This window comes from Pseudomonas sp. FW305-20 (assembly GCF_058788075.1).
Genome location: NZ_JBYTAJ010000004.1, coordinates 172,183 through 228,085, shown reverse-complemented (window position 1 = coordinate 228,085; position 55,903 = coordinate 172,183). Strand labels below are relative to the sequence as shown.

Genomic DNA, 55,903 nt, shown 5'->3' with positions numbered 1-55,903 from the left:
GCTTGGTGGCGGAATCGCAACCCCTCGTGACAGCAAGATCGATTGCGCAGGCATTGCCCTTGGTAAGGCCGATGAGCTTGCTGGATCAGGCACGTGATGAATCAACCTTCGCAAGTATCAAGATTTTGAAATCCTGAACAATGCGGGTGATCTTTTCGGGATGGCTCGGCGTGGCGACATCAACGAAATGGGATGAACTATCAGGGGGGTTGCTCGCCACTTCGATCAAGAAGACGAACAATCCTCCTGTTCTTTCAATCGAATCCTCAATCGCTCACCTCATTTGTCATCATGCGTTTCAGGCGCACCCAGTCTTGGAATGCAGCAGCTCGCTTCGCGTCAGCCTTGGCCTTTGCCTCGGTGAATCGTGCCCATGCTTCGGGGCTTCGGTCGTCTTGAATCAGTTTGTACGCTTCCATATCGAGCCGATCGGCTTCGTGGAATTGTTCGGCATTGGTGGCGATTTTATCGTCCCAATAACGCTCATCGGTGAAGCTCGAAATTCGCTCGCTCATTTTCGCGATCCTCTCCTGTCACTCATGAACGAATGATTATGTGCGGTTAAAAAAATTCCTTCGGCAAGACGGTAGGAACTTACGCCTGTACGGGTTGAGACAGATCGCAGGGCAGTCGACACAAAAAAGCACAACGCCTCCACAGTGGGAGGCGTTGCAGTTTCAGCGATACCGCTGGTGTTACCTGAGGTCGAAGCGATCCAGGTCCATCACTTTGGCCCACGCGGCGACGAAGTCTTTCACGAACTTCTCCTGCGCATCAGCGGTTGCATAGACTTCAGCCAACGCTCGCAACTGCGCATTCGAGCCGAAGACAAGATCGACGCGGGTGCCGGTCCATTTCAATTCGCCGGTTTTGCGATCGCGCCCTTCAAACTCCTCATTAGCCTCCGACACCGGTTTCCATTCCACGCCCATGTCCAGCAGGTTTTTGAAGAAGTCGTTGGTCAACGCTTCCGGCTGCTGGGTGAAGACACCGTGCCTGGTTTGTCCGACGTTGGTGTTCAACACACGCATGCCGCCAATGAGCGCGGTCATTTCTGGCGCGGTGAGTGTCAGCAGTTGTGCCTTGTCGATCAACAGATGCTCGGCCGGGACGCTGTATTTGCCTTTGAGGTAGTTGCGGAAGCCATCGGCGATGGGTTCGAGGAAGCCGAAAGACTCCACGTCCGTCTGCTCTTGGGAGGCATCCATCCGCCCAGGTGAGAAAGGCACCGTCACGGTTTGACCGGCATTTTTCGCCGCCTGTTCGACGCCGGCGTTACCGGCCAGCACGATCAGGTCAGCCAGCGAGATTTTCTTGCCGCTGTTGTTGAACTCGCTTTGGATACCCTCGAGTTTCGCCAGCACGCTCGCCAGTTGCTCAGGCTGGTTGGCCTGCCAGAACTTCTGTGGAGCCAGGCGCAGGCGCCCACCGTTGGCGCCGCCGCGTTTGTCGGAGCCCCGGAAGGTCGAAGCCGCCGCCCAAGCCGTTGATACAAGCTGCGAGACGCTCAGGCCAGAATCGAGGATTTTGCTCTTGAGCGCAGCGACGTCACTGTCGTTGACCAAGGCATGGTCGACCGCTGGAATCGGGTCTTGCCACAGCAGCTCTTCGCTCGGCATTTCCGGGCCGAGGTAGCGGGAGAGGGGGCCCATGTCGCGGTGGATCAGCTTGAACCAGGCGCGGGCGAACGCGTCGGCCAACTGGTCTGGATTGGCCAGGAAGCGCCGCGAAATCGGTTCATAGATCGGGTCGAACCGCAGCGCCAGGTCGGTGGTCAGCATGGTCGGATTACGCCGCTTGGACGGGTCGTGAGCATCCGGAATGATGCCGGCACCGGCGTTGTTTTTCGGTATCCACTGGTTCGCACCGGCCGGGCTTTTGCTCAGTTCCCACTCAAAGCCGAACAGGTTTTCCAGATAGTTGTTGCTCCATTTCGTGGGCGTGGTGGTCCAGGTCACTTCCAGGCCGCTGGTGATGGTGTCCGGGCCTTTACCGGTGCCGAAGCTGTTCTTCCAGCCAAAGCCTTGTTGTTCGAGGCCAGCGGCTTCGGGCTCGGCGCCGACATTGTCGGCAGGTCCGGCGCCGTGGGTCTTGCCGAAGGCGTGGCCGCCGGCGATCAGTGCCACGGTTTCTTCATCATTCATCGCCATGCGACCGAACGTTTCGCGGATGTCCTTGCCCGCAGCGACCGGATCCGGGTTGCCTTCCGGGCCTTCCGGGTTGACGTAAATCAGGCCCATTTGCACGGCAGCGAGCGGGTTCTCCAGGTTGCGCCCCTGTTCAGTGCGGCTAGCCTCGTTTTCCCCTGGCTCAGCTACAAGTGGGCCTTCGCCGGGTTCTTGCATGGGCTCGTCTTTTTTGCCGTAGCGGGTGTCGCCGCCCAGCCACTTGTTTTCCGAGCCCCAATAGACGGCTTCATCCGGTTCCCAAGCGTCTGGACGACCGCCGGAAAAGCCGAAGGTCTTGAAGCCCATGGACTCCAGTGCGACGTTGCCGGTGAGGACGATCAGGTCGGCCCAGGAAATTTTGTTGCCGTATTTTTGCTTGATCGGCCAGAGCAGCCGACGTGCCTTGTCGAGGCTGACGTTGTCCGGCCAACTGTTGAGCGGCGCGAAGCGTTGCTGGCCGGAACCGGCGCCGCCACGGCCGTCACCGGTGCGGTACGTACCGGCGGAGTGCCAGGCCATGCGAATGAACAGTGGCCCGTAGTGACCGAAGTCCGCCGGCCACCAGTCCTGGGAATCGGTCATCAACGCTGTCAGGTCGCTTTTGACCGCTTCAAAGTCCAGGCTCTTGAATGCTTCGGCGTAATTGAAGTCCTTGTCCATGGGGTCGGACAGGGAGGAATGCTGATGGAGGATCTTCAGATTCAGTTGGTTCGGCCACCAGTCGCGGTTTGTCGTGCCACCGCCAGCGGCGCTAATAAACGGGCATTTCGATTCGTTTGCCATGTGTGAGCTACCTTTGGTCGTATTCATCCGGCTATCCGGCCCAGCGTGGGCGTTAAACAGCAACGGGCGAAACCAATGACACAGGCTGCAGGGCCAGCAGTTTGATCAACTGATTGTTTTTGATCGCACGGGAATTCTGAACAGCGGCAATCGAGTTGCCTGCACGGTGGCCTACGGCAGGTTTAGTCAGGCTTCTGACCCATTCCTATCTCCTTATCAGTTCTTGACCGGCCGGCTTATGGTGCCGACGCTCGGATAAGGTTAGACCCCAGTTGGGAAGTCAGCTAATAGGGGGAGTATTAGGGCGTAATAGGCAGAGTCTTTTACGGGAGGCGGGGGAAGACCCCGCGTCTATTTGCAGCATAGACGCGGGAAAGCCGTTACTTGCGCACGTTCTGGTACAGCATCAACCTTGAGGTTTCGTGCATGGCGCGGGTCAGTTGTGACAGGCGCTTGAACTCTTCCGGGTTTTGTTCGGCGACGTTGTCCAGCGGCGTCGGTGAGGCCAGGTCATGGAGGCTTGGCGAGCTACCGTCATGCTCCATCTGCACCATGTAGTGTTGAGTCACGCCGGCAATCAGCGGGAATGTTCCCTCACGCAGCACCAACGGCACCACGCGTTCACCCTCAGGCGCGGGCTGCTGAATGTCACGGCCCATGCCACTGTTGCGGAACTCAAGACCGGCCATGCCCGCCACCGTGGGCAGCAAGTCCACCAGGCCGACCGCTTCTTCGACCTTGCGCGTCCCGAGCAAACGCGGTGCGTGGATGATCATCGGCACCGCGTTGCTTTCCAGGCCCAATTGCTCGTAGGCCGGTGCCAGGAACGGGATCTGTGCAATGCGGGTGTTGTGGTCGCCAAACAGCACGAAAATGGTGTTGTCGTACCAGCCGCCGGCCTTGGCGATTTCCATCAAGCGACCGATATTGAAGTCCAGCAAGCGCACGGCGTTGTATTGCTCGACACTGCGCGACCCTGCGGCCTGAACTTCGGCCAGGGTAGGGTGCTTGACCTCGAAGCCATCGTTGGTCTTGGGAATCGTGAAGGGACGATGGTTGCCAGCCGTCTGCACATAGGCGAAGAACGGTTTGTCCTTGGGCAGTGCTTGCAGGATCTGGTCGGTTTCCTTGAACAGGTCCAGGTCGGAAATCCCCCAGACATCCACCACCGGGGACTTCCAGTCCCGCTCTTCGAACAAGCGAACGCCATCGATGCTTTGGCGGATCAAGGCATTCATGTTGGCCCAGCCGGAGTTGCCGCCGATGGTGTAGATTTTCTCGTAACCGGTGAACGCATTGATCAGTGTGTTTTGCTTGGTGATCAACGGATTGCGCGTCGCGGTTTCCTGGCGGGTGACGTCAGGCACACCGCTGATGCTGGCCCAGACGGTTTTTGCGGTCCCCGTCACCGGCACATAGAAGTGCTCGAAGAACCAGCTCTGCGTGGCCAGGCGATCGATATTGGGCGTCGGATTGATCGGGTTGCCGTAGGCCCCGACGGCGCTGGTGCCCAGCGATTCGAGCATGACGAACATCACGTTCGGCGGCCGGGAGCCCGGTATTTTGTAAGGTTGTGGCGCCTGGTGACGGACGAAATCAAGGGTTTGCGGGTCGGGCTTGTCCACGCCCAGGTAGTTGGCCATCACCGCGTAGTGTTCGCGCACTTGCGCTTCGTCATAGCGCGACTGGCCGACCTTGACCGTGTCGTAGAGGAACAACACCGGGTTCAGGCCCAACGCAGCGATCTGGTTATTGCCCGAGAAGAACGCATCGCTCCAGCGCAACGGGACCGGGTTTTCAAGGTTCATGTTTTCGACACGACCTAAGATGCCCAGCAGCACCACCACGACCATCACCGCGCCACCCAACGCCGCAGAGAGTCGGCGTATGACTTTGCGGGGGCGGTCCAGCGTTACGCGTTCCAGACGCACCAAGGCCAGTGTCACCAACGCGACCGTTGCCAGCCAACCCAGTGAAATCCAGATCACCGGGTAGGTCTGCCAGACCATGTCGCGGGATATTTGCGCATCCTCGATGAAGCGCAGTACGGTGGCGTTGATCCTCACGCCCAGGTAGGCGTAATGACCAAAATCGATGATGTAAATCAGCAGCAGGACGCTCAGTGCCGCGACCAGATACACGCGGGCGATGCGGCGAAGCAGGCGGCTGTTGATCAGGTTCCAGCGCGGAATCCAGGCCAGTAACGCCAACGGCAACATCGCCAGGATGGCCAGGCGCAAATCGAAACGAAAGCCGATCCCCAGGGTTTCCATGACGTCATTTTTGTCGATCAGGGCGTTGGCGTCGAAACCGGAATAGCCGAAAAAGAACATGACACGAAGCACAGCAAACAGCGCGAACGTAATCGCTGTCGCGCCCAGCCAATAATGTAAACGTCTCGAGTGCAGCCAACCCATCCCTGTTCCCCTGTTAATAAAGTCGTTAAATCTCAAACGGAACCGGACGCTGCACCGCGGCGCTTGGTTGCCCGGCCATACGTCCAGCGTACGGCAAGCATCAGCAGTGCCACGCAGCAATACAGGCCCAGCAGCGGATCAACCAGGTAATCCCAATAGTTTTGCGAAGGTTTGATCCCGGCAATGAAGGCCAGGGTCGCGCTGGCCAGCATCACGACGGCCAGGCCGTTGCGCAGGTAAAACAGGCCCAGGGTCAGCACGCCGATGAAGATCAACATGACGCGCGGGCTGTAGCCAAACCGATAGGGGTCCAGATCACTCATGCCCAGGGTTGCCGGGTACAGCACCACGGCCATCGCGGCGAAGAGGATCAATACCCCGGTTTTACCCCGGGCAGGTGGCAGGAGGTCCAGCCGCCGCAAGCAGCCCCACGCCATGAACACCATGGAGGTGATCGCCAGGTCATCAATGTAGCTGCGCAAATAGGCGGCCAACGATAACCCGTCCAGCGCTATGAAGCTGACGGCCAGCAATGCGGCCAACAGGGTGATCCGCCAGCTCCTGTGCAAGCCGAAAGAAGGCAGCATCAGGAAGATGATCATTGCGAAGCTGACATGGGCTTGCCACAGACTGATCATTTGCGACGCTCGTTGAGCCAGGCATCGTTGAAGGTGACGTGCTTAATGAAGGTGTTGTTCCAGGAATAAACCAAGTGATACATCCCGTCGGGGCTGCGGATGAAGTACGGGTATTCATATTCAAATTCACACCCCTGGCTTTTACAGACACGGTTGTCGAGGTTATCCAGGAACTGTGCCTCCAGCGGTTGGCGAAGCGCGCCGCTGGAACCGCGAAACTCTTTGCCGATGATTTCCTTGTAGGCCTCGGGCGAAAACGGAGCACCTTCGGGGTCAGGGGACTTGTCCAGGTCCCGCAACGAACGCCAATCGTCCATTTTTGCGTCGGTGCCATACAGGCTCAGCTTGAAGCGCCCCTCCTGCAGGTCGTTGAGCGCCACCAGCAACCCGTGTTCGGGCGTCGCGACGGCGGCCAACGAAGAGTTCGGGTTCGAGGGATCAAGCGGATAAGGCTCGCTCCAGGTTTGACCGGCGTCCTCGGTGCGGGACGCCAGCACACGGTGGTGGGTGTCGCCGGCATAGCGCAGCAAGGCGATGCCGCGCTGGCCGTCCAGTGGAACCACCGTGGGTTGCAATGAGTTTTTGCCGTGGCTGATGCGGAATTTGTCGATCACATCGCCGTCTGCGCTCAAGTAGAGGTACTCGGCAAACTTGCCCAGGAACTCGTGATAGACCGGCAAGCCGATGGAACCGTCGGCATGAAACACCGGTGCCGACCGGACCAGAGTGCTGATGTTCAGAAAGGGTGAAGTGATCAACTGCCGCGGGGCGGACCAGCTTTCACCGAAGTCATCTGACACCATCACATTGACCGCGCTGCCGGCCCAGCCACCCATGGACACCGACACGTAGAACAGCCACAGGCGATTATCCGGCGCGAGGGCAACCACCGGATTGCCCAGCTTGCGAATGTATTTTCGCGTGCCCTGTTGGGTCGAATCCCGCGTCGCCAATACCTTTTCTGCCCCCCACTCGCCGGTTTTCGAGTCGAACCGGGCAGAGCGCACCTGCACATCGGCTGCGCCTTCGCGGGAGCCGGCGAACCAGACCGTCATCAGGCTGCCGTCGGGCAAGGCGGTCACTGCCGAGGAATGCACGAAATCCACCAGCCCGGACGAGGCGAAGCGGCTGGTATAAATGGGCTTGGCGACTTGGCCAGCCACTGCCATCACTGGACTTATCAGGGCAAAGGAGGAATGCGTATTGGCAGGATTGACGAACCATGCAGCCGCAAACAGGCAAGAGAGTGAAAGGTATGCACCGAGGGCACGAACGCTAGGAAGTTTGATGCGCATCATTAAGGCTTTGGCATCTCATGGCCCGATAAAGCGCACAAACTAACACTCGGTAGTACAAGATCGGATTTAATGAATTTCTAATTTGTAAGCAATTGTTTGTGATGTACTGGGTTGTCGATGATCCGCATCTGATCGAGTGGCGAAGACTGGCGGAATAGACGGTTTTTGCTCTAACCAACGGGATTTAACGAGCCTTTGCGCCATTGGTCGCAAAAGCCGGACCTAAGCCATGGTGAAGCTGAAACGGCACTCTGTAGGAGCAGAGCTTGCTCGCGAAGAGGCCATCACATTCAATTTGCAATTGACTGAACCACCGCCTTCGCGAGCAAGCTCTGCTCCTACAGGAGTGTGGATTGCTCGCGAAGACGGCAGCACAAGCGGTGAAATTTCAGATCGTGAACCGCAGGCAGCCTTTTGTCGGTGTGCCTGAACCGGACTCGCGATGAGTTGATCCATGTAGAAGGACTCCGGAGCCGTCGTCATTCTCCGATTGAGGAACTCAAACCATGCACCCCAACGTGCACCGGCGATACGACCTGACGCTGCTGATGCTGTTTGTGTTGATCGTCGTGGTGTCAGGGTATTCACCCCACAGTCGAGTGGATTGGGCACTGGAAAACCTGTTGGTGCTGTTACTGGTGGGCACATTGGTGGCCGTCTCTGGCCGGTTTCGCCTGTCAGCGGTTTCCATCAGCCTGGTATTCGTTTTCCTGTGCATTCACGAACTGGGTTCTCACTACACCTATGCCAAGGTGCCGTACGACCAATGGTGTTCCGCCTTGACCGGGATCAGCCTCGATAAAGCGCTGGGGTGGCAGCGCAATCATTTTGATCGGCTGGTTCATTTGAGTTACGGGCTGTTGATGGCTTATCCCATTCGCGAAGTGTTGCTGCGCCTGACTCCGTTGCGGGGTTTCTGGTTGGTGTTTATGGCGTTGAACATCATTCTGTCGACGTCGGCCATTTACGAAATCGTGGAATGGATTGGTGGCGCCTTCCTCGGCGACGACACCGCGCGTGCCTTTGTCGGTGCGCAGAACGATCCCTGGGATTCACAGAAAGACATGGCGTTGGCGGTGGCTGGCGCCTTCGTCAGCGAGTGTGTGGTTTTGCTGTACAAGCCAAAGCGCGCCGTTCCTCAGGCTGAGCAACCGTTTTAAATCACCGATAAGAACAACCGATCCCTGCTTAAAGATTTGCGGAGGCGGCTTCCTTCGTACTTGTGCGTCGTGAGATAGACTCAACAGCGAACATCCGACGGTGGGAGTGACAACGGTGGCGGGATTGCGATGGACTCGCTGATCACGGCCGCAGCGCAGGCGCTGGCGGCGGGTGATCCGCTCGGTGCGCTGAACCGGGTCGCGTTGCGCGACGATGCGCCGGCGCTGGCGTTGCGCGGGATTGCGATGGCGCAACTCGGCGATCTGGTGCGAGCCAAGGCGCTGGTGCAGAGGGCGGCGCGGGCCTTTGGACCGAAGGAGGCCTTGGCTCGGGCGCGGTGTGTGGTCGCCGAGGCCGAGATCGCGCTGGCCTCCCGGGAACTGGGCTGGCCGGTGAAGGCACTCGAGGCGGCGCGGGCGACGCTTGAGGCACATGGCGATCGGGTGAACGCCGCTCATGCGCGGTATCTGCAGATTCGGCGTTTGCTGCTGATCGGGCATCTTGAAGAGGCCGACGTGCTGCTCGCCGAGCTTGATCCCGCGCCTTTGCCGCCGGCCTTGCGCACTGCTCACGAACTGGTCGTGGCAGGGATCGCGATGCGACGACTTGAGACGAACAAGGCGCGGTCTGCACTCACGAGGGCCGAGCATGCCGCGCGCGACGCCGATATTCCTGCGCTGACGGCCGAGGTGGAAAACGCAGCCCTTGTCCTGAACACGCCCGTCGCGCGTTTGCTTGCCCATGGTGAGGAGCGGCCACTGTTGCTGGAGGAGGTTGAAGCGTTGCTGGCGTCCACATCGCTGGTCGTCGATGCCTGTCGCTACGTCGTGCGTGGTGCCGGCATGTCGGTTTCCCTCGCCTCACGCCCGGTCTTGTTCACCCTTGCGCGGGCACTGGCCGAAGCATGGCCGGCCGACGTGTCGAGGGAAGCGCTGGTTGCCCGGGCCTTTCGTTTGAAGCACGCCGACGAGTCCCTTCGCGCACGGTTGCGAGTCGAAATCGGGCGACTGCGTGCGGCGTTGAAACCCTTGGCCGGCGTGATTGCAACCAAACGCGGGTTTGCCCTGGTGGCGCTGGTTGCCTCTGACGTGGTGGTGCTGGCGCAACACGTCGAAGAGAAACACGCGCAGGTGTTCGCGTTCCTCGTTGACGGTGAGTCGTGGTCCAGTTCGGCCCTGGCCCTGGCCCTCGGTGCCAGCCAGCGCACGGTGCAACGGGCACTCGACGAACTGGCCCGCGCGGGCAAGGTGCAGTCGTTCGGTCGCGGTCGGGCACGGCGCTGGATGACTCCGCCGCTGCCGGGTTTCGCGACGACCTTGTTACTCCCGGGGCCACTGCCGGGTGACTAGGATGAACGCCACACACCCGTAACGAGGAATGCCAACATGAAACAGTCAGCAGCTCAAATCCTCCGTGAATATGGACCCTTTGCCGGTGTCGACAAGGTGCATGGCGTCACCTGGGACGGTCAGCACGTGTGGTTTGCCACCGGCGACAAACTCAATGCCCTGGACCCGGCGAGCGGCAAGACACTGCGTTCAATCGATGTCGCCGCCCATGCCGGCACCGCCTTCGACGGCCAGCACCTGTTCCAGATCGCCGAGAATCGCATTCAGAAAATTGACCCGCAGACCGGCCGTGTACTCGCGACAATCCCGGCGCCTGGCGAGAGTGACTCAGGGCTGACGTGGGCGGAGGGAACGTTGTGGGTCGGCGAATATCGGGATCGCAAGATCCATCAGATCGATCCCGAGACCGGCGCGATTTTGCGCACCCTTGAATCCAACCGCTTTGTCACTGGGGTGACCTGGGTCGAGGGCCAGCTGTGGCATGGCACCTGGGAAGAAGACGAGAGTGAGTTACGCCATATCGATTCGACCACTGGCGAGGTGCTGGAGAGTGTGAAGTTGCCGGCCGGCGTCGGGGTGTCGGGGCTTGAATCGGATGGCGGCGATCAGTTTTTCTGCGGCGGCGGAGGCAGTGCAAAGGTGAGGGCGGTGCGGCGCCCTAAATAAGACGCCGCGCAATCACTCAAGGCGCGCCAAACAGCATCGTCCAATAAACGCCTCGATCACTGCGTGCGTCAGTGGCATAGGCTGCACCCATCTGAGTAAACATCGGGTTCATCAGGTTGGCGCAATGCCCGGGGCTGGCCAGCCAGCTCGACATTGCCTTGCTCGGTGAGCCCTGGCCGGCGGCGATGTTCTCGCCGATCTGCCGGCCACGGAAACCTGCGGCTCTGGCCCGGTCCGCGGGCATGTCACCGTCGGGGTCCTTGTGGGCGAAGTAGTTGCCGTAGGCCATCGCTTTGCTGTGCCCTTGCGCCGCCGTGCCCAAGGCTGCGTTCCAGGCCAATGGTCGTGCGGCGGCGAAGCGCTGACGACCGCAAAGGCGCGGTTTTGAACGTGCCGCATTGACCTGGGCCAGCAACGCTTTGCTGACGGCTCGCGTATCACCCGCGCGACTGTCCAGCACGGGCTGCGCCAGCACCACCTGCCACTCACTCCGGGCGCGGCTGACGCCAATGTCGGCATATTGAGTATCGAGCAATGCCCCGCAGTAATCGCTCTGGAGCATGTCGAAGGCCTCATCGGCATCCTGCGCACCGACCACGCGAATCGTGCGCACGGTCACCGCCTGATAGCCCGATGCCTTCAATCGATCGCGCAAACCGCCGCCATAGCCGATCGGTAAGGCCAGGTTCGACTTCAATGCCAGCGGCGTTAACGCTCGCCCCGCGCGCCCCAAGCAGCGATCGGGATGAGCGCGGTAGTCGTTGATGGCTTCCACCAAATGCCTTTCGGCACCGGCGTGGGCGGGGTTGGCGAACAGGGAAAGCAAAGGAATGAAACAGAGCGAGGCAACGCGAAAAGACAGGCGGGGTTGGCGCATGGATGAATAGCTCTGAGCGGGCAAGTGGAATTCACGGCTCGGCTATGACTGGCACTTCAATACAAGGTTCACGGACGAAAGAGACATATTTGCGCTGGGATCAGCGCGTCCGCCAATGAGCAGTCGCTGGCCAGCGGGCTAAAGAAGAATGCCAGCGCGCCAGTGGCGGAAACTGGCAGCAACGCTTGTCGCGCTCACTCACTTCGAAAACTTTCGTGCCCCGGCCACGCAAAGGATCACCGCGACGGTAACCCCCAGCATGCCGATGCTGACGTGCTCGTGAAGCAGCGTGGCCGCCAGCGCCAAACCAAAAAACGGCTGCAGCAGTTGCAACTGGCCGACGGCGGCAATCCCCCCTTGGGCCAGCCCGCGGTACCAGAACACAAAACCGATCAGCATGCTGAAGATCGATACGTACGCCAGGCTGAACCACGCCGACGTAGAAATTCCCGAGAACGAAGCCGGAGCCATGAACCAGGTCAGCGGGACCATGACGGGCAGCGACAGCAGCAGCGCCCAGGAAATCACCTGCCAGCCGCCCAGGGTTCTTGAAAGCTTCGCCCCTTCGGCATAACCCAGCCCGCAGGCGAGGATGGCCAGCAGCATGAGGATGTCGCCGGTCGGCGAAGCGGTCAGGCCCTGAGAGAGCGCAAACCCCACCACCAACGTGCTGCCCAGCACCGAGAAAAACCAGAACACCGGCCGTGGTCGTTCCCCGCCGCGCAACACACCAAACACCGCAGTGGCGAGCGGTAACAAACCAACGAAGACGATAGAATGCGCCGACGTCACGTACTGCAACGCCAACGCCGTCAGCAGCGGAAACCCCACCACAACGCCCATTGCCACGATCGCCAAAGGCATAAGCTGATGCTTGGCGGGGCGTTTTTCTTTAAACAGCACCAGCATGCAAAGCGCCAGGAGCCCGGCAATCGCCGCTCGGGCAACGGTCAGGAACACCGGGTCGAATTCCAGCACGGCCAACCGGGTGGCCGGCAGCGAGCCGCTGAAAATCAGCACGCCGATGAACCCGTTGAGCCATCCGCTCGCGGTCTTTTCCGTCATTGGGTTTTGCAGGGTCCGTTCCATTTCAAGGCACTCTGAATTTGCAGAGATCCATCGTATGAGCGACGATCACTACAATCAAAAAATTGTCATGGATACATCTCGACATGCCTCGCTCACGATACAAGTCATTAGTGGATGCTTTGGCGGCTGACATCCGCTCAGGCCGATTGTTGCCGGGCACGCGTTTGCCGACGCATCGGCAATTGGCGGCGAAAGAAGGGCTGGCGCTGGTAACCGCCAGTCGGGTGTATGCAGAACTCGAAGCCATGGGGCTGGTCAGCGGCGAGACAGGGCGAGGCACGTTCGTGCGGGAGACGTCGTTGCCGCCGGGCTTGGGCATCGATCAGAAAAGCGTGGCCGTGGGCATGACCGACCTCAACTTCAACTATCCGTCCCTGCCAGGGCAGGCAGAACTCTTGCGAAATGCGCTGCGCCAACTCGCCTCGGGCGGTGATCTGGAATCCCTGTTGCGCTACCAGCCACACGCCGGGCGCCTGCATGAGCGCGCCTCGGTGGCGCGTCATTTGCTCGCCCGAGGCCTGACGGTGGAGGCCGAGCAAGTGTTGATGGTCAGTGGCGCCCAGCATGGGCTGGCCGTGACGATGATGGCGCTGCTGCAACCCGGTGATGTGATTGCAGCGGATGCACTGACCTATTCAGGCTTCATCGTGCTGGCCGAAGCCTTGCGCCTTGAAATCGTGCCTATTCCCGTGACCGAACAAGGACCTGATCTGGAGGCGCTGGACAGCCTGTGCCGGAATCGCCGCGTGCGGGCGGTGTACTCGATGCCGACGCTGCACAATCCACTGGGGTGGGTCATGAGTGCCCATCAGCGCGATTTGCTGGTGACCATCGCGCGCAAGCATGACTTGCTGATCATCGAGGACGCCGCCTATGCCTTCCTTGCCGAGAACCCGCCGGCACCGATAGCGCAACTCGCCCCCGAACGGACCGTCTACGTTTCAGGGCTTTCCAAGAGTGTGGCCACTGGGCTGCGTGTAGGTTTCGTCGCCGCCCCGATCGAAAAAGTGCCCGCGCTGGAGCGCACGATCAGGGCGACCACCTGGAATACCCCAGGCGTGCTGACGGCCATCGCGAGCACGTGGCTCGACGATGGCACCGTCATGCAACTGGAAGCGGAAAAACGCCAGGATGCGCAGGCCAGGCAAATCATGGCCGCAGAAGTGCTGGCGGGCCTTCCATGTATTCGCCACCCGTCGTCGTATTTTCTTTGGCTGCCTTTGTCTGAAGATGCGAGGGCCGACCAGATCGCCGCGGCCTTGCTGCGGGAAAAAGTCGCGATTTCAACCGCTGAGCCGTTTGCCACTTCTGCCCATGTACCGCATGCGATTCGCCTGGCGCTGGGGTCGGCTGAGATGGGCGCACTGCGGGAGGCGCTGGAAAAAGTGAAGTGGGTGATTGGGGCTTATTCATAGCCCGAAGTCGCCCGTCGCCACCTGTTTTGAAAAGTACAGTCGGCTACTGGCCACTCACAACCCGTCGCCCAGCACCTTGAGGTACTCGGGGCTCTCGGATATCGAGTTGTGCCCCGTACCCGGTATGACCTTCAGCGTTGCCACCCCTTTGGCGAAATGTGTGAAGAGCCGCTCGGTGCTGGAGCGCGGTATCACTTCGTCGTGCTCCGCCGCGATCAACAGCGTCGGCACCGTGATGTGGGCGGCGTACTTCCAGGATGCAAAGGTGTCCTTGAGCAACCACTTCACCGGGAAGATGGGGAATTGCCGTGTAGCGAGTTCTTCGACACTGTTGTAGGGCGTGATCAGCACCAGACGTGCCGCCGGGCGCTGACTGGCGAGGCGCACGGCGACGCCCGAGCCCAGGCTGCGACCGACCACCGTGATGTGCGGATGGGTGGCATAGACCAGGTCAAACAAGGTCAGGGCGTCGCGCGAAATCATCTCCTCGGAAGGCGATCCGGAACTGCCGCCGTAGCCTCGGTAGTGCATCAAGTAGACGGCGTGATCGGCAAAGGCTTCGGAAAACGAAGGCAGGCTTCGGGAGACGTCCTCGGCATTTCCGCCGAAATAGATCAATGCTTTGCCCCCCTCGTGCGGCCTGACGGACACCAGCACCTGCGCGTCGTCGACCGACAGCGTGAGCAGCGTTGCCGAGGTGCCGATGGCGCGGGGTTGCGGGAAGTAAATGAGCGCGCGCTGGAACACGAACAGCGCAGCGCAGAGCGCCAGGTAAACGACGGCGATGATGACGACGATTGACACCAGGATTCGTGGCATTCGGCTAACTTTAGTGGGCGGCATTGACGGCTCTGGCCGGACGACGGCTATCGCTTGATTGCTGTCAGAGTGTAGTAGACCGCTTGCGCGACGCACCGGGAGGGCTCCAATGCCCATCGCTGTGAAATGGCTCAACGTCCTGCCGTCGGAAAGAGCGGCGCTGAGGCTGGGTTTCGCCTTCCATTTCTGCGTGCTGGCCAGCTATTACCTGGTGCGACCGCTGCGCGATGCCTTGGGCCTGGAAGGCGGCGCCGACAAGTTGCAGTGGCTGTTCACGGCGACCTTCGTGGTGATGCTATTGATGGTGCCGTTGTTTGGCGCATTGGTTTCGCGGTTGCCGGCCACTCGTTTCGTGCCGTTGATCTATCGGTTGATCGCTTTGTCTATGCTGGTGTTTGGCGTGTTGATTGCCAACCACGTTGCGCCGGTGGCGGTCGGCCGGGTGTTTTTCGTCTGGATCAGCATCTACAACCTGTTCATCGTCTCCATCTTCTGGAGCGTGTTGGTGGATCGGTTTTCCAGCGAACAAGGGCGGCGGCTGTTCGGCTTCGTCGCGGCCGGAGGAACGCTGGGCACTTTCATCGGGCCTTTGTTGGCGGCGACCATGGCCACCCGGTTCGGCCCGGTGGCATTGACCCTCGCCGCCGCAGTGCTGCTGGAAGTTGCGGTGCGCTGCTACCGGGCGCTGCTGTCCCGTACCGAAGCGCAATCCGGCCGTCGGTCGCTGGCGGACCGGCGCATGGGAGGCGGCATGCTTGCCGGCATCACCCTGATTCTGCGCTCGCCGTATCTGCTGGGGCTGGTGCTGTTCATGCTGTTGCACACCAGCGCAGCGACCTTGTTGTATTTCGAACAGGGACGAATTGTCGCTGGTAGCTATGCTGATGTGGCCAGCCGGACGCAATTCTTCGCCGTCGTCGATTTGATCGTGTCGGCGCTGACTTTGGTCTTGCAGTTGCTGTTGACGGCACCGTTGATCCGCTTGATTGGCATCGGCGGGGCGCTGGCAGCCTTGCCGTTGGCGACGGTCGTGGCGTTCGCCGCCATGGCCCTGGCGCCCGTGCCGGCAACCGTGGCGCTGGCGCAGGGGCTGCGCCGTGCGGTCGAGTTCGCCATCGTGCGGCCAGCGCGGGAAGTGCTGTGGACCGTGGTCAGCCGGGAAGAAAAGTACAAGGCCAAGAATGTGATCGAGACCTTGGTGTATCGCGGTGGAGATGCCGCCAGTGGCTGGTTGTCCGCCGGGTTGACGGCGCTGGGAGCGGGTTTCGGTCTGGTGGCGCTGGTGATCGTGCCGTTTGCCGGGTTGTGGGGCGGGTTATGCGTGTGGCTGGCCAGGCAGCAGGCGCAAAGGGCTGACAGCAAAAATGTGGAAGGACAATTCCATGAGCCACACTGATGGGTACTCGCGTCGAAAAATACTCACACTGGCTGCCGGTGCTTCGGCGGTTTTCACCTTCGATCCAGCGTTTGCAGCATTCACGCCGTCGACCGAAACAGGAGGCAAGAACATGCTGACCCGGGCCATTCCATCCAGCGCCGAACTCCTACCGATTGTCGGGTTGGGCACCTATCGCGGTTTTGATGTCGAGCCTTCAAGTCCTGACTACAAGCAACTGCCTGCGGTGCTGCGCGCGTTGTTCGAGAAGGGCGGGAAGGTGATCGACAGTTCGCCCATGTACGGCCGCGCCGAGCAGACCACCGGTGAACTGTTGTCGGTGCATGAGCCGCGCTCGCCGGCCTTCCTGGCCACCAAGGTGTGGACCCGTGGCCGCGAAGAAGGCATCGCGCAGATGGAACAGTCCTTCAAACTGTTGCAGACCGACCGGATCGACCTGATGCAGATTCACAACCTGCTGGACTGGAAAACCCATTTGCCTACGCTGCGTAAATGGAAGGAAGAAGGGCGCATTCGTTACATCGGCATCACTCATTACACGGCGTCGGCGTATGACGAGGTGGAAGCGGTGCTCAAGGCCGAGCCGTTGGACTTTTTGCAGATCAACTATGCCCTGGACGATCGCGGCGTCGAGAAACGTATCCTGCCGCTGTGTCGCGAGCGGGGCGTGGCGGTGATCTGCAATCGGCCCTTCGGCGGCGGTGATTTGCTCGCGCGCTTGAAGGGCAAACCACTACCGGGTTGGGCCGCGCAAGTGGGGGTCAACAGCTGGGCGCAACTGGCGCTCAAGTTCCTGCTGACGCATTCGGCGGTGACCTGCGTGATCCCCGGCACCGGCAACCCGCGTTACATGGCGGAAAATGCCGGTGCCGGTTTCGGTCCGATGCTGACGGGGGCGCAGCGCGAGCAGTTGATTGATGTGGTGGGTTAGGCAAATTGTCGAGGCTTGTCAGGTATTGTCCGAAGGCTATCTGCAATGCCCCCCAACATCATAGTCGCCGTCCGGGAGGGTTAAGCGCGCGGTGCTAGACTTTCAGGGTGGAATAGACGATCGAACAACCTGATCCGGCGGTGCGAGGACGAGAACGCTGGAGGTATGACATGACGACTCAATCGCTGGCTAAAGAACACATCAACGTGGTGGTCCGCAATTATGTGGAAGGCATGGTGTTCGCCGATGAAGCCTTGCTGCGACAAGCCTTTCATCCTTCTTGCCGCATCATCGGCCATTACGAAGACAAGCTTGAATGGTTAACCCTGGAGGAATTTATCGGCGCGATCAAGGCCGAAGGGCCGGCACCCAAAGAGGTCAAACCGTTTTGGGAAGTGCAAAGCATCGATATCACGGGCGATGCCGCCGCGGTAAAAGTCATTGATGAATATCTCGGCATGCGATTTACCGATTACCTGGCGCTACTGAACATCAACTATCGCTGGATGATTGTGAACAAACTGTATTACCTGAACGAATAGCGCGTGAGCCCGGGAGCCAAAAGACTCCCGGGTATCGTTATGCAATCAGCGCCGATCCAGCCACACCGTCTGGGCATTGCAGAATTCGCGGACGCCGAAATGCGAGAGCTCACGGCCAAACCCGCTTTTCTTCACGCCGCCAAAGGTAACGCGCGGATCGGAGGCGCAATAGCCATTGATGAACACACCACCGGTTTCCAGTTCATCGGCCATCTGCTCGGCAAGCTCGACGTTGCGTGTGTAGATGGTTGAAGCGAGGCCGAACTCACTGTCATTCGCCAGTGCCAGAGCATGGGCCGCATCGCGTGCCGTGATGATCGAGGCCACCGGGCCAAACAGCTCCTGTTTGAACGAGGTCATCTGGTCGGTGACATCACCGAAGACCGTGGGCTCGTAAAAGTTGCCAGGGCCTTCAGCCTTCTTGCCGCCCATCAACAGCGTCGCGCCTTCTTCCAGGGTGTCGCGCACCTGTTGATCCAGTTCATCACGCAGATCAAAGCGAGCCATCGGACCGATGTAAGTGTCGCCGGCCAGTGGATCGCCGACCACCAGTTTTCGCGTGGCTTCGACGAACTTGCGCGTGAATTCCTCGACGATGCCTTGCTCGACGATCAAGCGTTTGGCCGCCGCGCAAACTTGCCCGGTGTTCTGGTAGCGGCCAATCACGGCGGCTTTGACCGCTTCGTCGAGGTCGGCATCATTAAGGACGATGAACGGATCGGACCCGCCCAGTTCCAGTACGCACTTCTTCAATGCAGCGCCGGCCTGCGCGCCGATGGCCATGCCGGCTCGCACACTGCCGGTGAGGGTGACTGCCGCGATGCGCGGGTCGGCGATCGCGGTGGAGACGCCGTCCGGCGTGACATTGATGACCTCGAAGACACCTTCAGGGAAGTCGGCCTGCTTGAAGGCCTCATGCAACAGATAGGCGCTGCCCATCACGTTGGGCGCATGTTTGAGCACGTAGGTGTTGCCGGCGATCAACGCTGGAACGGCGCCGCGCAGGACCTGCCAGATCGGGAAGTTCCACGGCATCACGGCGAGAATCGGGCCGAGCGGGCGGTATTCAATGCGCGCCTTGCCGCCTTCCACCAACGTCGGTTCCGCGCTCAGCATCGCCGGGCCGTGTTCGGCGTACCACTCGCAGAGTTGCGCGCATTTTTCGATTTCGCCGCGCGCCTGAGTGATCGGCTTGCCCATTTCCAGGGTGATCATGTTGGCCATCGCGGCGGCGTTGCCGCGCAATGCTCCAGCCAGGGCGATCAACAACTGCGAGCGTTGATCAACCGGTTTGCTGCGCCAGGCGCGGTACCCGGCAGCGGCGCGGGACAGGGCGGCATCCAGTGCCGATGCGGATTCGAAAGGGTAGTGGCCGATCTGCTCGCCGTTGGCGGGGTTGATCGAAATGGCATGGGTGAGGCTGGAAACTTGGGTCATGGCACCGTCCTGCGAGGTGGGGATGCGCTCAGGTTACGGTGGCGATTGTTTTCTGGAAACTGAATAATACTGAGCATAACGTTCACGTTTGGAGAATGACTTGGATCTGGTACAGCTGGAAATTTTCAAAGCCGTCGCCGAGCACGGCAGCATCAGCGCGGCGGCTCAGCACATCCACCGGGTGCCGTCGAACCTGACGACGCGGATCAAGCAGCTGGAGCTGGATCTGGGCGTGGACCTGTTTATCCGCGAGAAGAGTCGCCTGCGCCTGTCGCCGGCCGGCTGGAGTTTCCTCGACTATGCCCGGCGCATTCTCGATCTGGTCCAGGAGGCTCGCGCGACCGTGGCGGGCGAAGAACCGCAGGGATCGTTTCCGCTGGGGTCACTGGAGAGCACCGCTGCGGTGCGTATCCCTGAGCTATTGGCTGCGTATAACCAGAAGCACGCCAAGGTCGAGCTGGACCTGTCCACCGGACCTTCGGGGACCATGATCGACGGCGTGTTGTCGGGACGACTGGCGGCCGCGTTTGTCGACGGGCCGGTGCTGCACCCGGCATTGGAGGGCGTGCCGGCGTTCGAGGAAGAAATGGTGGTGATCGCACCGCTCAACCATTCCCCGATCCATCGTGCGCGGGACGTCAATGGCGAAAACATCTATGCCTTTCGCTCCAATTGCTCCTATCGACACCACTTCGAAAGCTGGTTCGCCAAGGACGCGGCGGTGCCCGGCAAGATTTTCGAAATGGAGTCCTATCACGGCATGCTCGCGTGCGTCAGCGCCGGTGCTGGTCTGGCGCTGATGCCCCGCAGCATGCTCAACAGCATGCCCGGATGCACCACGGTGAGCGTCTGGCCGCTATCGGAATCGTTCCGCTATTTGCGCACCTGGCTGGTGTGGCGCCGGGGGACGGTGTCGCAAAGCCTGACCATGTTTGTGCGCTTGCTGGAGGAGCGCGGGGTGGTGCGGGATGAAGCGGTGCGCTAGTGCACACGCCGGCTCATTCCCCGGCTTTCGTCGACTTGATCAGATTGCCGCGCAACTTCACGATCGCCTTCTGCAGGAGCGCGAACTCGTCGAGCGTCAGGCCTGTCGCGTCGGCGAGGCCCATTTCCGGTTGGCTTTCGCGCAGCTGTCGACCGTTCTTCGTCAGGCTGATGCGCACCTGGCGCTCGTCCTCGGGATCGCGCTGCCTTTGCAAAAAGCCCATCGCTTCCAGCTTCTTCAGGATCGGGGTCAGCGTGTTCGATTCCAGAAACAGCTTCTCGCCCAGGCTGCCGACGGTCTGATGGTCTTCCTCCCATAGCGCGACGATGGTGATGTATTGCGTATAGGTCAGCCCAAGCTGCTCGAGTATTGGCTTGTACGCCTTGCCGAAGGCCAGGTTGGTGGAATAGACCGCAAAACACAGAAATTCGGAAAGCTTCAGGTTGTCGGGGACGACGTTGTCGGTGGGTTTCATGTACATCCTCGTTGGCCAAAGACGAATGGCTCGCAAAAAAGTGAAATATACCTCGTGTGCGATTGTATCGGCATGACTCTAACTGAGGTAGCAACCGGTTCGACGGCGAAAGTCGAACCGGTCGTACGTTGCATCACGCGGTCAGGGCGTTGATGACCACGTTGATATTGCCGCGCGTTGCCTTCGAGTACGGGCAGATTTGGTCGGCGGCGTGCGCCAGCTCCGTCGCGACATCTTGCGTCAAGCCTGGCACGCGAAGGGTCAGCCGGGCCTGGAGAAAGTAGGCCGGGCCGGTTTGGCCCAGATCGACCTCAATATCGATGGCCAGATTGGGCGGCAGTGTCACCTGCATATTTTTCGCCGCCAGTTCGACGGCAGCGGTGTAGCAGGCCGACCATGCGCCGGCGAAAAACTGCTCTGCTGTCGGGTGCGGCACAATGGCGGCGAACTCGTGTGCCAGCCGAGGGTTTCCAGGCGACGAGAGCTGCATGGCGAGGCCGCGGGAAGAGTTGTTACCGTCGCTGAATGTGGTGTGGGTTTTGCCTGTAGCCAGGACTTTTTCAATCTTGTGCATGGTTGTGTCCTCAATATTTTGTAGGGGGTGTTATTCGCATGCGCTTAAAGCGTATGCGATGTATGTGGCGTACTTGAATGCCGATCGAAGCGGTGCGTCAAGCCGTGAGGACGTTCAGGGCCACGTCAATGTTACCCCGCGTCGCTTTTGAGTACGGGCAGATTTGATCGGCGGTGTGCGCCAGTCTCGTGGCGATATCGTGGGACAAACCCGGCACCCGCAGGGTCAATCGAGCCTGTAGGAAATAGGCTGGACCGGTCTGACCCAGATCGACTTCGATGTCGACAGACAGATCCGACGGCAGCACCACATTCATCTCACCGGCCACCAACCCGACGGCGGCGGTGTAGCAGGCCGACCAGGCGCCGGCGAACAGTTGCTCGGCAGTCGGGTGCGGCTGGGTGGCTGCAAACACGTGGGCGGGCTTGGCGATGCCGGGTGTCGACAAGGTGATGTCGAGGCTGCCGTCATGGCCGCGCGAGGTAGTGCCAGCGTGGCTGACGGTGGTGTGGGTTTTGCCGGTGGCCAGTACTTTTTCGATCTTGCTCATGGAATGAATCCTCAATGTTTCAATAGGTGCGGCTTGTGTGTCGTATACGTTTGTATCGTATGCGATTGAAATAATACTCGCGCAGAGCTCAATCAGTGTCAAGGGGCGGTGGCAGGTCCAGCCGACGAATGGCTTATTGGCGGGATATGCCGAATTCGTCGTCGACCGGGCTTAAAGCGATCAAGCCGTGGCGTCAGGAATGGGTCAGTCTGAACGGCCTGTCCAAGGAGTTGACGATGAAACGACTGTCCCTGGCCGAAGCTCACGAGCTGGCCGAATCGATCTTGCTGCACAACGGTTTCAACCTTGCCCACGCTCAGGCGGTGGCCGCCACGGTGATGGCCGGCGAGCGCGATGGCTGCGCCTCCCATGGTTTGTATCGGGTATTGGGGTGTGTGAATTCGCTCAGGGCCGGCAAGGTGGTGGCCGATGCCGAGCCACGGGTGATCGATCAGGCACCTTCGATTGTGCGGGTTGATGCGGCGGGTGGTTTCTCCCAATTGGCATTTCAGGCGGGGCTGCCATTGCTGGAGGAGAAAACCCGGGCAAACGGGATTGCAGCGCTGGCGATCAATCGCTGTGTGCATTTTTCTGCCTTGTGGGTCGAGATCGAGCAGCTCACTGCTGCCGGCCTCGTAGCGCTGGCGTGTAATCCCAGCCATGCCTGGGTCGCGCCGGCGGGGGGCAGTCAGCCGGTGTTCGGCACTAATCCCATTGCGTTTGGCTGGCCGCGTTCGGGCAAGGATCCGTTTGTGTTCGACTTCGCCACCAGTGCGATTGCCCGTGGCGAGATCGAGTTGCATCGACGTGCCGGCAAAGCGATTCCCGAAGGTTGGGGCGTCGATGCAGACGGGCAGCCGAGTACTGATGCGAACGTGGTACTCGATGCGGGCGCGATGCTGACGTTCGGTGGGCACAAGGGTTCGGCGCTGGCCGCCATGGTGGAATTGATCGCCGGGCCGTTGATTGGTGACCTGACCAGTGCCGAATCGTTGGCGTACGACGCGGGCAGCAAATCGTCGCCGTACCACGGCGAGCTGATCATCGCCCTCGATCCGCGACGCTTTCTCGGCGAGGCCACCGAGCAGCATCTGGCCCGTGCCGAAGTGATGTTCCAGAGCATACAAGAGCAGGGCGCGCGCTTGCCGTCGCAACGGCGTTACGAGGCGAGAGCGCGCAGCCTGGTGGAGGGCGTGCAGATTCCCGAAGCCTTGTACAACGACTTGAAAGCACTGCTGGATTGAAGAAACGGAGGGCAACTAATCCCCCTGTGGGAGTGAGTCTGTTCGCGATGGCGGCGGTACATTCAGCACTGCTGCCAACTGACCCACCGCTATCGCGAGCAGGCTCACTCCCACAGGGGATTGGTAGTGACACAACAATCAAGGACCGCCGCAGGTCAAATTGTGGGAGCGAGCCTGCTCGCGATGACGGCGGCACATTCAGCACTGCTGCAAGCTGACCCACCACTATCGCGAGCAGGCTCACTCCTACAGGAGGTCGCTGCTCGATTGAGTGGTTTTACAGCGGTTCGCGGTGGCTGTTGCCATCGACCAGACGGGCAATGCCCAGCGGATTGGCGTTTTTCAGCGCGTCGGGCAAGAGCGCATCCGGGCAATTCTGGTAGCACACCGGACGCAGGAAACGCTCGATGGCCAGGCTGCCGACCGAGGTGCCACGAGTATCAGAGGTGGCCGGGTAGGGCCCGCCGTGCACCATCGCATCGCAGACTTCGACGCCGGTCGGGTAGCCGTTGAACAGTACCCGGCCGACTTTCTGTTCAAGCAAGGGCAGCAGGTCGCCATGGGTTTGCAAGTCACCGGCTTCGGCAATCAGAGTGGCCGTGAGTTGGCCGTGCAAACTTTGCAATGCCCGTTGCAGTTCGGTCTTGTCGGCCACTTCCACCAACACGGTAGTCGGCCCGAAAACTTCTTCCTGCAACAGCGGGTCGCCATTGAGCAACAGGCTCACGTCGGCCTTGAACAGCTGCGGCTGGGCCTGCTTGCCCTGTTGTTCGTGGCCGGCGAGGTGGCTGATGTGCGGATGCGCGTGCAGCGCCTGCACACCCTTGGCATAGCTGGATAACGTGCCGGCATTGAGCATGGTTTGCCCCGGCTGGTCGGCCATTACCGCACTGAGTGATTGAATAAATGCGCTGAATTCAGGGGAGCGAATGCCGATTACCAATCCGGGGTTGGTGCAGAACTGCCCGCAACCGAGCACCACTGACGCGGCGAGTTCACTGGCGATTTTTTCGCCCCTCAGTCGCACGGCTTCGGGCAGCACCAGCACCGGATTGATGCTGCTCATTTCGGCGAACACCGGAATCGGCTGAGGCCGTGCGGCGGCCATGTCGCAGAGGGCGCGTCCACCCTTGAGTGAACCGGTAAAACCCACTGCCTGGATCGCCGGATGCTTGACCAACGCTTCGCCGACACCCGCGCCGTAGATCATGTTGAACACACCCTTGGGCATGCCGGTTTGCTCGGCGGCGCGCAGGATCGCATCGGCCACGAGTTCAGCAGTCGCCATATGCCCACTGTGGGCCTTGAACACCACCGGACAACCGGCAGCCAGGGCGGCAGCGGTGTCGCCACCGGCGGTGGAGAATGCCAGCGGGAAATTGCTCGCACCGAACACCGCGACCGGACCGACGCCGATCCGGTACTGACGCAAATCCACACGTGGCAGCGGCTGACGGTCGGGCAAGGCGCGGTCGATACGCGCACCGTAGAAATCGCCACGGCGCAGGACCTGAGCGAACAAGCGCATCTGACCGCTGGTGCGGCCGCGCTCACCCTGAATGCGCCCGGTCGGCAGCGCCGTCTCACGGGTGACCAGGGCAACGAATTCATCGTCCAGCGCATCCAGTTGCGCGGCGATGGCCTCGAGAAATTCAGCGCGGCGGCTCGCTGGCAAGTTGCGGAAGGCCGGGTAGGCGGCAGCTGCGGCTTGTGCAGCGGCGTCGACTTCTTCAACGGTGGCTTGCGAGAACGCGTAGGGCAGCGCTTCACCGGTGCTGGCGTCATGGCTTTGCACGGTGATGTTGCCGACGGCACTGCGTGCGCCGCCGATGTAGTTGTGGCCGATGATGTGGGGCATGGAAAACTCCCGTCGAAATGGGGGCAAAGGGAAAGGCGCGCCGGACACAAAACTGTGGCGAGGGATGGTGGGGCCGGCGCTGCGATCCGCGATGGCCCCCGCCCGGCAATCACTCAGAGACCGACGTCCGGCAGTTCCGGACGATTGGCCAGGGCCTTGGCCATGATCTGCTCGACGAAAACCCGATCGGCTTTCGGCAGGGCCAGGCGTGGAGGGCGAGTCAGGGCGCTGCCGCGACCGGCGATGGCTTCGCACAGCTTGATGCACTGCACCAGGTCGGCACGGGCGTCGAGGTGCAGGATCGGCATCAGCCATTCGTAGATCGGCATGGCTTCGGCGAAGCGACCGGCCTTGGCCAGGCGGAAAATGGTTTCGCCTTCTTTCGGGAACACGTTGGACATGCCCGAGACCCAGCCTTCGGCCCCCACGGCGATGCTTTCCAGCACCACGTCATCAAGGCCGGCGAACAGTACAAAACGGTCGCCCACTTCATTGCGCACGTCGATAAAACGACGGGTATCGCCGGAGGAATCCTTGAAGCACACCACGTTGTCGCAATCGGCCAGGGAAATCAGGATGTCCGGGGTCACGTCGTTTTTGTAGATCGGCGGGTTGTTGTAAACCATCAGCGGTACGTCGGCGTTTTTCGCCACGTAGCGGTAGTGCTCGGCGGTCTCGAACGGCTTGGAACCGTAGACCAGCGCCGGCATCAGCATGACGCCGTCGACGCCGACCCGGCGCACTGCGTTGGCCACCTTGGCCGCTTGAATGCTGGTGAATTCGGCCACACCGCAAATCACCGGCACGCGACCACGGGAAGCGTCGACCGCGACTTCGGTCACGGCGATTTTCTCTTCGGCGGTCAGCGAGGTGTTTTCCCCCACCGAACCACACACCACCAGGCCCGACACGCCGTCACGGATCACGTTGGAAATCACCTGATGGGTTTTTTCCAGGTTGATGGAGAAGTCGTCGTTGAATTGAGTGGTCACCGCGGGGAAAACACCACTCCAGTTAATGCGCTTGCTCATTGTTGCCTCCGGTTTGTTAATTGTATTTCGTATACGATATTTCAAGTAAATAGACTCGGCCAGTGCTTTTTTCAGTTACGAGGGGGTTTTTTGCTAGCCGTTTGTCAGAGTTTTGGATGAGGGTTTGTAAGGCTGTGCTCAGGCCCCAGGCCAAGTGTCAGAGAGGCGATAGCCTTGTGGCCACGGATCGCTCGGATCGAGCAGCAATTGGTGAGTGCCAGTGATCCAGGCCCGGCCGGAAATGCACGGGTAAATCGCCGGGCGCCCGGCTACTTCGGTCAGCGAATCGATGCGGCAGTGAAACTCGGAACCGATGATCGAACGGCCGATAAAACGCTCGCCGACCTGCATCAAGCCCTTCGCCTGCAGCACCGCCATGCGCGCCGAGCAGCCGGTGCCGGTCGGCGAACGGTCGATCTTGCCAGGTTGGATCACCACCGCGTTGGCGCCGGTGGCGATGCCGTTTTCATAGACGAGGGGCGCCGCGATCTGGCAGAAGGAAATGTGCGACCACTCGGGGTTCAGCGGATGGACGAAGCCCAATTGTTCGTTGGCCGCGCGGGTGATTTTCAGCCCGACCTCGACTAGTTCGGCCGCCTCATCAGGACGAATGGAAAAGCCCAGGCGCTTGGCATCGGCGATCACAAAACTGTCGCCGCCGTACGCGGTGTCGACCTGCAATGAGCCGACGCCTTCAACTTCGATCCAGGCGTCGAGACGGTCAGCGAAGGAGGGCACGTTCTTGATTTCCACCCGTTCGACCTTGCCGTCACGGCAGTCGGCCACCGCTTCGATCAGCCCGCCCGGCGCTTCGAGCACCAGCCGGGTTTGCGGTTCGGTCATCGGCAGGATGCCGCTGTCGAGCAACACGGTGGCCACGCACAGTGAGTTGGAACCGGACATCGGCGGCGTGTCGGCCGGTTCCATGATGATCCAGGCCATCTGTGCCCGAGGATCCTTGGCCGGCACCAGCAAGTTGACGTGGCGGAACACGCCACCGCGCGGCTCGTTGAGGACGAAGTTGCGCAGGGTCTGATCCTTGGCAATCCAGCGCGACTGTTCCCACACGGTGGCCCCGGGTGGCGGCGCGACGCCGCCGACGATCACATCGCCGACTTCGCCTTCGGCGTGGCAGCTGACGACATGGATGACTTTCGATGAGCGCATGGATTGCTCCTTGTTTTGTCTGTTAAGGCCTCATCGCGAGCAGGCTCGCTCCCACAGGGTTTGGGGCTGTAAATAGGCCAATGTGTGTGAGCCTGCTCGCGATGGGGCCATCGGTTACTTCACTGATTTCAGAAACGCCGCAGTTTCGGCATGCACCGGATTCCCAATCACCTGATCCGGCGAACCGATCTCATGCACCAGCCCATTGCGAAAGAACGCCACACGATCAGACACATCCCGGGCAAAGCGAATCTCATGCGTCACCAACACCATGGTCATACCGTCTTCGGCGAGCATGCGCATGGTGTCCAGCACCTCGCCCACCAGTTGCGGGTCGAGGGCCGAAGTGGCTTCGTCGAACAGCATGTAGTCCGGCGACATGGCCAGGGCGCGGGCAATCGCCATGCGCTGTTGCTGGCCGCCAGAGAGCTTGCCGGGAAAGGCCTTGAGCTTGTCGCCCAGACCGACGTGGGTCAGTTGTTTCACCGCCAGTTCCTCGGCTTCGGCCTTGCTCTTGCCCAGCACTTTGCGCGGCGCCAGCATCACGTTTTCCAGCACGGTCAGGTGCGGGAAGGCGTTCCATTGCTGGAAGACGATGCCGATCTTCTGCCGCAGGCGGTTGAGGTCGGTGGCGCTGTGATGGACCTCGACACCGTCGACGCGGATGTTGCCTTTCTGGATCGGCTCCAGGCCGTTGATGCACATCAGCAGGGTCGATTTGCCCGAGCCGGAGCCGCCGATGATCGACACCACCTCGCCCTTGTTCACCGTCAGGTTGACGCCCTTGACCACTTCGAGGTTGCCGAAGGATTTGTGTACGTTGTCGATCTCAATCATTTTCTTGCCACCTTCTTTCCAGACGAGCGCCGAGGCGAGCGACCACCAGGCTCATGACGTAGTAGATGAGGCCCGCGATGCACAGCACCAGCAGCGGTTCCTGAATGCGGGTCACGATGGTTTGCGAGGCGCGCAGCAGTTCGACGATGCCGATCCACATCACCAGCGCGGTGTCTTTCATCACGCTGAGCACCAGGTTCAGCCAGCCGGGGAAGGCCACCCGCGTGGCCATCGGCAGGACGATCCAGCGCAGGTCCTGGAGGAAACTCAGGCCCAGGGAGCGACTGGCCCGGCGCACGGTGAACGGCACTGAAAGCACGCCGCTGCGCACGATCTCGGTGAAGTACGCGGCGGCATAGACCCCGAGCACAATGCAGCCGACGCTGAAGGCACTGATGTTCAAGCCGACAATACTTTTCAGCGAGTTGAACAACACAAACTGGATCAGCAACGGCACGCTGCGAAACACGTCCAGCACCCACGCCAGCGGCAGGCTGGCGCGTGGCAACAGCGCCCGCAACAAGCCGAACAGCAACCCGGCGACGGAGCCGAGGATGATCGACCAGAACGTGAGTTTCAGAGTGACCCAGGCACCATCCAGCAAGAACAACAGGTCATTCCAGGAAAAACTGGTGGTCAACATGCTCACCTCCTCAGTAGCGGAACAGTCGCCAGGCCATCAGCCGGGCGACGGCGACGATCGCCTTGGCAATCAGGTAATACAGCACCGCGGCGATGGCGAAATATTCGAAGGTGCGGAACGTCTTGACGTTGTAATCCTGGGTCACGCCGGTGAGGTCATTGTTCAGCCCGACGATCACCCCCAGCGATGTCATCAACACCGCCCAGACCATTTGGTTAGTCAACGGGTAGAACACGATGCGCAGCAGCTGCGGGACGATGATCATCCTGTAAGCCTGGAAGGCACTCATGCCCAGCGAACGCGCGGCGCGCACCTGCGTGCCGGGCACCGCCTTGAGGCCACCGCGAAAGTTTTCCGCCAGGTAGCCGGCGTTGTTGAAGGTGATCCCGGCCAGCAGCGCGAACCATGAGCTGACATGCAAACCCAGTGAGCCGAGGCCGAAGTAGAGGACGTAGATCTGGAACAGCGACGGGGTGTTGCGGGCGATGGACACCCAGCCGTTACCGATACCGCGCAACAACGGCTGTTTGGCTTCGCGCATCACCGTCAGCGCCAGGGCGATCAGCACGCCGAAAATCATCGACAGCGCGGCGGTCTCGAAGGTGACCCAGGCGCCGGCCAGCATGTCCGGCAGGGCGCGCAGGGTCGAGCGCCATTGGAAGGTGTAATCAAACATGCGCGGGGCTCTCCAGAGAAGCGGCCGATTGCAGCCAGACCGGCAAACGTCCACTGGCCGTGGCGCTGCAGGCGGCGTCGACACATTCGGCGAGGTTGGCGAAGTGCACCTTGCGGCCCACCAGGCCGGGTGCGTAATGGGCGTATTTGCCCGAGTTGGTCATCAAGGTTTTGGCGGCCAGCGGGATCACCGGCTCGCCGAGCATGCACCAGCAGGTGTCAGTGACCAGGGTTGCGCCGAAGGCTTCGATCACCGCGATATGTCCCGCCTCCCGGGCCTGCTCCAGCACCGCACGACCGCACGTGATGGCGAGCACCACCTCGGGGTGTTTGTGCCGACCCAGACACAGCCGCGCCAGATGTGCGAATTCGCTGAGGGAGAAGTGCGGATTGCCCAGCGAGACCACATCCACCCGGTTGTCGTGGGCACTGTTGAGTTCGTGCCAGCTGAGCAGCAAATCCTTCAGACGGATTTTTTCCACCGGCACGGGGACATTCGCTTCCAGCACCTGCGCCGGGTCGAGCGCCTCCGGGGTCACCCCGGCGATGTGGAACAGCGGCGCGGCGGAGGTGGTGGCGAAAGCGGCGCCGAAGGCTTTCAAATCGTCCAGGCTCGGCTTGCTCTGTTCCAGTCCCAGCACCAGCGGAATCCGGCTGCCGGCCAAGGCACCGATGTGGTAACCGAGCAGCGGGTAGAAGGCATCGTCCAACTCAGGCAAAACCGGCAATTCGATTTGCAGACTCGCTTTACGTTGCGCGTCCAGATGGCAACCGATCAGCGGCGCGCGGCCGGTCAGGGCGATGCAGATATCCAGGTAATCCGGGTATTTCAGGGTGCGTGCGCCGAGCACGCTATTGGCATACACCACGGCGTTGGATTCGGCCCAGACGATTTGCTCGCCGGCCTTCGGCGCGCTGTCGAGCAGGTAGGGCGCGCAGGTAAAACTCAGCTGCGCGCCCATCGCCATGTACGCATCGCCCAAGGCGCTGGCCGGTACGCCGAGCTCCGGATCAATGCCCAACTCGCGCCAACGGCGCTGGTCGACGGAAATCGAATTGAGGGTGGTCGGCACCCGCACTTTGGCTCCCCACTGCACCAGTTGTTCGGCGAAGCGCAGGCTCGCAGGTCCGGTATAAATGCAGCCGTCGATGTGCGCCTGGGTGACGTCTACCAGACTGCGCGCACCTTGCAGTTCAGCCATGCGCAAGACGATCTGCATCGCCACTTGCGCGGCTTTGCCATGCTCGCCGTCGAGTAGAGCCTGATCGTGTTCGGTGAGTTCGATGGCGGTGGTTTTTTCTACTGTCTGCAACGGACTGTCGAGTGCCTGCCAGGCATCGCCCGGCCGGTGTTCGAACAAGGTCACCGTTGATGCTTCGACCCGAGCAAAGGCCTTGCCGCGCAAGGTGGCGAAGGCCTCCCGGCCGATGAACAGCACCGGCAGGGAACGCTCGAAAATGGTCTGTGCCACAAGCACGCCCAGGGTCAGGATCTCATCGGGTTCGGCCAGCACCAGTGCGGCCGGCGCATGGCCGTTGCTGATCAGTTCCATCAGCACACTGCTGCCGGTGCACGAACCGCGACCACTGGGAATCGCCAGCACCCGGCCGGCCAGATGTTCGCCGCTGAGTGGGTGGTGACGGTCGATGATCTCTCCACTAAATGGATCGACCCCGCCCCAGAAACTCAGCCCGACATCGGCAAACAGCAGGGCGCCTTGTGCGGCGCCGGCGACCAGGCTGCGACCGGTCAGTGAGGTTGGCCTAGGCATGCCGGACACCTCAGTAATAGACCTTGGGCACGGTCAGGTCGGTGGGTGAAATCTCGGTGCCGACCCATTTGGTGAACAGCTCGTTGTAACGGCCGCTGCGCACCTGCTGATTGACGAACAGATTGAGGTAGTTGAGCAGGCCATACTCGTTGCGCTTGGCGCCCAGGGACACGTAGTCGATGGTGTACGGCGCGTTACCGGCAATTTTCAGGTTCTTGTATTTGCCCGACTTGATGGTGGCGGCGGCCACGGTGTTGGTGACCACGGTGGCGTCGATGTGGCCCTGGGCGACCGCCAGCAGCGTGTCGTTCTGCGACTGATAGGCGCGGAAGGTGCCAGTGCCCCAGTTCTTCACGTCTTTTTCCAGGGCGATGGCTTCATAGGTGCCGCTGGTGTTGCCCAGGGCTTTGCCTTTGATATCGGCGAAGCTGTTGATGCCGGTGTTGTCGCGGGTCAGCACCACCATCTGGAAGGCGAAGTACGGCACGGTGAGGCCGACGGTCTTGGCCCGCTCAAGGGTGTCGGAGGTGGAAGCAACGATCACGTCGGCGCGCCCGGAGACCAGTGCCGGAATTCGGTCGGGGAAGGGCGTTTCAACCACTTCGGCGTCGACCCCGAGGATTTTCGCCAGGTCGCGGCAGTAGTCCACATCGAAACCGGCCGGGTTGTTGCCTTCATCGCGAAAACCCATCGGTGGGAAATCCAGGGTCACGGCGCAGCGCAGCTTGCCCGAACCAATAATGTCGTCGAGCTTGTCGGCCTGGGCGGTGGCGATAAAGGAAGTACTGAGAACAGCGCTGAGGGCTACGGCAAATGCGGGGTTTTTCATAGAGGCCTCGTTGTCGGAAAGTGCTGTTGGATATCGTATTGGGGATTTCGTATACGATATGTGATTAGCAATGAGCGTGCCTGTTTCCGAACTGAGGCGAGAATTATTCGCCAAGCCTTGAGCTAAAGGTCTTACAAGATTGTGGGAACAGGGCGTAGGAGAAGAACGCCTCGGCGGGCTGTATCAGGCGGTGTTACAGAAGGGAGCAGTGGAAACGCCGGGCGCCCCTTAAAGGAACACTCGCCCGGCTTCAGCGACGGCTTTCGCGATACTGACTTGGCGCCAGACTGGTCAAGGCGCGGAACTGCCGGCTGAACGCGCTGTGGTCTGTGTAACCGCAGCGCAGGGCGATCTCGGTGATGGGCAGGTCGGTGTGCAACAAAAGCCGGGAGCCTTCTTCCAGGCGCGCCTTGTGAATCATCTGCCGTGGGGTGAGCTGGAACACTCGTTTGCAGTGGCGCTCCAGTTGCGCCACGGAAAACCCGGCGATCGCGGTCAGTTCGGCGAGGCTGATCGGACGGGCGAAATGGCTGCGGATATGCGCGTCCACCGCTGCGAGTTTCTGGAAGGCCGGATGGCTGGACTGTGGCGCTTGCAGGTCGCGGGAGATGCCGGCCAGGCCGACAATCTGACCTTGCAGGTCACGCAGCGCGAGTTTGTGGGTCAGGCACCAGACCGGTTGGTTGCCGTAATACAGGTGCAGTTCGAGTTGGTCGGCCAGTTCTCGGCCAGTGGACAGCACCCGCCGATCCTGTTCGGTGTACAGCGGACCGAAGCGTTCGGGAAAGACCATGTCGGCGGTGCGCCCGAGCAGCTCGTCACTGTGTTTGAAGCCACAGCGCCGGGCCAGGGTCTGGTTGACGAAGGCGTAGCGGGCCTCGCTGTCCTTGATGAAAAACACCACGTCCGACAGGGTATCGAGCAGCGCCGCGATCGGCTGCAGACTGCTCAGCAGGGTGGGCAGGTCGCAGGGTTTGAAGGTAGTGAGCGAGGCATACATGGCGCAGGGCGTCTGAAGGCAATGCCCCGGATCATAAAGACTCGGCGACGGAGCCGAAAGCCCCGGGCCGGCATTCAGGCCGGTGGGGTGTCGTCCAGGCACAGCAAGGTCTCGATCCGCGCCGGACTGAACGGTGGCCGTGGCGCCGAAGGTTGCCAGCCGAACAGGTGCTGCAGCGCACCGCCACACACCCGGCCCTGGCAAGCGCCCATGCCGCAGCGACTGGCCAGTTTGGCCTCGCGCCAGTCCGTGTGCTCGGCAAGTGCTGCGTAAGGGACGTCTTCGCAACGGCACACCAGGGTGTCGGGTTGAGCCAGCGACTTGAGTTGCGGGTCGAGGGTGAATGCTTTGTTGAGGGCGTCGGCGAAACCCTGCCAGCGCGCACGGCGCGGCCACAGTGCTCGGGCCGAATCAAGCTCGCCGACGGCGGCGTGACCGGCGATCGCGCCTTCGACCAATGCCAGTTCACTGCCACCGAAACCAGTGCATTCGCCCGCCGCGTAGTGATCGGCGCGGCGAGTGGTCTGCCAGGCATCGACGGCAATCTCCTGACCTTCAAGTTCGCAGCCAAGGGCCTGGCCGAGTTGGGTATTGGGGATCAGACCGAAGCCACAGGCCAGGCGATCACATTCCAGTTCGACGATTTTTCCTTGCTGTTGCAGGCGCACAGCTTCCAGCCGCTCATTGCCCAGGGCGGCCAGTACATGGGTCCCGGGACGGTAATGGCGGTCGAACAACGTGACCGATTGCATCAGCTTGTATGGCCAGCGTGGCAACTGCGCGGCGAAACCGGCGACGGCGACCGCGCTGGCCTGCTCGGCGATGCGCAATACCCGGGCGCCGTTGTGTTTTGCGGTGGCAGCGCTGGCCAGCAATAACGGTCCGCTGCCGGAAATCACAATGCGTTCGTCCTGCACCGGCAGCCCGCCCTTGATCAATGCCTGGAGGCCTCCCACGCCAGTCACGCCGGGCAGCGTCCAGCCGGGGAAGGGCAGCAGTAATTCGCGGGCACCGGTGCAGAGAATCAGTTTGTCGTAGCCGATCAGCCAGCCACGATCAGCGTCTTCGACCAGCAGTTGTTTCGGCCCGGCGCTGGCAATCACCCGCGTGCCGGAGTGGCGGTAGATGTTGCTGCACGCCTCGAGTTGCTCGCGCATCTGACGCGCTGTATTCGGCAGGTTGGCCTGAGGGCCGTCACGCCAGATTTGTCCGCCTGGCAACGGGTTGTCATCGAGCAAGACGATGCGCGCACCGCTGGGCGCCGCAGCGAGCGCAGCGGCCATGCCGGCGGGACCGGCACCGATGATCAGCAGGTCGGCGTATTCGTTCATGCTTGAGTCTCCACGTGCATGCCATCACGGCACAGCGTCTGGCAGGCCAGCTGCCGCCGACCGTCGATGGTCACCCGGCATTCCTGGCAAATGCCCATGCCGCACAACGGTGCGCGGCGTTGGCCACTGACCGAGGTGCGCGCGCAGCCGTCGCCGCTCAGGGCCAGTGCAGCAGCGACGCTGGTGCCTTCGGCGACCCGCAGGGTACGTCCGTCGAGCATCAATTCAGGCATAAACGGGCTCTCCGAGAAAACGTTGCGGCAGATACGGTTGCGCGGCCAGCGGCGGCGTTTCGTCGAACAGCTGCGCGACCAATAGGTCAGCGGTGCCGGGGGCGGTCGTCACGCCAAGGCCCTCGTGACCGACCGCCAGCCATAAGCCTTTGCGTTGCGGGTGCTGACCCACCAGCGGCAAGCCGTCGGGGCTGGCAGCGCGAAAACCGGTCCAGGCGCGGATGCCGTTGAGCTGAGCCAGACCCGGCATGTAATCGGTGGCACGCCGGAGCATTTTCGCCAGCATCCAGCCCTCGACTTGCGGGTCGGTGGTGCCGAATTGGCGTGAGGCGCCGATGAACAGTTGTCCGGTCGGCCGGGGTTGAATGTTGCAAGCCGTCGAAGGGCCGCTGGCGTTGTGGGCACTGGTGACGTAACCGAGTTCCACCAGGGTGTGAGTGACCTTGCCGGGGTAGCGGTCGGTGATCAGCAAGTGGCCTTTCTTCGGCTCGATCGGCAACTCCGGGCACAGCGCGTTGGCCTGGACGCCGTTGGCCAGAATCACCGCTTCGGCGCTTAGCCAGTGACCGTCGTCGAGGCGCACACGGTTGCCATCGACTTCGCTGACCCGCGCCCGACGTTGGCTGATGTTCGGTGTGTCGAGCATCCAATTGGCGGTTGCCGGCGCATACAGAATGCCGTCGCCATTGATCAGCAATCCGCCTTCCAGGCCCTCGCGCAATTCCGGTTCGCGCTGGTGCAAGGCACTGCTGGAGATCAATTCGCAGGCCACGCCTTGGGCCTGCAAATTCAGGTATTTACTGTGGGCAACGGCCATTTCTTCGGCATTGGCCGCCAGCCAGAGGGTGCCATTGCACCGGTAGGCGCAGCCGTCGGGCAGGGCCGGCGCCAGTTCGCGCCAGCGCTGCAGGGAATATTGACTGAGGGCCAGTTCGGCCGGGTTGTCGTCCAGGACCAGCAAGTGGCCCATGCCCGCCGCCGTAGCGCCGGGCAGGCCGGCGTCCAGTACCAGCACGCGCAAGCCGCGTCCCGCCAGCGCCTGGGCACACGCGGCGCCGATGATGCCGGCGCCGATCACGATCACATCGGCCACCCGGCCCTCGTTCACGGACGAATGCCCCAGGCGAACGGGTCGTCCTGTTCGATGATCAGGCTGGCTTCGGCGCTGATAAAGGCGCGGCCGCGAATGGTCGGCACAATGCGTTCGCCCTGAAGTTCGTAGGAACCCTCGAATTCGCTGCCGATGACACTGGCCTGACGCCAGATCTGTCCCGGCTGCAATTTGTCGTCGGCCGCCAGGCACGCCAGTTTGGCACTGGTGCCGGTGCCACACGGAGAGCGGTCGTAGGCCTTGCCGGGGCAGAGGACGAAGTTGCGGCTGTCGGCCTGTTCGTCATCGGCGAACAGCTCGACATGGTCGATCAAGCCGCCGTCTTCGCCGCGAATTCCCTGAGTTTCCAGTGCTTGCTGCACGGCGAAGGTGTAGGCGGTCAGCGCATCGAGGTTATCGCCGGCAATACGCAGACCGTGCTCGGCGATCAAGAAGAACCAGTTGCCACCCCAGGCAACATCGCCGGTCACTTGACCGATCCCCGGCACCTGCAACGATAGCGCTTTGCGGTAACGGTAGGCCGGCACGTTGCGCACGCTGACCGAATGGTCTTCGTGCAGCGTCGCCTGCACCGTGCCCACCGGGGTTTCGATGCTGTGCATCCCGGGGCCGATCTTGCCCAGATGCGCCAGCGAGGCCACCAGGCCGATGGTGCCGTGGCCGCACATGCCGAGGTAACCGCTGTTGTTGAAGAAAATCACGCCGGCACAGGCGCTCGGGTCCACCGGCTCACAGAGCAGGGCGCCGACCAGCACATCGCTGCCTCGGGGTTCCAGCACGCAAGCGGCGCGCCATTGATCATGCTGTTCGGCCAGCCGCTGTCGACGCTCGGCCATGCTGCCGTTGCCCAGGTCAGGAAAGCCGGAGGTCACCAGGCGGGTCGGTTCGCCGCCGGTGTGGGAGTCGATCACGGTGATGCGTTTCATGGGATGGCCACGTCCGTTCAGATGAGTGAACGAAAGAGTGGCCTGTGGGAGGGTTTGCCGGCTTGATGGTTTTATCCAGTGCCGATGACGAAATCGGCACAGTGCGGCGAGCGGTCAGTGGTGGTGAGGCAGGTGCTCGAACAGGGTCTTGCAGACGCCGGCAATGTGCTCGTCAAGCAACTTCACCGCCAGGTCCACGTCACCGACGCGGCAAGCCGCAAGGATTTCCCGGTGTTCGTGATCGGCGCGTTCCTTGCCGGCCGACAGGCTCATCTGCATGCGCAGGTAGCGCTCCAGCTTGTCGTTGACCGAGCGGATCAGGCCGACCAGAAACGGTCGTTGCGCCGGCTCGTAAAGGCAAGCGTGCAGTTCCCAGTTGAGCTCGGCCCAGCGGCCCACATCATCTTCGCCGATGAACTCCTGGCAGATGCGTTCGGCACGGGCGAAGGTTTCTTCGGTCATGTTCGGAATGGCCAGGCGCAGCACCTTGTCTTCGAGCAGCATGCGCACTTCGAACATTTGCGCCAGTTCTGCATCGGAAACCCGAGTGACCATCGCCCCGCGATTGCGCTGGAACATCACCAGGCCTTCGGCCTCCAGGCGCTTGAGGGCTTCGCGCACCGGAATCTTGCTGACGTTGAACTGACGGGCGATGTCGTCCTGGCGAATCGGCTCGTCCTCGGCGAAATGCCCGGCGACGATGGCGTCACGCAGATGACGGGTGATGATTTCCGACGTCGAAGGCGAATTGCCAAGGTCGGGAGCGTTGAGTTTGGTCAGGGCCACGGTCGTGATCGTCAGGATTGAATTGCAGATAGGGTATACGAATTTGAACTGGCTGGTCTTCGGCGATGGCCAGAACCTCCAGCCACCGTCTACCCGCCATCAACGTTCGGGAAGGTTCCAGCTCTCGCGAAAGTGCTCGTATTCCGTTTCGGGCATTTGAACCAGCAGAGGGGACTGGCGAGGATCCAGCCAATCGAACAAGCGAGAAACATCCGCTGGGTCCATGGCGGTGCAGCCCAGCGTCGGCGAGGTGGGGCCGCGCCAGATGTGGAAGAAAATGCACGAGCCCGAGGTGGGGGACGCTGGCGTATTGTGCTCGATGAAAGTGCCTTTTCGATAGGTGTCGTCATCGCGACGCATCTGTTCGGAGCTGTCCCAGTCTTTCGAAACAGCCGCTCCGTCGACCAGCTCGTTATAGCGCGTGGAGTGGCTGTCATCCACGCATTCGATGGTCGGGGTGAGTGCCAGGTAAGGCAGTCTGGTGTCGGCCGTGCTGTCGTAGCCAAACGCGGTTCCCAGTTTGAACACCCCGGCAGGTGCTTTGCCGTCACCTTCACGTTTGACCGGACCTACGCGTTGCTCAACGCTGCTCAGGCCCTTGCCCCACGCCAGACCGCTCTTGCCGACCACCACCGGAAACGCCCCTTCGTATTTTCGAAAGCCGTTGTCTTGTCGCTCATAGCGCTGGGCAGTGCCCTGAATGTCAGTCCAGTTTTTTGTGGTGACCACAATCAGCTGATTGGCGGTGTCGAGAACATCGCGCGCAGCCAGCGGCGTAATGGGGAAGTCCATGACGTTCTTCGGAGAACCGTCCCCGCTGTAGGTGAAATGCCACCATTCCTTGGAATACCCGATAAATCCTTCTTTCTCCATGGCCTTGCTGAGCCTTTGGCGATTCTCCCTGGCGGCAGCGCTGATCGTCGGGTTGTCGGTATGTGCGCGCTCGTCAAAGCAATCGAACCCCGTACCCATGTCGAGCGCGCCGTCGCGCCAACGCTGGCCATAAGGGGCTGTGCAATCGACTTGCCCGGCTGAAGGGGTCCAGGTATCGGCGGGCAGGGCATCCGGGCCGGTCAGTGTCAGGTCCACGGTTGAGCCTTTGGAGTGGTTCGACACCCGGGCCACGTAGCCCAGGCGCCAGAAATCCTGCTTGTCCACGCGCGGATAGAACTCGGCCTTGCGCGGGTCACCCAGCTCCGACGCAAAGCGCCCCATATCGGCAACGGCACGGCTCGGTCGATAACAGTCAAACACCTTCAAACCGTAGCCCTGCGCCCGCAGGGCCGTTTGTACCCGAGCGAGGGCCTTGGCGGCGTCCAGCGATAACAGGCACTGTGGCGCGGCGTAACCGTCGAGTGGGTGCCCGGTGAAGTTGTGAGCGCTGGCATAGCGAATGTCTTGCTCGATGCCCGGCTCAATCGTGCGCAGATACACCATGTTCTCGGGGCGTGTCTCTGCACCGGCGATGCCGGGCACGACAATGCTCAGGCACAGGATCCATCGCCGCCAGGTCCGCGTGAGCCTGTTTGGCTGATCCATTGCGCAACGAGGGTGGTTTGATCTGCCCGTCAGGGTTTTGGACGATCGAATGTCCAAGGCTCGCCTCTCATATGATTTTTTACGCTTTCTTTACGGTGGTCATTTTCGTCCCACACGATACTGGCCGCGTTTTTTAACGTCTTCGTTACGTATAGCACTTCACCTCTTGGCTAAGCGAGGTGTCAACCAAGGTCATCAGTAACCGTTTGAATCAATGCCTCTTTACGGCCGCCTGTCTCAAACGGCCTCGGGGAGCCGTCTCGCTCAAGGATGGCATGCACTTTCTCCCCCTTCATTCAGAGAGTCTACCGTGAGCGAAACAACGTCCGTTGCACATGAAAATTCTCAAGCCAAAACGTCAGGTGCAGGCTTGCTCGTCGCCGCTGTCGGGGTGGTTTACGGGGACATTGGCACCAGCCCCCTCTACACGTTGAAAGAAGTATTTTCCGGTCACTACGGCGTTCAGGTAAATCACGACGGCGTGCTAGGCATTCTGTCGTTGATTTTCTGGTCGCTGATCTGGGTGGTCTCGATCAAATACGTGCTGTTCATCCTTCGCGCCAACAACCAGGGCGAAGGCGGGATTATGGCGTTGACGGCTTTAGCCCGTCGCGCGGCAACACCTTATCCGCACTTGAGCAAGGTACTGGTTCTGCTGGGCCTGTTCGGTGCGGCGCTTTTTTACGGGGACAGCATGATCACCCCGGCTATTTCAGTGCTCTCTGCGGTTGAAGGACTTCAGCTGGCGTTTGACGGAATAGAACACTGGGTTGTGCCCTTGTCAGTGATCGTGCTGGTGGCGCTGTTCTTGATCCAGAAACACGGCACGGCTCGCATCGGGATCCTGTTCGGCCCAGTGATGGTGCTGTGGTTTGTAGTGTTAGGTGCGCTGGGGATCCATGGCATTTTGCAGCGCCCGGAAGTCTTGCAAGCGCTCAACCCATACTGGGGCGCTCATTTTTTCATCGCGCATCCGGGGATCGGCGTGGCCATCCTGGGTGCCGTCGTGTTGTCATTGACCGGTGCTGAAGCGCTGTATGCGGACATGGGGCACTTTGGTCGCAAACCGATTTCTCGTGCCTGGTTCATTCTCGTGTTGCCCGGTTTGGTGCTCAACTACTTTGGCCAAGGCGCCTTGATTCTGGGAAACCCGGAGGCTGTGCGCAATCCGTTTTATTTGCTGGCGCCCGAGTGGGCACTGTTGCCGATGGTCGCGCTCTCCACACTGGCTACCATCATCGCGTCTCAAGCCGTGATTTCCGGTGCTTTCTCCCTGACTCGCCAGGCCATCCAGCTGGGTTACGTCCCTCGCATGTTTATCCAGCACACCTCCAGCCAGGAGCAAGGGCAGATCTACATCGGCACGGTTAACTGGGCGTTGATGGTCGGTGTCGTGTTGTTGGTGATTGGTTTCGAGTCGTCCAGTGCTTTGGCCGCAGCGTATGGTGTCGCTGTGACGGGGACCATGCTGATCACAACCATCCTGTCTTCGGCTGTCGTGCTGCTCTTGTGGAAAACCCCGCGCTGGTTGGCCATCCCGATGCTGCTCGGATTTTTGCTGGTAGACGGTCTGTATTTCGCCGCCAACGCGCCGAAGATTTTTCAGGGCGGTGCGTTCCCGGTGATTGCCGGCATCGGCCTGTTCATTTTGATGACGACCTGGAAGCGGGGCAGGAAAATTGTGGTTGAGCGGCTGGATGAAACCGCGCTGCCTCTGCCGCTCTTCATCAGCAGCATCCGTACGCAGCCTCCTCATCGCGTACAAGGCACGGCGGTGTTTCTGACGGCCCGGGCCGATGCCGTTCCTCATGCGCTGCTGCACAACCTGTTGCATAACCAGGTTTTGCATGAACAAGTCGTGTTGCTCACGGTAGTGTCTGAAGACAGCCCTCGCGTCAGTGCTGACAGAAGATTCGAGGTCGAAGCCTATGGTGAAGGCTTCTTCCGGGTCAGTCTGCACTTCGGGTTTATCGAGGAGCCGGATGTTCCCCTGGCCTTGAGTCTCTGTCACTTGGCCGATCTGGATTTCAGTCCGATGCGCACGACCTATTTCCTCAGCCGAGAAACGGTCATTGCGACCAAGCGCATGGGTATGGCTCGTTGGCGAGAGAGCCTGTTTGCCTTTTTACTCAAGAACGCCAACAGCAATCTGAAGTACTTCAAATTGCCGCTTAACAGGGTGATAGAGCTGGGCACACAGGTCGAGATGTAGCGATAAACGAGGCTGTTGGCTCCAGCATCTGGACGGCGACCCGCGCTGTTGAATAGATCAGCTGTCAGGGGAAATAATCGAATCCGGACCAGGCTCAGCAGCCAGTTTCAACCGGTCAGCTTTACTAATATATTTAGACTTACTGGCCGGTGCCAATTTGGCACTGGCCTTTTTTGCGTGAGCCTTTAACAACTGCTGTATTTTTTTACGACGGTTCATGTTTTCTGCTCGGTTTGTAAACTCTTCAATGATGGCAGAGGTTGGTGCACGAAGCCTAGAGAGTGAGATAGGGCTTCACTGCATCTTCCATGACAAAGATGACACCGGCCTAGCGAATACCTGCTGGACCGATGGGGTTACGTGCGTTCGAGCTTGTGTATCTCAGGCAAACGCAGCCTCGACAAATGCCTCCAACGCCTTGTCTTCCAGGATCTCTATAGAGAAGTGCCCGAAGCGCTTGGGCAACCAGATGATGCGTGTCCCGGACGGGGATAGCAGGTTCTCGCGGGCCAACGGCGCGCCGTTTTCATCTTCTGGCTGAACACCGGCGACCATCAATTCGTCATAGGCCTTCTCGATGTCCGGTGTCGAGTAGCAGTGGCGATAAATCATCCCCTCGCCCGAGGCGTCCAACAGTTCCTTCAGGTTCCCCGCCAACGGCTGAACCAACATGAAACGCTCTTGGCCGATCAGCGCAATCGCGTAGCGCACATGCAGACCACCTCGTTCCCAGACGAGCGTTTTGGAGATTCTGGCTTTCAGTATCTGTGCGTAGTAAGCACAGGCTTCCTCGAGATTCTTGACCAATATATCGACGTGACTGAACTTCAATTCCATTGCATGCCTCCTGCCGGCCCTGCGCCCTGTTGATCCATGGGTACTGATCCTGGGATTGCCCAATCACAGACTGAGGTGAGCATGCCATTAACGCCCTCTCTTGCGTTGCAATGATCCTTTAAAAAATCGCAGCCTGGCGAGAGCAAGCGCCCTCGCCACAGAGTCAACGTCACGCGTAACTAGCAATCAGCTTCCAGCCTGTCTATTCAACGCCGCTTCCGCCGCCGCGATTTCAGCCTGACGCTTGATGATCATGTCGCCTATCGGCGGCCCCTGGAAGCGTCGCGTTTCAAACCCGAACCAGACAATCGCCGTCAGCACCAGAAAACCGAGGGTGATGTACAGCGCCCAATCGTTTGGTGGCTGGATACCGATGACAAAAATAACCACCATCGAGAGGATCGAGAGGAGGGCGAATACTGTGTACCAGAAGCGTCCCATGTTCCACGGCCCCATGGTCGGCCACTTCGAAGTCCCATAGGTAAACAGGCCCAGCACGATGGGAATGATGAAGGAGAAGAACAGGAAGATCACTGTGCAAGACACCACGATGGTATAGACCGGCGTTTCACCGATGGATATCACTGACGATCCCCAGACAAACAACACCGCAAGCGTGGCACCGGTCCAGATTGCTGCCACCGGGCTGCGAAGGGTCGGCGAGACAGAGGACAGCGCTTTGGAGAAGGGCAGGCCGCCGTCCCGGGAGAACGCGAAGATCATGCGCGAGACCGAGGTCACGGTCGCCAACCCGCAAAGGAATTGCGAGATGAAAATCGCCACGTACAGCGCCACTTTCACCGTCGGATTGACCTGGGTATCCATGGCCCAGAAGAACACGCTCCAGCCTTGCTTCGCCGCCTCGTCCATGCTCGGCAGCATCAGCACGAACGAACTGAGCATGACCCAGCCGAACAGCAACGACCAGACCACCGACATGACCATGCCGCGAGGCACCGACATGGCCGCATTCCGGGTCTCTTCCGAGGTGTGCGCGGAGGCGTCATAACCGGTGATGGTGTAGATCGGCAGCAACAGGCCGAGCATGAAAATCCAGCCGTTCGATACCTGTGGCCAAACGTTGCCGCCAGCCTCGCCGGAATAGTTGCTGAAGGTCCATAACCGGGCGAACTCATAGCTGGGCGCCGAGATCAGGCAGACGATGGTCAGCGCGAGCGCTGTGGCGAAAATCAGATAGCCCGAGAAATCGGTGAGCTTCGCCGTCAGGCCGATACCCAGGTGATTACACAAGGCCTGGATGCCGGTCAGGATCGCCAGGAAAATCACCCGGGTCGTGGTGGTGTCTTCCATTCCCAGGGCGGGTCCGAAGGCACCGAAAAAGAAGTAATAGGTGCCGACGTTGATTGCACCGAGCACGGTAATCAACCCGAGTAAGTTGAACCAGGCGGTCAGCCAGCCGGTGAAGCGGTTACCGAGAATCGAACCCCAGTGATAGAGGCCGCCAGCGGTGGGGTAGGCCGAGGAAATCTGCGCCATGGCCATGGCGAAAAATCCGGAGATCAGGCAACCGATCGGCCAACCGATGCCGATTGACGCACCGCCTGCACCTGAGGTCCCCTGAGCGAGTGAGTTGATACCGCCCGAGAGGATGCAGATGATCGAAAAGGAAATGGCAAAGTTGGAGAAAACGCCCATGCGTCGCGAGAGCTCCTGGGCATAACCCATGCTGTGCAGTAGCTTGACGTCATCGTCTTGCGGCGCGCTCGTGCCAGGCTGGCTTGTTGGCTTCATGTTGTGTGCCCCTTCAGGTTTTGATACGCATCCATCCGGGTTTACGTTGCCGGACGGGCTGGCCTTCAACCCCTTGTCGTACTGCTCCTTTTTCTAACGGATAAACCCCGTCCATGCTGCGCGTTCGCACCTTGGCCATGGACAAGCAATGCTCCTACAGACGGCCGTGGTACGCCGCTTCGAAAATTTCTGCCGCGCCATTTCGGGTCAGGGGCAGCGGGTTGCCGCCAGCGCAAGGGTCAACAATTGCCATGTCCGCGATCAGGTCGGCCTGCCGGTCATCCACTCCCAGCTCAATCAGCGTATGGGGCACGCCGATGTCCTTGCGCAACTTGAGGACGAAAGCCAGAAAACTGTCGAAGCCGGGCGAGGGCAGACGCAAATAAGCCGCCAGGCGGGTGATGCGTTCCTCGATGGCCGGGCGATTGAATTTCAGGACATAAGGCATGAAGGTGGCGTTGGTCATGCCGTGATGGGTGTCGTACAGGGCGCCCACCGGATGTGAGAGGGCGTGCATCCCGCCCAGGCCTTTCTGGAAAGCGGTAGCACCCATCGCAGCAGCTGCGAGCATTTCCGCTCGCGCCTCCAGGTCCGAGGGTGTGTGTACGGCTCGCACCAGGGCATTGGCGACCAGACGCATGCCTTCAACCGCAATCCCTTCGGCCATGGGATGAAAGCCGGGAGCGCAGTACGATTCCAGGCAATGCGCAAACGCATCCATGCCGGTGCCCGCGGTGACCTTGGCCGGCATGCCGACGGTCAGGGCCGGGTCGCTGATGACCACGCGCGGCATCATCTTCGGGTGGAAGATGATGCGTTTGGTGTGCGTACGCTCATCGATGATCACCGCCGCACGGCCCACCTCGGAGCCAGTGCCCGCCGTGGTCGGCACCGCAATGATCGGGGCGATGCTGCCTTCGTCGGCGCGGGTCCAGTAATCGCCAATGTCTTCGAAATCCCACACCGGTCGGGTCTGGCCGCTCATGAAGGCAATGAGTTTGCCCATGTCCAGGCCACTGCCGCCGCCGAAGGCGACCACGCCATCGTGTTTGCCGGCGCGCCAGGCGTCGAGGCCGCCCGCCAGGTTGGCTTCGACCGGATTGGGTTTAAGGTCGCAAAACAGCGCCACGCCAAGGCCGGCGGCACGCAAGGCGTCCACTGCCGAGAGGGTGATCGGGGCACGCGCCAGGCCACTGTCGGTGACCAGCAACGGTCGCTGGATCCCTTGGCTGCGGCAGATCTCGGCAAGTTCGGCGATGCGGCCGACACCGAAGCGGATGCTTGTGGGGTAATTCCAGTTCGCGGTCAGGCTCATGGCTTAGATCTCATGGCGCAAATGGAAGGATTTCGCGCGGGTCAGATGTTCATAACCCAAGCGCGACAGCGTGACGCCGCGCCCGCTGTTCTTCACTCCGGTCCAGGCCAGGGCCGGGTCCAGGTAATCGCAGCGGTTCATGAACACGGTGCCGGTGTCGATCTCGTTGCCCAGGCGTTCGGCGGCGCCAAGGTCTTGCGTCCAGATGGAAGCACTGAGCCCGAATTCACTGTCGTTCATCAAGGCAATGGCTTCATCGTCGCTGGCCACCGGCATGATGCCGACCACGGGACCAAAGCTCTCCTCGCGCATCACCGACATTTGATGGGTGACGTCGACTAACACTTGCGGCGCGAGGTAGGCGCTGCCCGGTGCGTCGGCGGGAAAGGTCTTTGTGTCGATCAGGGCCTTTGCACCTTTTGACAGCGCATCGGCGATCTGCCCGCGGACGAAATCAGCCGCGCCCGGATTGACCAGCGGGCCTAGGGTGGTGGCTTCGTCCAGGGGGTTGCCCAGCACGTATTGGCGAGTCAGCGCGACGAAGCGTTCGACAAACAGCGGGTATATTTTTTCATCGACATAGATGCGTTCAACTGCGCAGCAGCTTTGCCCGGAATTGAAGTAGCTGCCGTCCACCAGGTTTTCCACCGCATGTTCGAGGTTGGCGTCTGCGCGGACGTAGGCCGGGTCTTTGCCACCGAGTTCCAGGCCCACGCCGAGGAAACCCCCGACGGCAGCATGTTCCATGGATTTACCGCCCTCGACCGAACCGGTGAAGTTCACTTGCTGCACGCGTCCAGAGGCAATGATCGCCCCGGTATAAACATGACTGAGCAGCAGGTTCTGGAACAACCCTTCGGGCAAATTGGCACGGCGAAAGGCCTCGGCGAACCGTTCACCCACCAGCAGCGTTTGCGACGCGTGTTTGAGGATCACGCTGTTGCCGGCCATCAGCGCCGGAATAATCGTATTCACTGCCGTCAGATAGGGGTAATTCCAGGGGGCGACGACCAACACCGTACCCAACGGTTCGCGTTTGATATGGCGTCGAAAACCGTTAATAGGCGTGGGTTCAATCGCCGCCAGGGCTTCAGGCGCGATGGCGATCATATGCCGGGCACGCTCTTCGAAACCGCGCAGTTCGCCAGCGCCAAAGCGCACCGGACGGCCCATCTGCCAGGCCAGTTCCGGCACGATGTCAGCCTTCATGGCCAGCATAGCGTCCACCGCGGCGTTGCAAAAAGCTGCGCGTTCGGTCAGTGGCCGGCGTTTCCATTGCGCCTGGGCGGCTTCGGCCGCCGCCAGCGCCTGGTCGATTTGCGCTGCATCGGCGCAGCGGCGTTCGGCATAGACCCGGCCATCGACCGGTGAGATGAGTTGAATCGTTGAAGTCATGATGGCGGTCTCAGTAACGTTCAAACCCGCGCTGCAGTTCCCAGTCGGTGATCCGCCGGTCGTACTCTTTCTGTTCCCATTCGGCGGTGTGCACGTAGTGGTCGATCACTTCATCGCCGAACGCTTCGCGCAACATCGTCGAGCCCTGAAGTGCGGCGCAGGCTTCGCGCAGGGTCTTCGATACTTCAGGCAAGTGTTCGTCGACGTAGGCATCGCCTTCGAAGGGCGGCGCGAGATTGAGCTTCTCGTCGATACCGGCCAGTCCTGCAGCGATCAACGCGGCGAAGGCCAGATATGGGTTGAGGTCGGCCCCGCCAATGCGGCATTCGATGCGGATGGATTTGCTGCCTTCTGCGCACAAGCGAAAGCCCGCAGTGCGATTGTCCCGACTCCACACCGCCCGGGTCGGGGCAAAGGTGCCGGCCTGGAAGCGCTTGTACGAATTGATATAAGGCGCGAGAAAACAGGTGATGTCGTTGGCGTACTTGAGCTGCCCGGCCACCCAGGAGCGCATCAAATTCGACATGCCGAACTCGGCCTTGGTGTCGAAGAACAGCGGCTTTTTACCGTTCTTGTCCCACAGCGAATTGTGGATGTGGCTGCTGGAACCGGCAGCGTCATAACGCCACTTGGCCATGAACGTGATCGCCTTGCCCTGCAATTGCGCGATCTCTTTGCAGGCGTGCTTGATGATGACGTGGTGGTCGGCCATGGTCAGCGCATCGGCGTAACGGATGTTGATCTCTTCCTGGCCCGGCCCCCATTCACCCTTGGAGTTTTCCACGGGAATGCCGCTGGCCTGCAGATGTTTGCGAATCGCCCGCAGCACTGGCTCTTCGCGGGTGGTCTGCAGGATGTTGTAGTCCTCGATGTAATGACCGGCGGTTTTCGGCTTGTGGTAATTGCGCTCGTGGATCGCCTCGTAGCTCTCGTCGAACAGATAGAACTCCAGCTCCGAGGCGAACATGCCGGTGTACCCGCGCTCGCGCAGTCGCTCGACCTGTTTTTTCAGAATCGCCCGCGGGCTGTGCGGCAGGTCGCGCCGATGGTGATGATCGAGTACATCGCAGAGTACCAGCGCCGTGCACTCGAGCCAGGGCACCCGCCGCAACGTGGCCATGTCAGGTTTGAGCACAAAGTCGCCATAGCCTTTGCTCCAGCTGGCCGCGGCGTAACCCGGCACCGGCTCCATGTCGATGTCGTCGGCCAGCAGGTAATTGCAGCAATGGGTTTCTTCATGGCCGCTGTCGATGAAAAACTCGACCTGGAATCGTTTGCCGACCAGCCGGCCTTGCATGTCGACCATGCAGACCAGAACGGTATCGATCTCGCCGGACGCGGCGGCACGCTTGAGTTGATCAAAACTGAGGAGGGGCTCGGTCATCACGTAGTCCTGCGTGAATGGTTTGGACCTGTCTGAAATAGCTGTTGCAGACGCTCTCCAGAACCAACCAAAACCTGCAGACGCGAGCATCGTGTGCAATAAGCTGCTGTAAGCGTAGCCTACTGTTGCAGTGTGCAAGTTTCGCCAATCGCAACCTGATGACTCGGACGCAGAAGTGCGAATTGATCGCCCTCCAACGCGAGGAAACAAACATGACAAAGAAGAAAGCGCACAACACCTACCAACGTCTCGAACAGCAATACCCGGATTACCTGGCCGCCGTGGAGGCCTTGGGTACGGCGGTGCGTCATACCGGCCCCCTGGAAGAGATCGTTGTCCAGCTGATCCAGCTCGGTGCCGCGGCGGCCATCCGCTCTGAGGGCGCAGTGCACAGTCATACCCGACGGGCACTGGAAGCGGGCGCCACGCCAGAGCAGATCCGTCACACGCTGATCGCCCTGACCAGCACGATCGGTTTTCCTACCGTCGTTGCGGCCATCAGTTGGGCGGACGATGTGATTGAGACGTGATGATCCTGCTCGACTGTTTGGTGCACCGCCAACTCTATTTGGCAACAGACGAGCAACCTCACTATCAAGCCAGGTACCGCCGAAACCACCCCAGCGTCCGGTCCCAGGCCAGCTTGGCTGCGGCCTCATCGTATCGAGGCGTGGAGTCATTATGAAAACCGTGGTTGGCGCCGGGGTAGATGTACGCTTCATAGGTCTTACCCGCGGCTTTCAGTGCCTTTTCATAGGCAGGCCAGCCTTCGTTGATGCGTGTATCCAGTTCACCGTAGTGCAGCATCACTGGCGCCTTGATTCGGGCGACATCCTTGGCTTCGGGCTGGCGACCATAAAAGGACACGGCAGCCCCCAGTTCCGGATAAGCCACGGCCGCGGCATTGGCGACACCACCGCCGTAGCAGAACCCGGTGATACCGACTTTTCCGCTGCTCGCGTCATGCTTGATCAACCACTCGATGGCGGCGAAAAAGTCGTTCATGAGCTTTTCCGGGTCGACGGTCGCCTGCAACTCCCGGCCTTTGTCATCGTTGCCGGGATAACCGCCCACCGAGGTCAGGCCATCCGGGGCGAGGGCAATGAAGCCTGCCTTGGCCACACGCCGCGCGACGTCTTCGATATACGGGTTGAGCCCGCGATTTTCATGCACGACCACCACCGCTGGCACCTTGCCGGTGGCTTTCGCCGGGCGCACCAGATAGCCACGGACTTGCCCGTTACCTTTGGGTGATGGATAGGTGATGTACTCGGCAACAATGTCCGGGTCGGTAAATTCAACCTGCTCGGCGAGCGCATAATTCGGGCTCAGGGCGGCGAGCAGCGCGCTGGCGGTCAAGCTACCCAAGGTGAACAACGCCGCCCGATCCAGAAACTCACGCCGGTTGATCTTGCCGTGGGCGTAGTAGTCATACAGTTCGAGCAGTTCCGGAGCAAAGTCTTTGGCAGTGAGACGGGCCATCTGTGCGCTTCCTCTTGGGCAGGTGGGTGAGCGATACCTATCGAGCGTAGCCGCTCACCAAAAAAAGAGGTCGGCGCCTAATGCCGGTCAGTTAAGTAATCTGCGCAACAACTCATTCTTGTAGCAGCTGGCGAAGCCTGCGTTCGGCTGCGGAGCAGTCGTAAATCCGACATCCACGGTCTGCCTGGCACACCGTGTGTTCTGAATTTGCGACTGCTCCGCAGCCGAACGCAGGCTTCGCCAGCTGCTACGGATTGTGTTGTTTCTTAACTGACCGGTATCCGGGGGGCGTGTGACTCAAGCAAACGCCTGAGATGGTTTGGGGCGCTTGCTTTTGGGATGGGCAGACGAAAGAAGCTTCCGGCAAATGGGTGAAATCAAACAATATGAAACAAATAGCCGGTTGAGTTGTGATGTTCAGTTCATTTCAAGCATTGCGCACCGGCCTTGGCCACTTGCGCATCCTGCTCGGCTTTGACCCCGGACACGCCAACCGCACCGATCACCTGGCCGTCGACGATGATCGGCACGCCGCCCTCAAGGGACGTCAGCAATGGCGCGGACAAAAAGGCGTAGCGCCCGCCGTTGACCATCTCTTCATAGCCTTTGGATTCGCGCCGACCCAGGGCCGACGTGCGGGCCTTTTCGGTGGCGATGTAGGCGCCAATCGGAGCGCAGCCGTCGAGGCGTTCGAGGGCCAGGGGATGGCCGCCGTCATCGACAACCACGATGGTCACGGCCCATTGGTTTTTCTGTGCTTCAGTGCGTGCAGCCGCGAGGATTTGGCTGACTTCGGTCTGGCTCAGTACGGCTTTGCTTTTCATGGGGACTCTCCAGTACTCGGTTAGGGCAAGGCGGCTTCGACCAGTTCGATCCAGTGCCTGACAGGGGTTCGGCCCGCACCGTCGAGGTGGGACTGACAGCCGATATTGGCGGTGATAATGACTTCGGGATGCCCGCTTTCCAGCGCATTGAGCTTGTTGTCGCGCAGTTGCCGGGACAGTTCGGGTTGGGTCAGCGAATAGGTGCCCGCCGAGCCGCAGCACAGGTGACTGTCAGCAACCGGCGTGAGGTTGAACCCCAGGCTGGTCAGAATCGCTTCCACCGCTCCGCCCAGTTTCTGCGCGTGCTGCAAGGTGCAGGGGCAATGGAAGGCCAGGCGTTGGGCGCTGTGGATGCCGAGTTTTTCCAGCGGTTCGTCGCGCAGCACTTCGACCAGATCCTTGGCCAGCTCACTGACCTTTTTCGCCTTCTCGGCATACGCCGGGTCGGTGCTGAGCAGGTGACCGTAATCTTTGATGAAGGCGCCGCAACCGCTGGCGGTTTGCACGATGGCTTCGGCACCGCTTTCAATGCTCGGCCACCACGCGTCAATGTTGCGACGGGCGCGATCCAGGCCGGCCGCCTGAGCATCGAGGTGATAATCCACCGCGCCGCAGCATCCGGCCTCGCGGGTCGCGATGACGCTGATTCCCAGGCGATCCAGTACTCGCGCAGCGGCGGCGTTGGTATTGGGTGACAGACTCGGTTGCACGCAGCCTTCGAGCATCAGCACCTGCCGGGCATGGCGAGTGACCGGCCGTGGCTTGGCTGGATAGACGCGGCGAGGCAACTTTATCTGCAAGGTGTTGGGCAATAACGCCCGGAACACCTGGCCGCTGCTGACCAGAGTTTTGAACAGCGCCGGATTGGGGACGACGCTGCGCAGTCCTTCACGCAACAAGCGCTGACCGAGTGGGCGCGGCACCGCCGCATCGACCACCGCCCGGCCGATGTCCAGCAAGTTGTGGTAATCGACACCGGAAGGGCAGGTGGTTTCGCAGTTACGGCACGACAGGCAGCGATCCAGGTGCTGTTGGGTCTTCTGCGTGACTTCGTTGCCCTCCAGAACCTGTTTGATCAGGTAGATGCGCCCCCGCGGTCCGTCCAGTTCATCGCCGAGCAATTGATAGGTCGGGCAGGTGGCATTACAGAAACCGCAGTGCACGCAGGTGCGCAAGATGCTTTCGGCTTCTTCGGCGCGGGGCAGTTGGCGGGCTTGTTCGCTCAAGGTGGTCTGCATGGGTCAAAGCTCCGCGTACAGGCGCCCGGGGTTGAAGATTCCCCGGGGATCGAGTTGTTGCTTCAGGCTCTGGTGGTAGCGCATCAGTGCGCCAGGCAAGGGTTGAAACGGACTGTCGATCAGGCCATGGGTATAGCAGGTCACATGCCCGCCGACTTCTTCGACGATCGAGCGGATGAACGCTGCCTCCGCGTCAGATTTGAGCCAGCGCTGCGCACCGCCCCAATCGAGCAATTGGCGGCCGGGCAGGGAAAGTCGAGGTGTGTTGTGAGGGACGGACAGGCGCCAAAGTGTCTGGTCCTCATCGAAGAAGCTCAATCGATGTTCGTTGAGATCATCCCAGTACGAGGCGTCGAGCAACTCGCCGCCCAGTCGGTCATGTGCCGCAGCCACCGAGCCTTCGCCACCCTCAAGTCGCAGGTGCAGGCGCTGCCCATCGTGGCACGCAGCACTGATCGGCAACGGCTGCTGGCCCCATTCGGCGAGGCGCAGCAAGGCGCGGTCACTGTCCATTTCCAGGCTGATGCTTAACGCTTGACGCGGCTTGGGCAGGACTTTGAGCGAGACTTCGGTGACCACGCCGAGCGAGCCGTAGCTGCCGGCCATCAAGCGCGACAGGTCGTAGCCGGCGACGTTTTTCATGACTTCGCCACCAAAGCGCAAATGCTTGCCGTGGCCTGTAATGACGCGGGTCCCGAGGACAAAGTCCCTGACGGAGCCCGACCAGGGACGCCGTGGACCCGACAGCCCGCTGGCGATCATGCCGCCGACCGTGGCGCCGTCGCCGAAGGAGGGCGGTTCGCAGGGCAGCATCTGCTGCGCCGCGTCCAGCACTTCGGCCAGTTCTGTCAAAGGAGTGCCGCAGCGGGCGGTGATCACCAGCTCAGTCGGGTCGTAGCTGACGATGCCTCGGTGGCTGCGCGTGTCGAGCACTTCGCCCGCCACAATGCGCCCAAGAAACGCTTTGCTGTTGGAGCCTTGAATGCGCAACGGCGTGGCGTTTTGCAACGCCTGGTTGACTTGCTCCAGCAGCGAGGCGCTGTCGTCGTTATCGTGTTCGCTACGCATCAGAAACGCTCCAGTTCAGGGAAGGGCAACTGACCCATGTGAACGTGCATGGCGCCAAACTCGGCGCAGCGGTGCAGCGTCGGGATGTTCTTGCCGGGGTTGAGCAAACCACTCGGATCGAAGGCCGCTTTGACGGCATGGAACACGGTCAACTCATCGCTATTGAACTGCGCGCACATCTGATTGATTTTCTCCCGGCCCACGCCGTGTTCACCGGTGATGCTGCCACCAACCTTCACGCACAATTCGAGGATCTTGCCGCCCAGGGTTTCAGCGCGATCGAGTTCACCCGGTTGGTTGGCATCGAACAGGATCAGCGGGTGCATGTTGCCGTCACCGGCGTGAAAAACGTTGGCCACCCGCAGGCCGTACTCAGCAGATAACGCTGCGATCGCCTGCAGTACGCCGGGCAACTCGCGGCGCGGGATTGTCCCGTCCATGCAGTAATAATCCGGCGAGAGGCGACCCACCGCCGGGAATGCATTCTTGCGCCCGGCCCAGAAACGCACGCGTTCGGCTTCATCGCGGGCCTGGCGCACTTCGGTGGCGCCGGCCTGTTGCAGCACTTGGCGCACGCGGTCGCAGTCATCATGAACGTCGGCTTCAACGCCATCGAGCTCGCACAGCAAAATGGCTTCGGCGTCGACCGGATAGCCAGCGTGGATAAAGTCTTCGGCGGCGCGAATGGCCAGGTTGTCCATCATCTCTAGGCCACCGGGGATGATGCCGGCGGCAATAATGTCACCCACCGCGCGGCCCGCCTTCTCGACGGAATCGAACGCCGCCAGCAGCACTTTAGCGGTCTGGGGCTTGGGCAGCAGTTTGACCGTGACCTCGGTGATGATACCGAGCATGCCTTCGGAGCCGGTGAACAACGCCAGCAGATCGAAGCCCGGAGAATCGAGCGCCTGGGAACCCAGGGTCAGGTGTTCGCCGTCGACGGTGAGGATGTCGACCTTAAGCAGGTTGTGCACGGTCAGCCCATATTTCAGGCAATGCACGCCACCGGCGTTTTCCGCCACATTGCCGCCGATTGAACAAGCGATCTGCGAGGAAGGGTCCGGCGCGTAATACAAGCCAAACGGCGCTGCAGCCTGGGAAATCGCCAGATTGCGCACCCCCGGCTGTACCCGAGCCGTACGGGCGGCGGGGTCGATGTGCAGAATAGAGTTGAAGCGCGCCATTACCAGCAGCACGCCTTTTTCCAGCGGCAAGGCCCCGCCGGACAAACCGGTGCCGGCACCGCGGGCGACCACCGCGACTTGCCGCTCATGGCAGAGTCGAAGCACACCTTGCACCTCGTCAACGTTGCGTGGCAGCACCACCAGCATGGGCGTGGTTCGGTAAGCAGAAAGCCCGTCGCATTCGTACGGTTTGAGTTCTTCCTGTTGATGCAGGACTTCCAGATCCGGCCATTGTGTTTGCAGGGCTTGCAGCAAGGCAGTTTTGTCGACATTGGGCAGGACGCCATCGACGCGTTCATCGTAAAGAATGTTCATAGGCGGTTGACGACCCTCAGTTGTTTTTATAGGAGGTCTGTGTCCGTTTACCACTGACTTGCATCATTGGCCTGAGGCGCTCTACTGTCTATGTGTTGTTTGGCTGGTCGAACCAGTTTTTTATTCGATGGTTCTTTATTGATTTAAAAAAGATGTTCTAAAACATAAATATAGCCTGGTGTTTGAACATCTGTTGTTTTGGTAGTGAGGCTGGTCATACCAGTTGGAGAGTCGATGGAAAGGGCAGAAACGAACCGTAATCCGCAAGTCGCAGATGTGGTCTGTGAGCGTATTGAGCGTCTGATCGTCGACGGGGTGCTCAAGACCGGGCAATTGTTGCCGTCGGAACGTCGTCTGACCGAAAAACTCGGCGTTTCCCGCACGGCACTTCGCGAGGGCCTGAAGTTGTTGCGCGCTCGCGGGATTATCAAGACAGAGCAGGGCAAAGGCTCTTTTGTGGCCGATCTTTCGGGACACGGTGCCGCGTCGCCGTTGATGCACTTGTTCAGCTCACAACCGCGCACACTCTACGATTTGTTCGAGGTCCGCAGCCTGCTCGAAGGCGAGTCCGCACGCCTGGCAGCGTTGCGCGGAACCGACGCCGATTTCGTCCTCATCACCCGCAGCTACGAGGCGTTGTGCAATGCCCATAGCCGCTCGCTGGAGGCGAGCGAACACGCCCGGCTCGATCACGCGTTCCACCTGGCGATTTGCGAGGCTTCGCACAACCCGGTGCTGGTGCAGACCTTGCGCTCGCTGACGGACTTGCTGCTGAGCACGGTGTTTGCCTCGGTCAATAACCTTTACCACCGCGAACCGCAAAAGCGTCAGATCGACCGTCAACATGCGCGGCTCTACAACGCCGTCACCGGCCGTATGCCCGAACAGGCGCGCAAGGCGGCCATCGCGCATATCCAGAGCATTTGCGAGAACCTCAAGGAAATCGAAAGCGAGGAACAACGTCTGGTCAGGGCCACGCTGCGACTTGAAGGTTGGGCGTAAGGCCCGGTCCGCCTTCGCGAGCAGGCTCGCTCCCACATTTGATCTGCGTTGACTTCAAACCATCAGTTCAGATGCGTGATTCTGCCGAGCATCACTGGCAATCAGCTGCCCGATCTGTACAAACAACTCATCACTCTCTGCTTGCGTACAGTCTTCGCCATAACGCTTGCGCAACCCGTAATGGCTAAGAATCAGATGCACATCCGCGTGCAGGCCATGCTGCTTCAGGCAATTTTCAACACATTGCAACGGGCAACCATCCAACGCAAAAATCCGCCGCCCCGAACGTGCCTTGTTGACCAGCGCCGCCACGTGCCCGCCGACCCCGACGATGCAGGACATTTCCGCCACGCCGCTGCGATCCAGCCGCACGGCCAGGGTGTTGGCCAGTTGGGCGACGTTGGAGCAGCCTGAGCAGGAGTAAATCAAGGGCAAGGTTGAACGGGGCATGAGCGCTCTCCATGGATGGACTTCTTCAGTGTGCAAGGCCGGTGGCATTGCGCATTGACTGCTATCAATTCCGTCTATTGGAAGGCCGCGAGATCCTCTTCGGCGAGGATGCTGATATTGCGCCGTTCCATGGCAATCAGGCCGCTGTCCACCAGACGGTGCAGGATTCGCGAAAAGGTTTCCGGCTGAATACCCAGCTTCGAGGCGACCAGACGTTTGGACACCTGCAAGACAATCAAGCCGCTGACCGGGTTGCGTTCCTGGAACAGAAAATTGATCACCCGCCGGCTCGCACTGGCCATGGTCAAGGTGTCGATGTCGCGCAGGCGCAGGTGCAAGTGCACGCTCATGCTCGCGAGGATCGCCAGGCAAACTTTTGGCTGGTCTTCCAGGGCGTTGCGGTAATGGCTGCCCTCGATACTCACCAGCACGCTGTCCTTCAGCGCCGTTGCGCTCACCGGGTAGAGACGGGCCTGGCTGAACAGCAAGGCTTCGGCAAAGGTCTGGCCGGGGTGAATGATCTCCACCAGGTTCTCCTGGCCTTCACCGGTCAGCCGGTACAACTTGATCTGGCCGCTGACCAGCAGGAAAAAACGCTTGGCCGGGTCGCCCTGGTGCATGAGCGTGCTGTGACAGGCCAGGCGCTTGAGCATGGCCAGGCCGCAGACTTCCTCGAAGATTTTCTCCGGCAACTGGCTGAACAGATGATGACGACGCAACGTTAAAACGATGGAAGGGTGGGTCAGCATGGCGTACCTCCGCTGACGCTCATAGTAGAGAGCGCCGGCCGGATGACCTATGCCTCTGCCGGCCTACCTCCAAAGAGGCATGCCTGTCAGCCGGCATTGCGCAGATGCTCCATGGCCCACACCGCTGCCTCGACCCGCGAGCGC

54 protein-coding genes (2 of these 54 running past the window's edge) are annotated in these 55,903 nt (G+C 60.7%); 13 read left to right on the top strand and 41 right to left on the bottom strand.

Annotated elements, in window-relative coordinates; all coding sequences use genetic code 11:
• A protein-coding gene (gene gbdR, locus AC3WP4_RS05660) for a choline metabolism transcriptional regulator GbdR (protein ID WP_102614457.1) crosses the window boundary here: on the top strand, window positions 1-137 show its final stretch. Its footprint begins 955 nt before the window's first position; the window shows 137 of its 1,092 coding nt (coding positions 956-1,092); its start codon lies off the left edge, out of view; it ends in the stop codon at window positions 135-137.
• A 129-nt stretch (window positions 138-266) separates the two neighbouring features.
• Here the strand turns inward: gbdR and AC3WP4_RS05655 are convergent, their stop codons facing one another.
• The 5 genes from AC3WP4_RS05655 to AC3WP4_RS05635 all read right to left on the bottom strand — a co-directional run bounded on the left by AC3WP4_RS05655 (window position 267) and on the right by AC3WP4_RS05635 (window position 7,301).
• Entirely contained in the window at window positions 267-515 is a 249-nt protein-coding gene (locus tag AC3WP4_RS05655) for a hypothetical protein (RefSeq protein ID WP_076030907.1), read from the bottom strand.
• Between the two features lie 180 nt (window positions 516-695).
• Window positions 696-2,951: a catalase/peroxidase HPI gene (katG, locus tag AC3WP4_RS05650; RefSeq protein ID WP_102614456.1), complete on the bottom strand. Its 2,256-nt coding sequence runs from the start codon at window positions 2,949-2,951 to the stop codon at window positions 696-698.
• 380 nt (window positions 2,952-3,331) lie between these two features.
• On the bottom strand, window positions 3,332-5,368 hold the full coding sequence (locus AC3WP4_RS05645) for an LTA synthase family protein (RefSeq protein WP_102614455.1): 2,037 nt from the start codon (window positions 5,366-5,368) through the stop codon (window positions 3,332-3,334).
• A gap of 32 nt (window positions 5,369-5,400) precedes the next feature.
• Complete coding sequence (locus tag AC3WP4_RS05640; protein ID WP_102614454.1) at window positions 5,401-6,006, bottom strand: hypothetical protein; 606 nt, start codon at window positions 6,004-6,006, stop codon at window positions 5,401-5,403.
• Window positions 6,003-7,301, bottom strand: a complete 1,299-nt coding sequence (locus tag AC3WP4_RS05635) for a sialidase family protein (RefSeq protein WP_102614479.1) — start codon at window positions 7,299-7,301, stop codon at window positions 6,003-6,005. Before AC3WP4_RS05635 ends, AC3WP4_RS05640 begins: the two co-directional genes overlap by 4 nt.
• 509 nt (window positions 7,302-7,810) lie before the next feature.
• Here AC3WP4_RS05635 and AC3WP4_RS05630 point away from each other — a divergent pair.
• The 3 genes from AC3WP4_RS05630 to AC3WP4_RS05620 all read left to right on the top strand — a co-directional run bounded on the left by AC3WP4_RS05630 (window position 7,811) and on the right by AC3WP4_RS05620 (window position 10,480).
• Entirely contained in the window at window positions 7,811-8,464 is a 654-nt protein-coding gene (locus AC3WP4_RS05630) for a DUF2238 domain-containing protein (RefSeq protein WP_102614453.1), read from the top strand.
• 129 nt (window positions 8,465-8,593) lie between these two features.
• Window positions 8,594-9,814, top strand: a complete 1,221-nt coding sequence (locus AC3WP4_RS05625; RefSeq protein WP_102614452.1) for a helix-turn-helix domain-containing protein — start codon at window positions 8,594-8,596, stop codon at window positions 9,812-9,814.
• Between the two features lie 36 nt (window positions 9,815-9,850).
• Window positions 9,851-10,480 carry a Vgb family protein gene (locus AC3WP4_RS05620; RefSeq protein WP_074877226.1) on the top strand — a complete coding sequence of 210 codons (630 nt, stop codon included), beginning with the start codon at window positions 9,851-9,853 and terminating at the stop codon, window positions 10,478-10,480.
• Between the two features lie 16 nt (window positions 10,481-10,496).
• Here AC3WP4_RS05620 and AC3WP4_RS05615 read toward each other — a convergent pair whose 3' ends face one another.
• Together AC3WP4_RS05615 and AC3WP4_RS05610 are read right to left on the bottom strand one after the other, a co-directional pair.
• Window positions 10,497-11,357 (bottom strand): CAP domain-containing protein, encoded by an 861-nt coding sequence (locus tag AC3WP4_RS05615; protein ID WP_102614451.1) that lies wholly within the window; start codon window positions 11,355-11,357, stop codon window positions 10,497-10,499.
• Between the two features lie 198 nt (window positions 11,358-11,555).
• Window positions 11,556-12,446 (bottom strand): DMT family transporter, encoded by an 891-nt coding sequence (locus tag AC3WP4_RS05610; RefSeq protein WP_074877223.1) that lies wholly within the window; start codon window positions 12,444-12,446, stop codon window positions 11,556-11,558.
• 83 nt (window positions 12,447-12,529) lie between these two features.
• Between AC3WP4_RS05610 and AC3WP4_RS05605 the strand changes: the two genes are divergently transcribed.
• Complete coding sequence (locus AC3WP4_RS05605) at window positions 12,530-13,861, top strand: aminotransferase-like domain-containing protein (protein WP_102614450.1); 1,332 nt, start codon at window positions 12,530-12,532, stop codon at window positions 13,859-13,861.
• Window positions 13,862-13,915: 54 nt separating this feature from the next.
• Here AC3WP4_RS05605 and AC3WP4_RS05600 read toward each other — a convergent pair whose 3' ends face one another.
• Window positions 13,916-14,704, bottom strand: a complete 789-nt coding sequence (locus tag AC3WP4_RS05600) for an alpha/beta hydrolase (protein WP_102614449.1) — start codon at window positions 14,702-14,704, stop codon at window positions 13,916-13,918.
• Window positions 14,705-14,789: 85 nt separating this feature from the next.
• Between AC3WP4_RS05600 and AC3WP4_RS05595 the strand changes: the two genes are divergently transcribed.
• The 3 genes from AC3WP4_RS05595 (at window position 14,790) to AC3WP4_RS05585 (ending at window position 17,549) form a co-directional block, all read left to right on the top strand.
• A complete protein-coding gene (locus tag AC3WP4_RS05595) occupies window positions 14,790-16,076 on the top strand; it encodes an NTP/NDP exchange transporter (RefSeq protein WP_102614448.1) in 1,287 nt (428 codons plus the stop codon).
• The gene (locus AC3WP4_RS05590; protein ID WP_102614447.1) at window positions 16,063-17,007 is read left to right on the top strand and encodes an aldo/keto reductase; all 945 of its coding nucleotides are present in this window, start codon (window positions 16,063-16,065) and stop codon (window positions 17,005-17,007) included. The genes AC3WP4_RS05595 and AC3WP4_RS05590 overlap by 14 nt, the downstream gene beginning before the upstream one ends.
• Before the next feature lie 170 nt (window positions 17,008-17,177).
• Window positions 17,178-17,549: a nuclear transport factor 2 family protein gene (locus AC3WP4_RS05585; RefSeq protein WP_102614446.1), complete on the top strand. Its 372-nt coding sequence runs from the start codon at window positions 17,178-17,180 to the stop codon at window positions 17,547-17,549.
• 45 nt (window positions 17,550-17,594) lie between these two features.
• On the opposite strand, the gene AC3WP4_RS05580 is transcribed toward AC3WP4_RS05585, so the two are convergent.
• Complete coding sequence (locus AC3WP4_RS05580) at window positions 17,595-18,986, bottom strand: aldehyde dehydrogenase family protein (RefSeq protein WP_102614445.1); 1,392 nt, start codon at window positions 18,984-18,986, stop codon at window positions 17,595-17,597.
• 100 nt (window positions 18,987-19,086) lie between these two features.
• Here AC3WP4_RS05580 and ptrR point away from each other — a divergent pair, with 100 nt between their 5' ends.
• Entirely contained in the window at window positions 19,087-19,971 is an 885-nt protein-coding gene (ptrR, locus tag AC3WP4_RS05575) for a putrescine utilization regulator PtrR (protein ID WP_046046804.1), read from the top strand.
• Window positions 19,972-19,984: 13 nt separating this feature from the next.
• Here ptrR and AC3WP4_RS05570 read toward each other — a convergent pair whose 3' ends face one another.
• The 3 genes from AC3WP4_RS05570 to AC3WP4_RS05560 all read right to left on the bottom strand — a co-directional run bounded on the left by AC3WP4_RS05570 (window position 19,985) and on the right by AC3WP4_RS05560 (window position 21,570).
• Window positions 19,985-20,446: a MarR family winged helix-turn-helix transcriptional regulator gene (locus AC3WP4_RS05570; protein WP_074877208.1), complete on the bottom strand. Its 462-nt coding sequence runs from the start codon at window positions 20,444-20,446 to the stop codon at window positions 19,985-19,987.
• Between the two features lie 133 nt (window positions 20,447-20,579).
• A complete protein-coding gene (locus AC3WP4_RS05565) occupies window positions 20,580-21,020 on the bottom strand; it encodes an Ohr family peroxiredoxin (RefSeq protein ID WP_102614444.1) in 441 nt (146 codons plus the stop codon).
• 97 nt (window positions 21,021-21,117) lie between these two features.
• Window positions 21,118-21,570, bottom strand: a complete 453-nt coding sequence (locus AC3WP4_RS05560; protein ID WP_074877204.1) for an Ohr family peroxiredoxin — start codon at window positions 21,568-21,570, stop codon at window positions 21,118-21,120.
• A gap of 236 nt (window positions 21,571-21,806) precedes the next feature.
• On the opposite strand from AC3WP4_RS05560, the gene AC3WP4_RS05555 reads away from it, so the two are divergent.
• On the top strand, window positions 21,807-22,814 hold the full coding sequence (locus AC3WP4_RS05555) for an Ldh family oxidoreductase (RefSeq protein ID WP_102614478.1): 1,008 nt from the start codon (window positions 21,807-21,809) through the stop codon (window positions 22,812-22,814).
• Between the two features lie 277 nt (window positions 22,815-23,091).
• On the opposite strand, the gene AC3WP4_RS05550 is transcribed toward AC3WP4_RS05555, so the two are convergent.
• The 15 genes from AC3WP4_RS05550 to AC3WP4_RS05480 form a co-directional block, all read right to left on the bottom strand.
• Window positions 23,092-24,672 carry an aldehyde dehydrogenase (NADP(+)) gene (locus AC3WP4_RS05550; protein WP_102614443.1) on the bottom strand — a complete coding sequence of 527 codons (1,581 nt, stop codon included), beginning with the start codon at window positions 24,670-24,672 and terminating at the stop codon, window positions 23,092-23,094.
• 113 nt (window positions 24,673-24,785) lie between these two features.
• Window positions 24,786-25,703, bottom strand: a complete 918-nt coding sequence (locus AC3WP4_RS05545) for a dihydrodipicolinate synthase family protein (protein ID WP_102614442.1) — start codon at window positions 25,701-25,703, stop codon at window positions 24,786-24,788.
• Between the two features lie 138 nt (window positions 25,704-25,841).
• On the bottom strand, window positions 25,842-26,870 hold the full coding sequence (locus tag AC3WP4_RS05540) for a trans-3-hydroxy-L-proline dehydratase (protein WP_076030925.1): 1,029 nt from the start codon (window positions 26,868-26,870) through the stop codon (window positions 25,842-25,844).
• A gap of 114 nt (window positions 26,871-26,984) precedes the next feature.
• Window positions 26,985-27,707, bottom strand: a complete 723-nt coding sequence (locus AC3WP4_RS05535; protein ID WP_008157200.1) for an amino acid ABC transporter ATP-binding protein — start codon at window positions 27,705-27,707, stop codon at window positions 26,985-26,987.
• A complete protein-coding gene (locus tag AC3WP4_RS05530; protein WP_074877199.1) occupies window positions 27,700-28,350 on the bottom strand; it encodes an amino acid ABC transporter permease in 651 nt (216 codons plus the stop codon). The genes AC3WP4_RS05535 and AC3WP4_RS05530 overlap by 8 nt, the downstream gene beginning before the upstream one ends.
• A gap of 10 nt (window positions 28,351-28,360) precedes the next feature.
• Window positions 28,361-29,026 carry an amino acid ABC transporter permease gene (locus AC3WP4_RS05525; protein ID WP_102614441.1) on the bottom strand — a complete coding sequence of 222 codons (666 nt, stop codon included), beginning with the start codon at window positions 29,024-29,026 and terminating at the stop codon, window positions 28,361-28,363.
• Window positions 29,019-30,797, bottom strand: coding sequence for a cis-3-hydroxy-L-proline dehydratase (gene lhpI, locus AC3WP4_RS05520; protein WP_102614440.1), 1,779 nt, complete (start codon window positions 30,795-30,797; stop codon window positions 29,019-29,021). The genes AC3WP4_RS05525 and lhpI overlap by 8 nt, the downstream gene beginning before the upstream one ends.
• A gap of 10 nt (window positions 30,798-30,807) precedes the next feature.
• A complete protein-coding gene (locus tag AC3WP4_RS05515; protein ID WP_008157204.1) occupies window positions 30,808-31,626 on the bottom strand; it encodes an ABC transporter substrate-binding protein in 819 nt (272 codons plus the stop codon).
• A 250-nt stretch (window positions 31,627-31,876) separates the two neighbouring features.
• Complete coding sequence (locus AC3WP4_RS05510; RefSeq protein WP_074877194.1) at window positions 31,877-32,626, bottom strand: AraC family transcriptional regulator; 750 nt, start codon at window positions 32,624-32,626, stop codon at window positions 31,877-31,879.
• Window positions 32,627-32,700: 74 nt separating this feature from the next.
• Window positions 32,701-33,957: an NAD(P)/FAD-dependent oxidoreductase gene (locus AC3WP4_RS05505; protein ID WP_102614439.1), complete on the bottom strand. Its 1,257-nt coding sequence runs from the start codon at window positions 33,955-33,957 to the stop codon at window positions 32,701-32,703.
• Complete coding sequence (locus tag AC3WP4_RS05500) at window positions 33,954-34,190, bottom strand: (2Fe-2S)-binding protein (RefSeq protein ID WP_102614438.1); 237 nt, start codon at window positions 34,188-34,190, stop codon at window positions 33,954-33,956. The genes AC3WP4_RS05505 and AC3WP4_RS05500 overlap by 4 nt, the downstream gene beginning before the upstream one ends.
• Window positions 34,183-35,298 carry an NAD(P)/FAD-dependent oxidoreductase gene (locus tag AC3WP4_RS05495; RefSeq protein WP_076030929.1) on the bottom strand — a complete coding sequence of 372 codons (1,116 nt, stop codon included), beginning with the start codon at window positions 35,296-35,298 and terminating at the stop codon, window positions 34,183-34,185. The genes AC3WP4_RS05500 and AC3WP4_RS05495 overlap by 8 nt, the downstream gene beginning before the upstream one ends.
• Complete coding sequence (locus tag AC3WP4_RS05490) at window positions 35,295-36,227, bottom strand: 4-hydroxyproline epimerase (RefSeq protein ID WP_102614437.1); 933 nt, start codon at window positions 36,225-36,227, stop codon at window positions 35,295-35,297. The genes AC3WP4_RS05495 and AC3WP4_RS05490 overlap by 4 nt, the downstream gene beginning before the upstream one ends.
• A 114-nt stretch (window positions 36,228-36,341) precedes the next feature.
• A complete protein-coding gene (locus AC3WP4_RS05485; protein WP_173860447.1) occupies window positions 36,342-37,013 on the bottom strand; it encodes a GntR family transcriptional regulator in 672 nt (223 codons plus the stop codon).
• 99 nt (window positions 37,014-37,112) lie between these two features.
• Window positions 37,113-38,552 (bottom strand): M15 family metallopeptidase, encoded by a 1,440-nt coding sequence (locus AC3WP4_RS05480; protein ID WP_102614435.1) that lies wholly within the window; start codon window positions 38,550-38,552, stop codon window positions 37,113-37,115.
• Window positions 38,553-38,862: 310 nt separating this feature from the next.
• Between AC3WP4_RS05480 and AC3WP4_RS05475 the strand changes: the two genes are divergently transcribed.
• Window positions 38,863-40,764 (top strand): potassium transporter Kup, encoded by a 1,902-nt coding sequence (locus AC3WP4_RS05475; protein WP_102614434.1) that lies wholly within the window; start codon window positions 38,863-38,865, stop codon window positions 40,762-40,764.
• A 57-nt stretch (window positions 40,765-40,821) separates the two neighbouring features.
• Here the strand turns inward: AC3WP4_RS05475 and AC3WP4_RS05470 are convergent, their stop codons facing one another.
• The 6 genes from AC3WP4_RS05470 to AC3WP4_RS05445 form a co-directional block, all read right to left on the bottom strand.
• On the bottom strand, window positions 40,822-40,983 hold the full coding sequence (locus AC3WP4_RS05470; RefSeq protein ID WP_074877181.1) for a DUF2986 domain-containing protein: 162 nt from the start codon (window positions 40,981-40,983) through the stop codon (window positions 40,822-40,824).
• Window positions 40,984-41,145: 162 nt separating this feature from the next.
• Entirely contained in the window at window positions 41,146-41,601 is a 456-nt protein-coding gene (locus tag AC3WP4_RS05465; RefSeq protein WP_076030932.1) for a VOC family protein, read from the bottom strand.
• 186 nt (window positions 41,602-41,787) lie between these two features.
• A complete protein-coding gene (locus AC3WP4_RS05460; RefSeq protein ID WP_102614433.1) occupies window positions 41,788-43,353 on the bottom strand; it encodes an amino acid permease in 1,566 nt (521 codons plus the stop codon).
• 154 nt (window positions 43,354-43,507) lie between these two features.
• Window positions 43,508-44,668 (bottom strand): iron-containing alcohol dehydrogenase, encoded by a 1,161-nt coding sequence (locus tag AC3WP4_RS05455; RefSeq protein WP_102614432.1) that lies wholly within the window; start codon window positions 44,666-44,668, stop codon window positions 43,508-43,510.
• A gap of 3 nt (window positions 44,669-44,671) precedes the next feature.
• Window positions 44,672-46,063, bottom strand: coding sequence for an aldehyde dehydrogenase family protein (locus tag AC3WP4_RS05450; protein WP_102614431.1), 1,392 nt, complete (start codon window positions 46,061-46,063; stop codon window positions 44,672-44,674).
• 10 nt (window positions 46,064-46,073) lie between these two features.
• Window positions 46,074-47,447: a glutamine synthetase family protein gene (locus AC3WP4_RS05445; RefSeq protein WP_102614430.1), complete on the bottom strand. Its 1,374-nt coding sequence runs from the start codon at window positions 47,445-47,447 to the stop codon at window positions 46,074-46,076.
• 212 nt (window positions 47,448-47,659) lie between these two features.
• On the opposite strand from AC3WP4_RS05445, the gene AC3WP4_RS05440 reads away from it, so the two are divergent.
• A complete protein-coding gene (locus tag AC3WP4_RS05440; RefSeq protein ID WP_074877170.1) occupies window positions 47,660-47,977 on the top strand; it encodes a carboxymuconolactone decarboxylase family protein in 318 nt (105 codons plus the stop codon).
• A gap of 64 nt (window positions 47,978-48,041) precedes the next feature.
• On the opposite strand, the gene yghX is transcribed toward AC3WP4_RS05440, so the two are convergent.
• The 5 genes from yghX to glcD form a co-directional block, all read right to left on the bottom strand.
• Window positions 48,042-48,929 carry a YghX family hydrolase gene (yghX, locus tag AC3WP4_RS05435; protein ID WP_074877168.1) on the bottom strand — a complete coding sequence of 296 codons (888 nt, stop codon included), beginning with the start codon at window positions 48,927-48,929 and terminating at the stop codon, window positions 48,042-48,044.
• A 422-nt stretch (window positions 48,930-49,351) separates the two neighbouring features.
• The gene (locus tag AC3WP4_RS05430) at window positions 49,352-49,753 is read right to left on the bottom strand and encodes a heme-binding protein (protein WP_102614429.1); all 402 of its coding nucleotides are present in this window, start codon (window positions 49,751-49,753) and stop codon (window positions 49,352-49,354) included.
• A gap of 20 nt (window positions 49,754-49,773) precedes the next feature.
• The gene (gene glcF / locus AC3WP4_RS05425; protein ID WP_102614428.1) at window positions 49,774-50,991 is read right to left on the bottom strand and encodes a glycolate oxidase subunit GlcF; all 1,218 of its coding nucleotides are present in this window, start codon (window positions 50,989-50,991) and stop codon (window positions 49,774-49,776) included.
• Between the two features lie 3 nt (window positions 50,992-50,994).
• Window positions 50,995-52,059 carry a glycolate oxidase subunit GlcE gene (glcE, locus tag AC3WP4_RS05420; protein ID WP_074877148.1) on the bottom strand — a complete coding sequence of 355 codons (1,065 nt, stop codon included), beginning with the start codon at window positions 52,057-52,059 and terminating at the stop codon, window positions 50,995-50,997.
• Window positions 52,059-53,558, bottom strand: coding sequence for a glycolate oxidase subunit GlcD (gene glcD / locus AC3WP4_RS05415; RefSeq protein ID WP_102614427.1), 1,500 nt, complete (start codon window positions 53,556-53,558; stop codon window positions 52,059-52,061). Before glcD ends, glcE begins: the two co-directional genes overlap by 1 nt.
• Before the next feature lie 234 nt (window positions 53,559-53,792).
• On the opposite strand from glcD, the gene glcC reads away from it, so the two are divergent.
• Window positions 53,793-54,560 carry a transcriptional regulator GlcC gene (gene glcC, locus AC3WP4_RS05410; protein WP_102614426.1) on the top strand — a complete coding sequence of 256 codons (768 nt, stop codon included), beginning with the start codon at window positions 53,793-53,795 and terminating at the stop codon, window positions 54,558-54,560.
• 54 nt (window positions 54,561-54,614) lie between these two features.
• On the opposite strand, the gene AC3WP4_RS05405 is transcribed toward glcC, so the two are convergent.
• The 3 genes from AC3WP4_RS05405 to narL all read right to left on the bottom strand — a co-directional run.
• Window positions 54,615-55,010 (bottom strand): putative zinc-binding protein, encoded by a 396-nt coding sequence (locus AC3WP4_RS05405; protein ID WP_074877143.1) that lies wholly within the window; start codon window positions 55,008-55,010, stop codon window positions 54,615-54,617.
• A gap of 74 nt (window positions 55,011-55,084) precedes the next feature.
• A complete protein-coding gene (locus AC3WP4_RS05400) occupies window positions 55,085-55,759 on the bottom strand; it encodes a Crp/Fnr family transcriptional regulator (RefSeq protein ID WP_074877141.1) in 675 nt (224 codons plus the stop codon).
• Window positions 55,760-55,845: 86 nt separating this feature from the next.
• Window positions 55,846-55,903, bottom strand: partial view of a two-component system response regulator NarL gene (narL, locus tag AC3WP4_RS05395; RefSeq protein WP_076030943.1) — the 3' portion only. Its footprint extends 590 nt past the window's final position; only the last 58 of its 648 coding nucleotides appear in the window; its start codon lies off the right edge, out of view; its stop codon occupies window positions 55,846-55,848.

Bases quoted from the DNA above. Each gene is read 5' to 3' on its own strand.
- AC3WP4_RS05515 (WP_008157204.1), bottom strand. From the start codon at position 31,626: ATGAAAAACCCCGCATTTGCCGTAGCCCTCAGCGCTGTTCTCAGTACT.
- AC3WP4_RS05540 (WP_076030925.1), bottom strand. From the start codon at position 26,870: ATGCGCTCATCGAAAGTCATCCATGTCGTCAGCTGCCACGCCGAAGGC.
- AC3WP4_RS05640 (WP_102614454.1), bottom strand. From the start codon at position 6,006: ATGATCAGTCTGTGGCAAGCCCATGTCAGCTTCGCAATGATCATCTTC.
- AC3WP4_RS05550 (WP_102614443.1), bottom strand. From the start codon at position 24,672: ATGCCCCACATCATCGGCCACAACTACATCGGCGGCGCACGCAGTGCC.
- AC3WP4_RS05605 (WP_102614450.1), top strand. From the start codon at position 12,530: ATGCCTCGCTCACGATACAAGTCATTAGTGGATGCTTTGGCGGCTGAC.
- AC3WP4_RS05445 (WP_102614430.1), bottom strand. From the start codon at position 47,447: ATGACCGAGCCCCTCCTCAGTTTTGATCAACTCAAGCGTGCCGCCGCG.
- AC3WP4_RS05560 (WP_074877204.1), bottom strand. From the start codon at position 21,570: ATGAGCAAGATCGAAAAAGTACTGGCCACCGGCAAAACCCACACCACC.
- yghX (WP_074877168.1), bottom strand. From the start codon at position 48,929: ATGGCCCGTCTCACTGCCAAAGACTTTGCTCCGGAACTGCTCGAACTG.
- AC3WP4_RS05580 (WP_102614445.1), bottom strand. From the start codon at position 18,986: ATGACCCAAGTTTCCAGCCTCACCCATGCCATTTCGATCAACCCCGCC.
- glcE (WP_074877148.1), bottom strand. From the start codon at position 52,059: ATGCGTAGCGAACACGATAACGACGACAGCGCCTCGCTGCTGGAGCAA.
- AC3WP4_RS05615 (WP_102614451.1), bottom strand. From the start codon at position 11,357: ATGCGCCAACCCCGCCTGTCTTTTCGCGTTGCCTCGCTCTGTTTCATT.
- katG (WP_102614456.1), bottom strand. From the start codon at position 2,951: ATGGCAAACGAATCGAAATGCCCGTTTATTAGCGCCGCTGGCGGTGGC.
- AC3WP4_RS05465 (WP_076030932.1), bottom strand. From the start codon at position 41,601: ATGGAATTGAAGTTCAGTCACGTCGATATATTGGTCAAGAATCTCGAG.
- AC3WP4_RS05500 (WP_102614438.1), bottom strand. From the start codon at position 34,190: ATGCCTGAATTGATGCTCGACGGACGTACCCTGCGGGTCGCCGAAGGC.
- glcC (WP_102614426.1), top strand. From the start codon at position 53,793: ATGGAAAGGGCAGAAACGAACCGTAATCCGCAAGTCGCAGATGTGGTC.
- AC3WP4_RS05585 (WP_102614446.1), top strand. From the start codon at position 17,178: ATGACGACTCAATCGCTGGCTAAAGAACACATCAACGTGGTGGTCCGC.
- AC3WP4_RS05565 (WP_102614444.1), bottom strand. From the start codon at position 21,020: ATGCACAAGATTGAAAAAGTCCTGGCTACAGGCAAAACCCACACCACA.
- AC3WP4_RS05620 (WP_074877226.1), top strand. From the start codon at position 9,851: ATGAAACAGTCAGCAGCTCAAATCCTCCGTGAATATGGACCCTTTGCC.
- AC3WP4_RS05400 (WP_074877141.1), bottom strand. From the start codon at position 55,759: ATGCTGACCCACCCTTCCATCGTTTTAACGTTGCGTCGTCATCATCTG.
- AC3WP4_RS05655 (WP_076030907.1), bottom strand. From the start codon at position 515: ATGAGCGAGCGAATTTCGAGCTTCACCGATGAGCGTTATTGGGACGAT.
- AC3WP4_RS05610 (WP_074877223.1), bottom strand. From the start codon at position 12,446: ATGGAACGGACCCTGCAAAACCCAATGACGGAAAAGACCGCGAGCGGA.
- AC3WP4_RS05460 (WP_102614433.1), bottom strand. From the start codon at position 43,353: ATGAAGCCAACAAGCCAGCCTGGCACGAGCGCGCCGCAAGACGATGAC.
- AC3WP4_RS05630 (WP_102614453.1), top strand. From the start codon at position 7,811: ATGCACCCCAACGTGCACCGGCGATACGACCTGACGCTGCTGATGCTG.
- AC3WP4_RS05645 (WP_102614455.1), bottom strand. From the start codon at position 5,368: ATGGGTTGGCTGCACTCGAGACGTTTACATTATTGGCTGGGCGCGACA.
- AC3WP4_RS05545 (WP_102614442.1), bottom strand. From the start codon at position 25,703: ATGAGCAAGCGCATTAACTGGAGTGGTGTTTTCCCCGCGGTGACCACT.
- AC3WP4_RS05510 (WP_074877194.1), bottom strand. From the start codon at position 32,626: ATGTATGCCTCGCTCACTACCTTCAAACCCTGCGACCTGCCCACCCTG.
- AC3WP4_RS05525 (WP_102614441.1), bottom strand. From the start codon at position 29,026: ATGTTTGATTACACCTTCCAATGGCGCTCGACCCTGCGCGCCCTGCCG.
- AC3WP4_RS05590 (WP_102614447.1), top strand. From the start codon at position 16,063: ATGAGCCACACTGATGGGTACTCGCGTCGAAAAATACTCACACTGGCT.
- AC3WP4_RS05635 (WP_102614479.1), bottom strand. From the start codon at position 7,301: ATGCGCATCAAACTTCCTAGCGTTCGTGCCCTCGGTGCATACCTTTCA.
- AC3WP4_RS05490 (WP_102614437.1), bottom strand. From the start codon at position 36,227: ATGAAACGCATCACCGTGATCGACTCCCACACCGGCGGCGAACCGACC.
- lhpI (WP_102614440.1), bottom strand. From the start codon at position 30,797: ATGCCTAGGCCAACCTCACTGACCGGTCGCAGCCTGGTCGCCGGCGCC.
- glcD (WP_102614427.1), bottom strand. From the start codon at position 53,558: ATGAACATTCTTTACGATGAACGCGTCGATGGCGTCCTGCCCAATGTC.
- AC3WP4_RS05480 (WP_102614435.1), bottom strand. From the start codon at position 38,552: ATGGATCAGCCAAACAGGCTCACGCGGACCTGGCGGCGATGGATCCTG.
- AC3WP4_RS05455 (WP_102614432.1), bottom strand. From the start codon at position 44,668: ATGAGCCTGACCGCGAACTGGAATTACCCCACAAGCATCCGCTTCGGT.
- AC3WP4_RS05505 (WP_102614439.1), bottom strand. From the start codon at position 33,957: ATGAACGAATACGCCGACCTGCTGATCATCGGTGCCGGTCCCGCCGGC.
- AC3WP4_RS05440 (WP_074877170.1), top strand. From the start codon at position 47,660: ATGACAAAGAAGAAAGCGCACAACACCTACCAACGTCTCGAACAGCAA.
- AC3WP4_RS05470 (WP_074877181.1), bottom strand. From the start codon at position 40,983: ATGAACCGTCGTAAAAAAATACAGCAGTTGTTAAAGGCTCACGCAAAA.
- AC3WP4_RS05405 (WP_074877143.1), bottom strand. From the start codon at position 55,010: ATGCCCCGTTCAACCTTGCCCTTGATTTACTCCTGCTCAGGCTGCTCC.
- AC3WP4_RS05600 (WP_102614449.1), bottom strand. From the start codon at position 14,704: ATGCCGCCCACTAAAGTTAGCCGAATGCCACGAATCCTGGTGTCAATC.
- AC3WP4_RS05595 (WP_102614448.1), top strand. From the start codon at position 14,790: ATGCCCATCGCTGTGAAATGGCTCAACGTCCTGCCGTCGGAAAGAGCG.
- AC3WP4_RS05530 (WP_074877199.1), bottom strand. From the start codon at position 28,350: ATGTTGACCACCAGTTTTTCCTGGAATGACCTGTTGTTCTTGCTGGAT.
- AC3WP4_RS05450 (WP_102614431.1), bottom strand. From the start codon at position 46,063: ATGACTTCAACGATTCAACTCATCTCACCGGTCGATGGCCGGGTCTAT.
- AC3WP4_RS05570 (WP_074877208.1), bottom strand. From the start codon at position 20,446: ATGAAACCCACCGACAACGTCGTCCCCGACAACCTGAAGCTTTCCGAA.
- AC3WP4_RS05535 (WP_008157200.1), bottom strand. From the start codon at position 27,707: ATGATTGAGATCGACAACGTACACAAATCCTTCGGCAACCTCGAAGTG.
- AC3WP4_RS05430 (WP_102614429.1), bottom strand. From the start codon at position 49,753: ATGAAAAGCAAAGCCGTACTGAGCCAGACCGAAGTCAGCCAAATCCTC.
- AC3WP4_RS05625 (WP_102614452.1), top strand. From the start codon at position 8,594: ATGGACTCGCTGATCACGGCCGCAGCGCAGGCGCTGGCGGCGGGTGAT.
- glcF (WP_102614428.1), bottom strand. From the start codon at position 50,991: ATGCAGACCACCTTGAGCGAACAAGCCCGCCAACTGCCCCGCGCCGAA.
- AC3WP4_RS05555 (WP_102614478.1), top strand. From the start codon at position 21,807: ATGAAACGACTGTCCCTGGCCGAAGCTCACGAGCTGGCCGAATCGATC.